The organism is Mycobacterium helveticum (assembly GCF_007714205.1).
GTDB lineage: Bacteria > Actinomycetota > Actinomycetes > Mycobacteriales > Mycobacteriaceae > Mycobacterium > Mycobacterium helveticum.
On the sequence record NZ_VMQU01000035.1, the window covers coordinates 1 to 44,866 of the forward strand.

General features: G+C 63.8%; 49 protein-coding genes and 1 pseudogene. 5 read left to right on the forward strand and 45 right to left on the reverse strand.

Annotated elements, in window-relative coordinates; genetic code table 11:
• Window positions 1–58: 58 nt before the first annotated feature.
• The 38 genes and pseudogenes from FPZ47_RS10360 to FPZ47_RS10545 all read right to left on the reverse strand — a co-directional run bounded on the left by FPZ47_RS10360 (window position 59) and on the right by FPZ47_RS10545 (window position 34,572).
• Window positions 59–289 (reverse strand): helix-turn-helix domain-containing protein, encoded by a 231-nt coding sequence (locus FPZ47_RS10360; RefSeq protein ID WP_144950910.1) that lies wholly within the window; start codon window positions 287–289, stop codon window positions 59–61.
• Between the two features lie 118 nt (window positions 290–407).
• Window positions 408–1,166, reverse strand: a complete 759-nt coding sequence (locus FPZ47_RS10365) for an SCO6745 family protein (RefSeq protein WP_144950912.1) — start codon at window positions 1,164–1,166, stop codon at window positions 408–410.
• 129 nt (window positions 1,167–1,295) lie between these two features.
• Window positions 1,296–2,870 carry a hypothetical protein gene (locus FPZ47_RS10370; RefSeq protein WP_144950914.1) on the reverse strand — a complete coding sequence of 525 codons (1,575 nt, stop codon included), beginning with the start codon at window positions 2,868–2,870 and terminating at the stop codon, window positions 1,296–1,298.
• Window positions 2,871–2,886: 16 nt separating this feature from the next.
• Entirely contained in the window at window positions 2,887–3,456 is a 570-nt protein-coding gene (locus FPZ47_RS10375; RefSeq protein WP_144950916.1) for a mammalian cell entry protein, read from the reverse strand.
• Window positions 3,423–3,887 carry a mammalian cell entry protein gene (locus tag FPZ47_RS10380; protein ID WP_246133367.1) on the reverse strand — a complete coding sequence of 155 codons (465 nt, stop codon included), beginning with the start codon at window positions 3,885–3,887 and terminating at the stop codon, window positions 3,423–3,425. The genes FPZ47_RS10375 and FPZ47_RS10380 overlap by 34 nt, the downstream gene beginning before the upstream one ends.
• 80 nt (window positions 3,888–3,967) lie before the next feature.
• The gene (locus tag FPZ47_RS10385) at window positions 3,968–4,819 is read right to left on the reverse strand and encodes an RDD family protein (protein ID WP_144950920.1); all 852 of its coding nucleotides are present in this window, start codon (window positions 4,817–4,819) and stop codon (window positions 3,968–3,970) included.
• Window positions 4,816–5,355 (reverse strand): Mce protein, encoded by a 540-nt coding sequence (locus FPZ47_RS10390; RefSeq protein ID WP_246133368.1) that lies wholly within the window; start codon window positions 5,353–5,355, stop codon window positions 4,816–4,818. Before FPZ47_RS10390 ends, FPZ47_RS10385 begins: the two co-directional genes overlap by 4 nt.
• Complete coding sequence (locus FPZ47_RS10395; protein ID WP_144950922.1) at window positions 5,355–6,896, reverse strand: MCE family protein; 1,542 nt, start codon at window positions 6,894–6,896, stop codon at window positions 5,355–5,357. The genes FPZ47_RS10390 and FPZ47_RS10395 overlap by 1 nt, the downstream gene beginning before the upstream one ends.
• 3 nt (window positions 6,897–6,899) lie before the next feature.
• Complete coding sequence (locus tag FPZ47_RS10400; RefSeq protein ID WP_144950924.1) at window positions 6,900–8,087, reverse strand: MCE family protein; 1,188 nt, start codon at window positions 8,085–8,087, stop codon at window positions 6,900–6,902.
• Window positions 8,084–9,676, reverse strand: a complete 1,593-nt coding sequence (locus tag FPZ47_RS10405; protein ID WP_144950926.1) for an MCE family protein — start codon at window positions 9,674–9,676, stop codon at window positions 8,084–8,086. The genes FPZ47_RS10400 and FPZ47_RS10405 overlap by 4 nt, the downstream gene beginning before the upstream one ends.
• Window positions 9,673–11,259, reverse strand: coding sequence for an MCE family protein (locus FPZ47_RS10410; protein WP_144950928.1), 1,587 nt, complete (start codon window positions 11,257–11,259; stop codon window positions 9,673–9,675). The genes FPZ47_RS10405 and FPZ47_RS10410 overlap by 4 nt, the downstream gene beginning before the upstream one ends.
• The gene (locus FPZ47_RS10415) at window positions 11,256–12,296 is read right to left on the reverse strand and encodes an MCE family protein (protein WP_144950930.1); all 1,041 of its coding nucleotides are present in this window, start codon (window positions 12,294–12,296) and stop codon (window positions 11,256–11,258) included. Before FPZ47_RS10415 ends, FPZ47_RS10410 begins: the two co-directional genes overlap by 4 nt.
• The gene (locus FPZ47_RS10420) at window positions 12,293–13,510 is read right to left on the reverse strand and encodes an MCE family protein (protein ID WP_144950932.1); all 1,218 of its coding nucleotides are present in this window, start codon (window positions 13,508–13,510) and stop codon (window positions 12,293–12,295) included. Before FPZ47_RS10420 ends, FPZ47_RS10415 begins: the two co-directional genes overlap by 4 nt.
• 4 nt (window positions 13,511–13,514) lie before the next feature.
• On the reverse strand, window positions 13,515–14,282 hold the full coding sequence (locus FPZ47_RS10425; RefSeq protein ID WP_425461770.1) for an ABC transporter permease: 768 nt from the start codon (window positions 14,280–14,282) through the stop codon (window positions 13,515–13,517).
• Between the two features lie 103 nt (window positions 14,283–14,385).
• Complete coding sequence (locus FPZ47_RS10430; RefSeq protein ID WP_144950992.1) at window positions 14,386–15,102, reverse strand: MlaE family ABC transporter permease; 717 nt, start codon at window positions 15,100–15,102, stop codon at window positions 14,386–14,388.
• Window positions 15,103–15,911: 809 nt separating this feature from the next.
• Window positions 15,912–16,054, reverse strand: a pseudogene (locus FPZ47_RS10435) (IS256 family transposase); the annotation flags it as partial.
• Between the two features lie 91 nt (window positions 16,055–16,145).
• Window positions 16,146–16,370 carry a hypothetical protein gene (locus FPZ47_RS28895; protein ID WP_210419870.1) on the reverse strand — a complete coding sequence of 75 codons (225 nt, stop codon included), beginning with the start codon at window positions 16,368–16,370 and terminating at the stop codon, window positions 16,146–16,148.
• 96 nt (window positions 16,371–16,466) lie between these two features.
• Window positions 16,467–17,291, reverse strand: a complete 825-nt coding sequence (locus FPZ47_RS10445; protein WP_210419871.1) for an alpha/beta fold hydrolase — start codon at window positions 17,289–17,291, stop codon at window positions 16,467–16,469.
• Window positions 17,292–17,593: 302 nt separating this feature from the next.
• Window positions 17,594–18,631 carry an alcohol dehydrogenase catalytic domain-containing protein gene (locus tag FPZ47_RS10450; protein ID WP_168209412.1) on the reverse strand — a complete coding sequence of 346 codons (1,038 nt, stop codon included), beginning with the start codon at window positions 18,629–18,631 and terminating at the stop codon, window positions 17,594–17,596.
• Window positions 18,632–18,719: 88 nt separating this feature from the next.
• Complete coding sequence (locus tag FPZ47_RS10455) at window positions 18,720–19,745, reverse strand: 2Fe-2S iron-sulfur cluster binding domain-containing protein (protein WP_144950940.1); 1,026 nt, start codon at window positions 19,743–19,745, stop codon at window positions 18,720–18,722.
• A complete protein-coding gene (locus FPZ47_RS10460; RefSeq protein ID WP_246133371.1) occupies window positions 19,717–20,592 on the reverse strand; it encodes a ferritin family protein in 876 nt (291 codons plus the stop codon). Before FPZ47_RS10460 ends, FPZ47_RS10455 begins: the two co-directional genes overlap by 29 nt.
• 139 nt (window positions 20,593–20,731) lie before the next feature.
• The gene (locus FPZ47_RS10465; RefSeq protein WP_425461771.1) at window positions 20,732–21,037 is read right to left on the reverse strand and encodes an MmoB/DmpM family protein; all 306 of its coding nucleotides are present in this window, start codon (window positions 21,035–21,037) and stop codon (window positions 20,732–20,734) included.
• Between the two features lie 16 nt (window positions 21,038–21,053).
• A complete protein-coding gene (locus tag FPZ47_RS10470; RefSeq protein ID WP_144950946.1) occupies window positions 21,054–21,422 on the reverse strand; it encodes a Rieske 2Fe-2S domain-containing protein in 369 nt (122 codons plus the stop codon).
• The gene (locus FPZ47_RS10475; protein WP_210419872.1) at window positions 21,422–21,667 is read right to left on the reverse strand and encodes a toluene-4-monooxygenase system B family protein; all 246 of its coding nucleotides are present in this window, start codon (window positions 21,665–21,667) and stop codon (window positions 21,422–21,424) included. The genes FPZ47_RS10470 and FPZ47_RS10475 overlap by 1 nt, the downstream gene beginning before the upstream one ends.
• Before the next feature lie 33 nt (window positions 21,668–21,700).
• A complete protein-coding gene (locus FPZ47_RS10480; protein ID WP_144950948.1) occupies window positions 21,701–23,215 on the reverse strand; it encodes an aromatic/alkene/methane monooxygenase hydroxylase/oxygenase subunit alpha in 1,515 nt (504 codons plus the stop codon).
• A 260-nt stretch (window positions 23,216–23,475) separates the two neighbouring features.
• Window positions 23,476–24,291, reverse strand: coding sequence for an IclR family transcriptional regulator (locus tag FPZ47_RS10485; RefSeq protein WP_246133372.1), 816 nt, complete (start codon window positions 24,289–24,291; stop codon window positions 23,476–23,478).
• A 160-nt stretch (window positions 24,292–24,451) separates the two neighbouring features.
• Window positions 24,452–25,507 carry an NADH:ubiquinone reductase (Na(+)-transporting) subunit F gene (locus tag FPZ47_RS10490; protein WP_144950950.1) on the reverse strand — a complete coding sequence of 352 codons (1,056 nt, stop codon included), beginning with the start codon at window positions 25,505–25,507 and terminating at the stop codon, window positions 24,452–24,454.
• A 41-nt stretch (window positions 25,508–25,548) separates the two neighbouring features.
• Window positions 25,549–25,881 carry a phenol hydroxylase subunit P4 gene (locus tag FPZ47_RS10495; protein ID WP_144950952.1) on the reverse strand — a complete coding sequence of 111 codons (333 nt, stop codon included), beginning with the start codon at window positions 25,879–25,881 and terminating at the stop codon, window positions 25,549–25,551.
• Window positions 25,882–25,886: 5 nt separating this feature from the next.
• The gene (locus FPZ47_RS10500) at window positions 25,887–27,410 is read right to left on the reverse strand and encodes a YHS domain-containing protein (protein ID WP_144950954.1); all 1,524 of its coding nucleotides are present in this window, start codon (window positions 27,408–27,410) and stop codon (window positions 25,887–25,889) included.
• Window positions 27,411–27,455: 45 nt separating this feature from the next.
• Window positions 27,456–27,746, reverse strand: a complete 291-nt coding sequence (locus FPZ47_RS10505) for an MmoB/DmpM family protein (RefSeq protein ID WP_144950956.1) — start codon at window positions 27,744–27,746, stop codon at window positions 27,456–27,458.
• Window positions 27,743–28,750: a ferritin family protein gene (locus tag FPZ47_RS10510; protein ID WP_144950958.1), complete on the reverse strand. Its 1,008-nt coding sequence runs from the start codon at window positions 28,748–28,750 to the stop codon at window positions 27,743–27,745. Before FPZ47_RS10510 ends, FPZ47_RS10505 begins: the two co-directional genes overlap by 4 nt.
• Before the next feature lies 1 nt (window position 28,751).
• The gene (locus tag FPZ47_RS10515; RefSeq protein ID WP_144950960.1) at window positions 28,752–29,195 is read right to left on the reverse strand and encodes a hypothetical protein; all 444 of its coding nucleotides are present in this window, start codon (window positions 29,193–29,195) and stop codon (window positions 28,752–28,754) included.
• A gap of 157 nt (window positions 29,196–29,352) precedes the next feature.
• Window positions 29,353–30,792, reverse strand: coding sequence for an aldehyde dehydrogenase (locus tag FPZ47_RS10520; protein WP_144950962.1), 1,440 nt, complete (start codon window positions 30,790–30,792; stop codon window positions 29,353–29,355).
• Window positions 30,789–31,010 carry a 2-hydroxymuconate tautomerase gene (locus tag FPZ47_RS10525; protein ID WP_425461772.1) on the reverse strand — a complete coding sequence of 74 codons (222 nt, stop codon included), beginning with the start codon at window positions 31,008–31,010 and terminating at the stop codon, window positions 30,789–30,791. Before FPZ47_RS10525 ends, FPZ47_RS10520 begins: the two co-directional genes overlap by 4 nt.
• Window positions 31,003–31,785, reverse strand: a complete 783-nt coding sequence (locus FPZ47_RS10530; RefSeq protein WP_144950964.1) for a 2-keto-4-pentenoate hydratase — start codon at window positions 31,783–31,785, stop codon at window positions 31,003–31,005. The genes FPZ47_RS10525 and FPZ47_RS10530 overlap by 8 nt, the downstream gene beginning before the upstream one ends.
• The gene (gene dmpG, locus FPZ47_RS10535) at window positions 31,782–32,828 is read right to left on the reverse strand and encodes a 4-hydroxy-2-oxovalerate aldolase (RefSeq protein ID WP_144950966.1); all 1,047 of its coding nucleotides are present in this window, start codon (window positions 32,826–32,828) and stop codon (window positions 31,782–31,784) included. Before dmpG ends, FPZ47_RS10530 begins: the two co-directional genes overlap by 4 nt.
• Window positions 32,828–33,736, reverse strand: a complete 909-nt coding sequence (locus FPZ47_RS10540; RefSeq protein ID WP_144950968.1) for an acetaldehyde dehydrogenase (acetylating) — start codon at window positions 33,734–33,736, stop codon at window positions 32,828–32,830. Before FPZ47_RS10540 ends, dmpG begins: the two co-directional genes overlap by 1 nt.
• Window positions 33,733–34,572, reverse strand: a complete 840-nt coding sequence (locus tag FPZ47_RS10545) for a 2-keto-4-pentenoate hydratase (protein WP_144950970.1) — start codon at window positions 34,570–34,572, stop codon at window positions 33,733–33,735. The genes FPZ47_RS10540 and FPZ47_RS10545 overlap by 4 nt, the downstream gene beginning before the upstream one ends.
• Window positions 34,573–34,744: 172 nt before the next feature.
• Here FPZ47_RS10545 and FPZ47_RS10550 point away from each other — a divergent pair, with 172 nt between their 5' ends.
• Window positions 34,745–35,458: an IclR family transcriptional regulator gene (locus FPZ47_RS10550; protein WP_246133373.1), complete on the forward strand. Its 714-nt coding sequence runs from the start codon at window positions 34,745–34,747 to the stop codon at window positions 35,456–35,458.
• 26 nt (window positions 35,459–35,484) lie between these two features.
• On the opposite strand, the gene FPZ47_RS10555 is transcribed toward FPZ47_RS10550, so the two are convergent.
• A complete protein-coding gene (locus FPZ47_RS10555) occupies window positions 35,485–35,922 on the reverse strand; it encodes a nitroreductase family deazaflavin-dependent oxidoreductase (protein ID WP_144950972.1) in 438 nt (145 codons plus the stop codon).
• A gap of 215 nt (window positions 35,923–36,137) precedes the next feature.
• On the opposite strand from FPZ47_RS10555, the gene FPZ47_RS10560 reads away from it, so the two are divergent.
• Window positions 36,138–36,857, forward strand: coding sequence for a type 1 glutamine amidotransferase domain-containing protein (locus FPZ47_RS10560; protein WP_144951003.1), 720 nt, complete (start codon window positions 36,138–36,140; stop codon window positions 36,855–36,857).
• Window positions 36,858–36,884: 27 nt separating this feature from the next.
• Here the strand turns inward: FPZ47_RS10560 and FPZ47_RS10565 are convergent, their stop codons facing one another.
• From FPZ47_RS10565 to FPZ47_RS10585, 5 genes are all read right to left on the reverse strand, one after another.
• Entirely contained in the window at window positions 36,885–37,310 is a 426-nt protein-coding gene (locus tag FPZ47_RS10565; protein ID WP_144950974.1) for a GlcG/HbpS family heme-binding protein, read from the reverse strand.
• A gap of 76 nt (window positions 37,311–37,386) precedes the next feature.
• A complete protein-coding gene (locus FPZ47_RS10570) occupies window positions 37,387–38,301 on the reverse strand; it encodes a catechol 2,3-dioxygenase (protein ID WP_144950976.1) in 915 nt (304 codons plus the stop codon).
• Window positions 38,301–38,672: a 2Fe-2S iron-sulfur cluster-binding protein gene (locus FPZ47_RS10575; protein WP_144950978.1), complete on the reverse strand. Its 372-nt coding sequence runs from the start codon at window positions 38,670–38,672 to the stop codon at window positions 38,301–38,303. Before FPZ47_RS10575 ends, FPZ47_RS10570 begins: the two co-directional genes overlap by 1 nt.
• A gap of 108 nt (window positions 38,673–38,780) precedes the next feature.
• Complete coding sequence (locus FPZ47_RS10580) at window positions 38,781–40,508, reverse strand: PEP-utilizing enzyme (protein ID WP_144950980.1); 1,728 nt, start codon at window positions 40,506–40,508, stop codon at window positions 38,781–38,783.
• A 303-nt stretch (window positions 40,509–40,811) separates the two neighbouring features.
• Window positions 40,812–41,201, reverse strand: coding sequence for a heavy metal-responsive transcriptional regulator (locus FPZ47_RS10585; RefSeq protein WP_144950982.1), 390 nt, complete (start codon window positions 41,199–41,201; stop codon window positions 40,812–40,814).
• A 123-nt stretch (window positions 41,202–41,324) separates the two neighbouring features.
• On the opposite strand from FPZ47_RS10585, the gene merC reads away from it, so the two are divergent.
• From merC to merB, 3 genes are read left to right on the forward strand one after another with little or no spacing between them, the layout of a single operon-like run.
• The gene (gene merC / locus FPZ47_RS10590) at window positions 41,325–41,738 is read left to right on the forward strand and encodes an organomercurial transporter MerC (RefSeq protein WP_144950984.1); all 414 of its coding nucleotides are present in this window, start codon (window positions 41,325–41,327) and stop codon (window positions 41,736–41,738) included.
• Window positions 41,739–41,743: 5 nt separating this feature from the next.
• Window positions 41,744–43,195 carry a mercury(II) reductase gene (merA, locus tag FPZ47_RS10595; RefSeq protein ID WP_246859841.1) on the forward strand — a complete coding sequence of 484 codons (1,452 nt, stop codon included), beginning with the start codon at window positions 41,744–41,746 and terminating at the stop codon, window positions 43,193–43,195.
• A 51-nt stretch (window positions 43,196–43,246) separates the two neighbouring features.
• Window positions 43,247–43,900: an organomercurial lyase MerB gene (gene merB / locus FPZ47_RS10600; protein ID WP_144950986.1), complete on the forward strand. Its 654-nt coding sequence runs from the start codon at window positions 43,247–43,249 to the stop codon at window positions 43,898–43,900.
• A 227-nt stretch (window positions 43,901–44,127) separates the two neighbouring features.
• Here merB and FPZ47_RS10605 read toward each other — a convergent pair.
• Window positions 44,128–44,866: transposase (locus tag FPZ47_RS10605; RefSeq protein WP_210419873.1), on the reverse strand; the 739-nt coding region annotated here is incomplete at its 5' end.

Here is a 44,866-nt window from a genome sequence, read left to right on the forward strand (position 1 = left end):
GTCCAGGGATTTTTCCGTGACCCGAATTTGGCCTACATCGCGGCGTGACTCGACTTACTTACGATCGCCTTAGTAAGGTGGCGGGCCGGCCAGGCACCGGCTTGGCCGTCAAGGCCTCCTTGCCGCCCTGCCTGTGTTTGGCCCACCATCGATACACCGAACCACGGTGCAAACCAAGCGTTTGCGCGACCTCGGCCGGGGATGCACCCGCAGCGATTCGATCCACCGCCTGCATCCGCAGTACTTCCAGCGTGGCATGATCGATTTTCCGGCCGTCGTTGTCCCGCACGGGAATAAGTCAACCTGACACATCGCCGCCATGCCAGCATGACCATCAGCGTGTCACCCTATTTATGCACGTCTTAATAATGGCGCTCCCGGTGATGTTTTCGTTGCTGCCAGTGGGTTCAGCCTGGAACGTTCGCCTTGAGTGACGCCAGCGCGGCGGAGCTCAAGCGAGCCAGTTCCGCCGCCTCACCGTGATCGAGCGCAGCCGCCAAAATCTCGGCCATCCGCCGATCGGTGGCTTGGCAGGCCTCGGCGTAGCGGTCCTTTTTGTCCGCACCGTCAGCGAAAGGTTCCGGCCAGCCGAACATCTTGGTATATTCGGGTCCTTTGTTGAGCATGTGCGCCTCAACAGGGCTGACGCCGGAGACGGTGAGAGCACTCACGTGCATACCGCCCCACAGCTCCCGCAAGATGAACATCACCTGCATCGTCCTCGCGGCGGCATCATCGGCCAGCGGCATAGTGCGCCAGGCCGCGTACAGTGGCAGGCCCGCAAACGGCGTTGTTGCGATGACCTTCTCTCCCAACGCAGCGATGCGGTCCAATCCTTCGGCACTAGTCAAGTACTTGCGGGCGAAATCTGCAGCTTGGTCCCAATACACCTTGGCTGCGCCGGCTGCGCCGCGTACCGTAACGCCTTTGTCCCACAAGCCGGCAAGGAAGCCGGGTTCGAATACGGCAAACACCGCACCGACTGTCGCGCCGGTGGCCTCACCGAGCACACCGCCGCGGCCGGCCACGTAACCCGCGAACGGGTCCTCGTAGCCGGCGGCGATGCTTTTCTCGAAAGTTTCCGGATGCAGCATGAACACTGCGACCACTTGCTCGATGGCCGGACCCGCGCCACGGGCGGCGTCGAGCATGTCGTTGTCACTCATAGTGAATCCCCTTCGTTGGGTTGTGGTTAGAGCGGTTGTCGATCGTGTGCACGAATCTTGACCACTGCTTACGCTAACTAACACGACCTATGTTTTTACAGTCACGGTGCGGCAACGGATTTAGCGCGTTCAGCTGACATCCACCGGGACCGGTACTTCGGGTGCCGATTCGGGCGGGCTCGGCGATTCGCTTTGTCGTCGAAGTTGTTTCATGGTCAAGCTGCGCAGCAGAAAGCCGTAGCCGACCACTGCTACCCCGAGGGCCGTGAGCAACGGCGCGAATACCGGAAGCGGCGGCCAGTTGGTGTCGACGATCACGAAGTCTCTCTGCTGCCGTTCCAGTGCGGGGATGACATCACCGAGGAAGTAATCCCTGATCAATGGGACAGAACGAGCGGGTGTACCGTCGAAGCGGGTCAGCCCTTCGGTTCCTGGCGCCTCCTTCCAGCCGTTGGTGACAGTGCGCAGACTGGTAAGTACTTGGTAGATCTTCGGGAATTTTGCCCGCACGGTGTTCCACATCTGGGTGGAGGTCAAGTGTGCCTCGGAAGCCAGGTGATCGACCAATTTTGTAGCGTCGGCAGTCGAGGCCGAGAACGGCACCCCGTCCAGCAGTGCGGCCGCGTGGGGGAAGTCCAGATGGACCAGGTCGCTGACGACGTGTACGGGAACACCCACGTCTTTCGCGACGCGCTCATACAGTTTGGGGTACTCCTCGGCCACGCCGCCGTCCGGCAGAACGGCCCCTCCCAGAGCGTTGACGTAGACCGAGACGAATTCGACCCCGGCGCGATCACCTTGGATGCGATCCAACGCGAACACCGAGCGGGTGTCGTTGAGCAATGTCTGTCCGCCGCTGAACCGCGGAAACGCATTTATCCCGAGGACCAGCAAGACCACCACGACACCGATCACCGGGACCACCACCCAGGCGGACTTGAGCTTATTTTCGGGCACTCCCCGCCATGTCACCACCACCATCATGGTGCCGAACAAGAACACCACGATGCCCAGCGCCAGTAGCAGGGGAGCTATGTAGGCAACGCCAAAGCGAGTGCCCAATGGCCGAAAGTTCGCCTGCTGACGCTCGACCGGGGCCACCACCTCTTTGCTGAGGTAGTCCCTCAACTCTGGCATCGTGCGCACGGGCGTGCCGTTGAAGGTGGTCAGCTTCTCGGTGCCCGGGATGTCATCCCAGCCGGCTACCAGTTTCGGCAGATTGACGGTTACCTGGTAGATCGCCGGGTAATCGGTCTGCAGCATGTGGTTCACCTGGTCTGGGGTCATGAACAAGACAGTTCCCAGGTAGTGGACGATCTTGGTGAGCTCGGCACTGACTTCGCTGAGCGGCATCGAGGACAGGAATCCGTAGATATACGGGTAGTCCTTGTGCAGCATCACCTTTGTGTCGGTCGTGGAACGTCCGGTCTGCTGGGCGATGAAGTCGATGAGCTTGGGCCACTCGACTTCCGCACGGCCCGGATACATCGCGGCGTCGCCGAGGTCGACGGCGGCAGAGACCATCTCGATTCCACCGCGGTCACCTTTGACCCGGTCGGGGGGGAACGCCGGGTTTAGGTCGTCGACCATCGCTTGCGCGGCGAACAGCCTGGGAAACAACTGCCAGGACACCACCAAGATGACCACAATAACCCCGAGCAGGGCTACCCCCGCCCAGGCGAGTGGCAGTTTTTTCTGTCTCATATCAGCCTCCGCGGTCCTACGTCTTGGGTGTCAAATCCAAAAAACTGATGGTCGTGATCGCCGTCACCAACCAGTGCGAACGTTGTTGCTTCATTGCTAGTCGGTATCCCACATGTCTCAGCGAAGGAATGTTGTTCATGAGCGGGCTCGTCGCCGTTGTGTTGATCAACACCAGTGCAACGGCATCAGGGCCTTTTAAAGATTCGACGGCCACTCCGACGACGTCTGCTTTGTTAGTCAACTGCGCCTGCTTGGTGGGCATGATCGCCGCTTGAAGGAATTTTCGGTATTGCGCGCGGAAGTCACCACCGAGATACTGACCCGCACGGTCGGGCAGCGAATCGATCGTCTCGGGCGTATAAGTCCACAACATGGTGACCGCCGCCGCTGCGGTACGCGCTACTTTCCTTGCGTTAGCCGCTGTCGCGCGATCGGCCAGATAAGGCTGGCAAACAGCACCGGCGAACGCCGCCAGGCCCACAAACAGCGCTATCGCTGCGACTGCCACCACCGCCAGCCAGTTGTCGAGCCGCCGAGGCGCGTGGGCATCCATCAGATCATCGGATTTATATTGCTGATCTTCCACCGCGCCCCTTCCTGTTTAACCGTTACCACCCAGCAGCTAGTTCGCTCAGCCTGCAGTCGGCCATCTGGGGATTTCGACGTGAGTTTGGTGGTCACCAGCACCTCGATGCCGCCATTATCGTTGTGTCTTGCGACCCCGGCATCGAGAATGGTGCCCGTGGTCGGTTCGATTTCGGCCAATTGACGCAATATCGTGTTTTGGTTAAGGCGGTACTGTTCGGCGAAATCACCGGTCGCTTGGGCCAGAATGCGAGCCGTGTAAACCTGGGTATGATCCGGATCCGGTGAGGTGAATTCCGTCATGAAAGACCGAACGTAACTGAGCGCGGCAGCGTTTTTGATCATCGTCTGGCGCAGTGCTTCGTGTGATTTCAGGTCAAGCCCGCACAGGGCAATCGAGGCTGCGGCAACGGCCGCCGACACTATGATCACGAACAACAATCCCCGGCGTCGCGCGGGAACCGCGGGTCCAGATGCCGGCCGCGCACCCCGAACGAGTTGGCGCCGCGGGCTCATGGTGTCGCTCCGACCGGGCGCGGTTCGGCCACGACAGTAAGGTGGTCGACGCGCCATTGCGCACCGCCCGACCTGACGAAGTTCACCCGGACCGCAGTCGCAATATAGCGCTGGTCGGGCGGGGTACCGCGCACAGCGCGCAAGAAGAGCAGCATGACGGCGCGACCGGACTCCGCGCTGAGCACCGAACTGTTGGTCACCCGGTATTCGTTGCGCACCGGGCCCGCTTTCAATGCCGCCAGCTGCTGGGCGGCCAATTCGCTGCGGTAGTCGTCGCTGGCCAGAGTCCGGGCCCGGGTGAAGTCGTTTTCCACGGTCTCCGGGCAGTAGCTGAGCATCTGCTCCACCATCCGTGGGCCGATCGCGGCGATCTGTGCGCTGGCGCCGGTGAGCTGTTGATCATGATGGCGCACAGCGGTATCGGTGATCGTCGCATCGGTCGCGCACAGAGCGGCAGCGCTCAGTGTTACCGCCCCGGTGATGCGGCGCAGGTTGTGATCCGAGCGGTGCCGAAGAGCCAGATCCCGCAGCAAAAGCCGCCACGGCCCGACCGGGCAGGTCCCGCGGTGCATGATCGTGATCCCGAAAATAGCCCGTCCGAGGCTTTGCCCACCGAAAGCAAGCCAGTTGACGGCCGATAGGAGGATCGCGACCGCGCCGAGTAGGACGCATACCCACCACCATCGGCCGTGCAGCGGCAACGCCAACGCCGCCAGCTTCGTCGTCGTCAAAACCGCCGCACCGGCTACGATGTCGACGGCTAGCGCGCCGGCCCGCGAACGCCATGGCGCCAACACCGCTTCACCCAATGCCGCGCAGATCTGCGGGTCGGTGCAGCTCCTCGTCACTTGGCCACCTGGTCGAGCTGGGCGATTTTGAATTGTCCGTCCTGGCGGACCATCTTCACCCTGATCCGGTAGTTGCTGTCACGATCGGGCAGGCCGCCTTGAGATATCGTGGCGCGGAACACCACCAATGCGACGATGGAGCCATCGGCATTGGTGTGCTCGACCCCGGCGTCCATCTCCGGTAGTCGGACATGGATGTTCTGCGCCTGGTAGGCCTCGGACACAATGGCGCTGTACCACGCAGCTTGGGTCTTGAAGTCCCCGGTAGCGCATTCGTCCAGTTTGCGTTGGATAGCAGGCAGCGCGCCGACATCCGCGGGCTGAGTAGCTGCCACACAATCCTTGGCGGCCGCCACCGCCGCAGCGTCGGCATCGGCAACGGCCTGATTGCTCCGGTGGGCCCGCAACATCAGGTAGTCGCCCACCCCGATGCCACCGGCCGACAACATCAGCACCGTCACGACGACGACCAGCCATCGTCGTCGCCACTGCGCTGATTCGGCACGCGCGGTCACCGCAGGAGCCGCGGCGGCCATCAGCCCGCCGGTGCCAGCATCGTCTTCCATCCGTCGTCTCCTGAGATTGAGTTCTGGACGGAGTACCGCACGCCGTCGGGTCCGCTGACTTCACCGGATTGGGGAGTGAACGCCAGCGGTGATGGGCTCGGTGTGTAGACGCACGGGTTGGGCTGTTGTCCGTTGCATTCCGCGGTGCCCGTTCCGGGCCGTGACAGCGGATCGCTGATGGGCGGTGGGGTCCCGGCGATCCGATCGGCGGGTGCCGGGTTCAACCCGTTGTCGACGGTTGGCGCCTGAATCACCTGGCCCGGTTTCACCGGTTGATCGCAGCGCGCTCCCGGTGCCGGACAGTTGCGGATCTGATTGGGATCGCCGTACCAGGGGTTGGTGCCCAGCGGGACGTAGGGTTTGGTGCTGCGGCATTCTTGCGGTGCAGCGCCCCGCTTGCCCGGAACGTCGACGCAGGGTAGGTTGCGGGCGCCGCGCACTGCGTTGCCTTGGAACTCCTGCGGAATCTTGCAGTAAAAGCCCGACGGCAGCGGCTCGATGCTGGTGTCGGCCGGAGACCGCCACTGGGAAGCGGGCAGAAAACCGGTCAGGCAGGGAGGTGCCTGGTTGATGGCCAAGGCGAGGTCGAGGCTGACTTCGCCGGGAAAATTCAGTGTCGTCGCTTGGCCGATCGCGGCGTTTTGGGGCAGCAGCACCAGCACTTGCTCGACGCCTTTGTGGTAGCGCAGCAACAGCCCGGAGATGACGTCGAGATTAGCCAGGGTCTGTGGCAGCGATTCGCGGACGCCGCTGACCACGGTGGTGGCGGCGTCCAGGGTCGGGGGCGCATTGGTCAATATGCTCTTCAGCTGCGGATCAACCCGGGCAGTCTGAATGGCCACGGTGTTGAGGTTGTGCACCCAGCGCCTGATGTCTGGCCCGGATGCGGCTGTGCTCTCCAGCAGCGTCGAATTGGCGATGATGGCGTTGATGTCGGACTTGTTGGCCGCCAGGTCGCCGGCGAGGGCCTGCGTCGAGTCGACAAATCGGTGCAAAGCCGGTCCGAGGCCGCCGAAGGCCCGTGACGTCTCGTCGAGCAGCTGGGCGATCTTTTTTTTCGGCAGTGCCGCCAGGCCGCGCTGCACCGCGTCCAGCGCTGTCCCGATCTCGGCGGGCACCGTGCCCACGGTGATGATCTGGCCCGGGGAGAAGAACTTGCCCGGGTTGCCGGTCGATACCAGATCCAGATATTGTTCGCCGATCGCTGACACCGAGTGCACGTTGGCGGTCGCGTCGACCGGAACCTTGTAGCGGTCGGCGATACTCATCGTCGCTTCGACACCGGTTCTCGTCGGCACCACCTCGGTCACTTTCCCGATTGTGGCGCCCCGGTAGGTCACGTTGGCCGTGCGGTATAGGCCTCCAGAGGACGGTAGGTCCGCCTTCAAGGTGTAATGGCCGAGACCCAAGGTAGCCGGCAGATGCAGGTAATACCCGCCTAAGACCACGGTCGCAACCGCCGTCAGAATCGCAAACACCAGGAGCTGTTTTTTGACGAAGGAGGTGATCACGGCTCACTGCCCCCTTTCCACCAGGGGCCCGTCCGGGGCGTCGTTCGGATTCGACGTATAGCGGACATCGGGAATCATGGTGTTGGGATTGCGGCCCCAGGATTGCTCGAGGGCCCGTAACAGCCCCGAGAAGCCGGTTCCGGTGAGCAAACCGTTGTCGAGGGAACTGAGTGTCAGGTCGAGATTCAGTGAGAGGTTCCAGTAGTCGCCCCGGAAAGACTTCGGGATGGCGTTTATGTCAAACGGTGCGGTAAAGAGCAGCGGCAGTGCCGGCACCACATACGGCGCCGCCCGGACGAGCTGGGTAAGCGGCCGTTGCAGGGAGATCAGGTCGCGGTGCAGGCTGGTTCGCGCCGGCTGCACCGTTTTCCGCGTGACGTCGCTGAACCGACCCAGCGCCTCGACGGCGTCGGTGACCCGTGTGCGGGAATTCGCCAGGTAGATGACCAGCGGCGGCAGGTCCGTCAGCGCCCGGTTCAAGGTGTCGTTGTGCTCGGCGGCCATCGCCAAGATCCGGTCCGCCGAATCGATCGCATGGGTGATATCACCGACTTGCTGCTCCAGCTTGGCCGTGAAGGTGTCCAGCTTGCCCAGCAGAGCACGGATCTGGTCGGCGCGGCCATTCAAGATGTTGTAGGCCTCGTTTTGGATGACTTCCAGATTCGCCACGGCTCCACCTCTGAGCACCATCGCGATGCTGGCCAGAGTCTGTTCGGTGGTAGGAAATGCCGAGGAGTTCTTCACATCGATGGTGTCGCCATTTTTCAACGGTTGCGGCGACGGATTGTCCGCTGGCGGAGCCAGCTCGATATGTTGGGTGCCCAATAAGCTGGTTTGGCCGATCTTGGCCGTGGCGTTTCGCGGCAGGCGCACACCCTTCTGCAACTCGAGCGTCACGACGGCCACCCAATTCTTCATCGTGATCGCTCGGACCCGGCCCACGTAGACGTCGGCGACCAGCACCTTGCTGTTGGTGGTGAGAGCCAGCGTGTCGGGCATTTGTACATAGACGGTGTAGGAGCCCGGGCCAGAGCCCGGTCCCCCCGGGATCGGCAGGTTGGAGATGCCCTGCCACTGCGCGCACGAACTCACGGAAAGCGCGAAGACCAGCGCAACCAACCCACGCCCGGCGCGTTGCCGGATTCGGCCAACCACGCCCGCGTCGCGCCCTGGCTCGATGTCTATGCTCATTGACCGCCTCCAGGGGGTGCCTCAGCGGGAAGCAGCGCCGCGACCGGCGCCGGCGTGGGCGCCACCGGCCCTGGTACCACGTCCGGCGCGGGCGGCGGTGGGGCTATCGGCACTTGCGCGGCCGGCATACCGATCGGCGGCACCACGGGGTACTCGTTGTAGGCGTTCGGCGGCCCTGGTGGGGTTTGCAAAGTGGATTGCACCGGCGGGCCGTCCGGACCGCCCATCAGTTCGCCTAGCGATTCAGCGGTCAGCAAATTGCGGGTGGCGGGGCTGGGTTGCACGCCTTGCATCCCGGGTGCCGCGATCCAGCCGGCCTCGAAGTTGCCGTGGGACAGCGGGGTGTCCGGTGAAAATATCCCGGGCACGGTGGTGTCTTTATAGCCGGGCGGCGGCTGCAGCCGCGGTTCGGAATAGGCAACCTCTTTGGGCAGTGTCTCACCGGTGCTGAACGGCATGAGGCCGAACGGCAGGTAGTTGAATTTGATCGCGTCCAGGATCGGCGTCAGATACTGCGCGCACAGCTCGGCTGAATCCTGATACCCGAGTCGGCTGCTAGCCTGAATCGAGCTGCAGATGAACTCCAGCGGGTTGGCGAAGTTGACGATAGCGGGGATGGCAGCAAAGGCTGCGTGGCTGGGGTGGTAGTCATTGTTGACGTTGGACAGCAGCGTCGGATACACGTGCAGGATCGTCTCCAAATCGTTCGTGGTATCGGGCTGTGTCAGCGGGGTCGTTGCCGCGGACAGGTTGTTGACGTCGCGGACCGCCACCGGGCCGTTGTCGGCGAGGAATTTGCGCAGTACCGGCAGCAAAGTGTTGAGCTGGGTCACCGCGTCCGCGACTTCGTGGTCGGTCGGGGTTAAAGCAGCGGTGAGCTGAGCCAGGTTGGTGTTCAGCGAGACCAGCTGCTGCTCGTTGATGCGCAGCGCGCTGAGGAAGGTGGCCAGGCCGCGCAGCACCGCGAACGTTTCACCGCGGCTCTCGTTGAGCGCTGAAAATGCCACCGACAGGCTATTCAGCGATTTGTTGATTTCGTCGCCCTTGCCGGCCAGGCCGTCGGCGAAAGCTTCGATGGTGTCGCCGAACGGCCCCTTGGGATTTTTCGGTGTGGGTCCCAGCGCGGTGACCGTCTTGGCGATGTTGTCGCGCAGCTCGTCCCACTCCACCGGAACTTGCGTACGTGCCAGCGGGATCACCGTGTTGTTCGTGAGCACCGGGCCGCCCTCGTATGGAGGTTCTAATTGGATGTTGCGTGACGCCACCAGCGTGGGGTTGACAATCACCGCGTTGACGTCGGCGGGCACCTTGTACTTGTTCTGGTAGTGAAAGACCACTTTCATCTTGTCGCCGGCCGGCTCGACCTGGTCGACCGACCCGGCCGGCACGCCCATGATCGTCACCTGGTCGCCGGGATAGAGGGCGGTGGTCTGCGCGAAGTAGGCGACGACCGTGTTGGTGGTCAAATTGCGGTAGAGCTGCCGCACCACGACGGCGGCGACCAGGGCTAATGCCACGGCCAGCGCCGCGACGACGACTGGTTTCGGGTGCAAGTTCCTCACCCGGCGGACATCGAAGAAGCTGGTCATCGGCCATTACCTTCCAAGCTTCCGCCTCCGCCGCCGGGCTGGCTGCCGAATACGCCCGGCGGAATCAATGGGACCGGCAGCTGGGGACCGGGCCCGGGTGGGGCCGGGGGCCCGGGCGGCAGGGCCGGCGCGAACGTCGACGGCGGCGGTGTCGGACCAGCCGGCGCCAGGTTTTCGGTGCGCGCTCCCGGCGGTGCGTTCCGCGGCAGCGGCACCGGGGTGCCCGGCAAGTCCGGCGGCGGGTCACCCGGCCGCCCGGCGATGTTGATCCCGGGTGTGGGCGGTAAACCGTTGGGGTTCGGTGCCGATGACTGCACGTCGGTCAGCGCCGGGTAGGGCCCACTGAGCCCGAACGGGCCCAGGTTTTGGTCGACACCTGCGCACGGCATCGGGTTGCCCGGTCGTGGCAGTAACTCCGGGGTCGGTGTGTAGGAACACGGCGAGCCCGGTGCCACCGCGGGACCGGGATGGTCCGGGGTGCCCTCCAACACCGGCGGCGCCGGCGGTGGCGCGCCGTTGGGGAACCGGGTGCCGTTGGGGTCGGGGAACCGGAATGCGGGCAGGCCCGCGCTGCGCCAGAAGTCCTCGGGGTCGATGCCACGCTTCTTAAACGCTGCGTCCACCCATGGCTGAATGATCTGGTAGGGGAAGAGATTGAAGAGGGCCACCTTGAAGTAGGGCCCCGACGAGACGAGTTCGGACAGTCCTGCGACGAATCCGCCCAGTTCGCGCACGGTGGCGGTCAGGTCGTCCTTGCGCTTCACCAGCACATCGCTGACCACGTTGACCTGCTTCAACACGGCGTTGAGGTTGGGATTGTCGTTGATCAGGCCCTGGACCTGCGCCGAGACCGTTTCGATGTTGCCCAGCAGCGCAGCCACCGCCTGTTGTCGCTGGTTGATGGCGGCCAGCAGGGTCTGCGCGTTGACCAGCAGCCGGTTGATCTGCTCTCCGTGGACGCCGAGCACGCCGGCCACCTTGCTAGTCTCGCCGAGAAGATGCTGAACCCGCTCGTCGCGCTTGCCGATGGTGTCGGCGAATCGTTGCACCCCGTTGAGCGCGGCGCTCAAGTGCGGGTAGGTCTGATCAACCGTCTGGATCAGCACCTTCAGCGACTGCTTCACGGTCTCGACATCCCAGCCGGACGCCGCCTTGGTAGCGTCGCGGAACGCGTCGTAGATCTGGTAGGGGCTGCTGGTTTGACTCAGGCCCAGCCTACCCCCGGGGCGTAACCGTGGGCCGCCGCCCGGCTCGATTTCCAGCACCTTCCTGCCCAGGATGGTGTCGGTGCGGATCGACAGGCGGCTTTTGGTGCCGATGGCGTGGGCGCCCGTCGTGAACGCGATCACCACATGGCCGGTGGCGATTTTCAATTCCTGTACCTTACCGACCTCGACGCCGGTGAGATGCACCTTGTCGCCGACATGCAACCCGCCCGAATCCTTGAAATCGCCGTAATAACGAGGCTGGGCGGCAAGCATCGGCACACTGGTGAAGCTTTGGCCCACCGCGGTGGCGAGCACCACCACGATGACGGCCATGATCCCGGTGCGGACCCGGTTCGCCGGTTCGAGCGCCCTCATTGCGGTGTGCACCTTCCCGTCGGCTGTTGGAAGAGCCGCACCGTGCGGACCGGACCGTTGGGCTGCAGGCCGTTCAAGGTCAGCGTGATGTCGCACAGGTAGAAGTTGACGAAGTCGCCGTAGGTCCCCAGGCTGCGCCCCAACAGGTTGATCGCGGTCGGCAATCGATGGGCGAAGTCGTCCAATTGGTCGGCTTTGTCAACGAGCGGTTGCAGGATGCCCTGCGCCGACGCGACCGTCTTCTGCAGCAGGGGCCGGTTGTCTGCCAGCAGTCCATTGAGCTGACCGGTGGCGTCGCTCAAGTTCGCGACGCTGGCGGCCAGCGGATCGGCCCGATTCGACAGGCCGGTGATCAGCGTCTCCAGTTTGACCACGGTCGCGTCGGCCTCTCCCGCGTGTTTGATGATGGAATCCAGCACGGTGTTCAGATTTTTCACCACGGAACCGATCGCCTCGTCGCGGTCGGCCAAAGCCGACGTCAGCCGCCCGGTTTGATCGAGGATGTCGTTGATCGTGCCGCCCTGGTCCTGGAACACCGTGATGATCGCCGCGGCGATGGTGTTGACCTTCTGCGGGTCCAACGCACGCAACACCGGCCGAAAACCCCCGATCAGCGCGTCCAGATCCAACGCGGGCTCGGTACGTGACGGTGGGATGAACCCCCTCGGCGGCAAAACCTGGTCGGCGTCCGCGCCGGTGCCGCGCTTGAGCTCAAGGTAGCGCTCACCGATCAGGTTGGCGTAGCGGATATGCGCGGTGGTCGACTGATACAGCGGAAGAGCCCGGTCCACGTCGAAGTCCACCCGCACGCGTCTGTCGCCGTCGATCAGGCGCACGTTTTTGACTTTGCCCACCTCGACACCGGAGGCTCGAACGAACTGGCCGGGACGTAATCCGCTGCCTGACGTGAATTCCGCGGAATAGCCGACGGTGTGGTCGAATCGCAGCTGGCCGAATATCACGATGGTGATGGCGGTAAAAGCCACTAACACCAGCGAAACGGCGGTGAGTTTGATGGCGCTTGCAGTGATATTCATGGGTTGATCGTGTACTCCCCCATTTGCCGGCCCCACACGTATTCGGTCGCCCACGGTGTGCCGATCTCGAAATGGTTGTAGGGAACCATGCTGGCGCCGGTATCGCCCACCAAGGCCGGCGCCGGCCACAAATCCCGGCTGATCTTCTGCCAGCAGCCGGGGGCGCCGCCCGGGCCGCCGCGAGCGTTGACCCTGGGCAGGTTGTCCGGATAGACATAGGGATTGATGCCGCCCAGCAACAGGCTGTGCCCCTTCAACGAGTAGCCGTTGGCGTTGCCCTCCGCGGCTGCGACCTTCGGTTCCAACTCTGCGAAATTGCGGATGGTGCAAAACAGTTCGGGACTGTAGGTGTCCAACAGATCGGTGGTGGGAACCAGCTCGGCCAGTGTCTGCACTAGGTGCGCGCGACTTTGCTCCAGCACATCGGCACTGGTGTTGCCGAATCCGATGGCGGCCAGCAACGTCGCGTCCAGTTCTTTTTGTTGTCCGTTGAGTGTGCGTGCGGTAGTGGTGATGTTGGCCAGAAAGCTCCACAGGTCCGGAGACGCGTCGGCGAGGACGTCGGCCACCTGTGCGAGCTTTCGGATGTCGTGGTGCAGTTGACCCATCTGCGGGTTGAGGTTGTCGAGGATCTTGTTCCCGTCGGTCAGCGAGGTGCCGAACTTGTCCCCTTGCCCGGCCAGCGCGTCGGCGATGCCACTCAGTGTCAGATTGAGTTTCACCGGGTCCACCGACTGGGCGATTGAGGTGAGGGTCTCAAACACGGTGTTGATCTCGGTGGTGACTGACCGCACGTCGATGATGTCTGCGCTGGTGATGGGCGCGCCGGGATTCGTCGGTGAAGCCAGCGCCACGGATTTGCCGCCGAACAGCGTGGTCGCCTTGATCGTGGCGACCACGTTGGCGGGAATCAGCGGAAAGTATTTCGGTGAGACATTCAAGGTGAATTTCGCGGCCGGCTTGCCGTCGAATTCGGTCTCGCCGATGCTTGCTACCTGGCCGATCTCGACCCCGTTGTAGGTCACCTTCGAGCCCGAACCCACCAGCAGTCCGGCGCGGTCGGCGACCAGCGTCAACGACTTTTTCGGCGTGAAGCCACCGGTGAACTGCACGAAGACCACAGCCGCGATGAGAATGAGGACCGCCACGCCCACGGCGCCGGCCGCCTGATAGATGCGCTTGCGCGACGTGGTGTCACCGATCAGTGTCGTCATGGCACTACACCGTGAGGTTGAAGTTGGGGTCGACGCCGTAGAGCGCCAACGAGGCGAACATAGCGACCACCACGACGCCGACCAGCGAGAACCGCATGGAGCGACCGACACTTTCACCGACACCCGCCGGCCCCCCGGATGCGGTGAACCCGTAGTAGCAGTGCGTGATCATCACGATCACCGCGATGATGACGGCTTCGACGAAGGACCAGAACACGTCATCGGGTCGCAAGAACGTCTGGAAGTAGTGGTTGTACGTGCCGCTGGATTGCCCATAGATGACCGTGGTGACGAGCTGCGGCGACAGAAACGCCATGACCATCGCCAGTGCGTAGAGCGGCAGGATCACCACGATCGCGGCGATGAGCCGCGTCGATGCCAGGAACGCGACCGAATCGATCCCCATCACCTCCAGGGCGTCGATCTCCTCGCTGATGCGCATCGCGCCCAGCTCGGCGGTGGCCCCGGCGCCGACCGTGGCGGCCAGGGCGATCCCCGTCACCACCGGGCCGGCAATGCGCACGTTGACCAGCGCGGAGAAAAACCCGGTGAAGACCTCGACACCGATGTTGCCCAGCGACGCGAAACCCTGGATAGCCACCAGCGACGCCCCCGACAGTGTCACGAAACCGACGATCACCACAGTCCCGCCGACGACGGCCAACGCCCCGGTGCCCATGCCGATCTGGGCGATGAGCCGGACGGTCTCGGCCCGGTAACGGCTCAACGTAAACGGGATGCGGCCCACGCTCGACACCGCGAACGTCACCATCTCTCCGAAGGCTTCCAGAACCCGACCCGGACCTCCGATGACTCGGTCAAGTCCAGACACGGTGCGCGGGAAACGCGTTCGTATTACTGCAGCGTTGGCCATGTCAGTGCCCCGTCCCGAATCGCACACCTATAGCGGTCAAAACAACGTTGACCGCGAAAAGGGCTATCACGCACAAGACCACAGTTTCGTTGACGGCCGTACCCACGCCCTTTGGGCCGCCGGACACGGTCAGACCCCGGTAGCAGCCGACCAGCCCGGCGATCAGTCCGAATGACACGGCCTTAACCGTCGCGATGACCACCTCGGGAAGTCCGGTGATCAGGGTCAATGTGGATAGATACGCACCGGCCGACACATGCTGGAGATACACACCGAAGATGAAGCCACCGGCCAGGCCCACGATGGTCACCAAGCCGCTGAGCAGGCCGGCCACCAGGGTCGCTGCCAGAACTCGGGGCACGACCAGGCGGCGGATGGGGTCGATGCCCATCACCTCCAGGGCGTCGATCTCCTCCCGGATGGTCCGCGCACCCAGATCTGCGCAAATGGCGGTGGAACCAATCCCTGCGATCACCAGCACCGTAGTCAGCGGGCCCAATTGCGTCACGGCGCCGATTGCCGCGCCGGCTCCGGAAACGTCTGCCGCACCGAACTCAGCCAGCAAAAGGTTCAACGTAAACGTCAACAATACGGTCAGTGGTATCGCGGCCAAAATGGTCGGCAAGAGCGTCACGCTCAGCAGAAACCAGCTCTGCAGGATCAGCTCACGCCACTCTAGGGGCCAGCGAAACAAGGCTTTACCGGTAAGCGCGTACATTCGCGCGAACCCGCCGGCATGTGCGAGCGGGCCGCTAAGCCGGTTACCGACGTAACCGACGAAACCCACCGTACCCGTCACCGCTGCTCCCTCACGATATTTATATTTATGTAGCCGGCTATGGCGCGTTGGCGCTCAACTAACGCCAACATCAAACTCCAACGGCGCCATCTCCGACGGCGAAGTCACTGTAGCGACTTCGGCATGGTTTGGGGCGAGATATCGTACGCATACCCCGTTCCTTCGGCCATCGAAGCCCAGTTCGGCGAAACACCGCGATCTAAGGGTCATCGCAGTCAGAGCCATAGCGAGTTGTTTTCCTGTGAATGAACGGTATTCGTGACGCACGCGAGCGGAATAACGCTAAGCGATGACCTGACGGCGCGTGTGCCGCGTTCCGCGTTGCGGAACGCCGATGAGTGGATCGGCCAATGAGGTGTCTCGGCCGGAGGCTTGAGGTTGGCCGGGCCCAGTCCTCGACGTGCAACACCCGAAGCGCGGCCACCGAGTCTCGGTCGCCGGGTCCCCCCTTTTTTTGCCCGTGGCTGTTCTGATCAGATCAGATAGATCCGATCAAGGCATTCCACATCGAGCAGCAGATGCCCGTCCAGCAGATCGTTTACCGTCACCACCGCAGCCATGGCTACAAGCCTGCTCTGCCCAACCAGCCTTGACCAGCACCGGCGCCAAGGCGAGGCCGCGAACACCGAAGGGCGGGCTCGGACCGCCTCTCAACCAGCGACCAGCCGCAACGACCACACCCCCACCCGGCCACCCACCTCGGCGGTCCGAGGCCCCTGGACGCAACTCGCACCGATCACCGCGCTCAATTCCGCATCGATCAGTGCCTGATAGAGCGTTTCAGCGGCTCGCTTTCAGTAACACGGTCAACGGCATCGGCATTGCGCAGTGCATCGAGCACCTCCAACAAGGCAGACTGATCCAGGGCCATCGCGATGTTCCTCTCGGTAGTGATACTTGGCGTTTTCACCACAGAGACCCACGCGATGGCCCCTCTACCATCAGGACCGACACGCCGCCATCTACACCACGCCCGGGGACGTCAATCGAGTCGCGTGCCAATGTCCCGTGTAGCGGGAGCCGAGCAGCTCACCGTGGCGGTACATGCTGACCATCCGGTCCTCGACGGCGCTATGCAGCGCCATCGTGCGAAACATCCGCAAGTACAGGTCGCGGTCGGGTGCGTCGGTGGCTCCCGGGCGCCGGGCGTCCGCGGTCGGCTCGGTTGTCTTGCCGGTGAACGTCATCGTCCTTTCGCCCTCTCACAACTCCGTGTCGCCGAACCGGCCGGCCCAAACCGACCGTCCTGTACTCTTCTGACCGCCCTCGCGCAGGCCGTTGTCTCAGTCCGCCAGGAACTCATCGACCAACCGGTTGAATTCAGCGCCGTGCTCGATCTGCGTCCAATGCCCGCAAAGGCCGAAGACGTGCAGTTGAGAGTCGTCGATAAGTTCGAGCAGCCGCAGCGACGTGGCCAACGGGATTACCCGGTCGTCACGGCCGTGGATGATGAGCGTCTGGTGCGGCAGTTTGGCTATGTCTTCATCGGGAGTCACCATCGCGTCGACGTGTCGCTGCCGGGGCGCCGGAAACATTGCGGCGAAAGATTCCTGCAAACCGGGTTGGATACTCGCTCGGTAGCGCACTTCCGCCAACTCGTCGGTCACCAGCTCCCGGGAATAGGCGAACAAGTCGAGCAGGCGCCGCATGTTCTCCACCGAGGGGGTATAGCCCCAGGTCGCGTCCAGACCCTCGGTGAGCGAGAACGGCACACCGACGCTACCCATCAGCACCAGCCGGTCCACTCGGTCGGGATGTCCGGTGGCAAGCCGCAGCGCAATTGCGCCACCGAAGCTGTTCCCCACTACCGACGCCCGCTCGATGGACAGGGCATCGAGGAACCCGACGAGCTGGTCGACCCAGGTCTGGATACCGTAGCTGATGTGGGCGGGCCGCTCGGTGAAGCCGAAGCCGACCATGTCCGGGGCGAGCACGCGGTAGCGCTTGCCGAGGTCGGGCATGGTCAGCCGCCAATTCGCGTAGGCCGTGACCCCCGGCCCCGAACCGTGGACGAGAATCACCGGTTTCCCGGTACCGGCCTGGAGGTAATTCGTCCGGATGCCGTTGGCGACCACGCTCTCGCCGATCTCCGGCCGTTCGCCAACCATCTGTCATCGCCCTTCTCCCGTGGCCCAAATCAGGCCTGAACCAGCCCCGTGCGCCGATCGCTTGTGGTGGCGCACCGGGATCCGACGGTCGGTGGCCAACTGTTCCGTGTCAGGGAACATGAGCGCCGCCGCCACCGGTGACGTCCCTCGTCCCAGCGCGACCCCACTATGGCGACCATCCCGGAGGTGTCATCAACGTTCTAACACTTCCCATTTTCGATTGTCCTCCGCTCGTCCGGTGCTGAATCCACACTTCCGAAGTTGCGCGCTACGGGTCGATCGCCTGTTCCACTGTTCCACCATCAAGGCGTGATCAGCATTTTCAAGAATCCGGGCGCACGGTCGGCGAATTGCGTGGCCGCGGACGGGAATTCGTCGAGCTTGACGCGATGGGTGACGACTGCGGTCGGGTCGATCACCTTCGACTCGATGAGCCGCTTCGCCTGCCACTGGGCGGTTTTGACGTTGGCGAACCCGTTGAGGCGCAGCTGGAGGTTCTTGAAGAACATGTCGAACAGCGACGCGGGGTGCTCACGCTCGAGGTAGACACCGCCACCGCTGATCGTCGCGCCTGGGCGGGCAATCCGTACGGCCAGGTCGAATCCGGCGCCACGCCCAGCGAACTCGACCACCTTGTGTACGCCGAGCCCGTTGGTGGCGTCCAGAATGGTCTGCACGGAAGCGTCGGCGGTGTCGGGGCTGGCGTCGAGGGCGTTCGCGCCGAGCTTTTCGGCACGTTCCCGGCGGAACGACACTGGGTCTAATGCGAACACGGTCGCGCCGGTACGCCGGCGAACCAGCTCTAATGCCAGTTGCCCGGTGGGGCCGCAGCCGACGACGGCCACGGTGTCGGTCGGTTCGATGGCGGCGGTGTGCACGGCGATAGCGGCGGAGGGCAGGTTGCACGACAGAAATGGCGCTGCCTCGTCGGCGATGGTGTCGGGTACGTGCTCGAGATGGCCATCAGCCAGCGGCACCCGGACGTATTCGGCTTGGCTGCCACCGAGATCGCCGAAGGCGGTGCCGAAGCCGTAGACAGCGGCGCCGCTGACAAGACAGTGCGCGGTTTGGCCGGCGATACAATTCTCGCAGCGCCCGCAACTGACCGAGTACGGGAAGCTGACCCGGTCACCGACCTTGAAGTGTGTCACCGCGGAACCCGTCTCAATTACCTCGCCGCAGATCTCGTGGCCGAGCGTGGTGTGGCCGGGGGCAACGAGGTCGGCGACTTCGCCGTTGAACAGGTAGAGATCCGATCCGCACATCGAGGCGACTTTGGTTTTGACGATCAGATCGGCGGGCTCCTTGATGGTCGGATCCGGAACGTTTTCGATGGTCACCGTGCGCGGTCCTTGATAGACAGCTGCTCGCATGTAAATCTCCTCGGTCGGTGTTGTTTGATTGACAGTTCGTTGTGATGCCGGCGGCTTATCCGAAGCGGTCAAAGTGGATTCGATCGAGCGGCGTGCCGCGTTCGCGCAGCAGCGCCAGCACGGCGTCGACCATGACCGGAGGTCCCGCCAGGTAGTGGTCGACATCGGTCAGTGTTGCAAGTTGCGGGCCGAGCGCATCGGTGACAAACCCGGTGATGCCTGACCATCCGCTGGCGGGGCGGGCGACGGCACCGTACAGCCGCGCCGACGGCAGTTGGGCGACCAGTGTTTGCAGTTCGTCCCAGCACACCAGCTCGGCTTCGGTGTTGGCACCGTAGAACACATGCACCCGTCGGGTGGTGTTGGTGTCGGCGAGTTGACGCAGTAGGGCGATGATCGCCGAAATTCCGGTACCGCCGGCAGTGAGCACCGCGTCGCGGTGGTTTGCCCGCAGCCACATGTCGCCATAAGGAAGTTCAATCGGAACCCGATCACCGGCAGACAGGCCGAACAGGGCCGTGCTGCCCGGACGGCCCGGGTAGCACTTGGCGATGAACTCTACGCAGTCAGTGCCCGGCAAGCCGGCCATCGAGTAGCAGCGCCGCAGTCCGGGCCCGAGTCCGAAGATGCCGTGTTGGCCGGGCCGATACTGGCTGGCGGCGTCAAGACGAAACCGGAACCGGCGGATATCCGGCCCGAGATCTTCGGCGTTCAGCAACTCAGCGCGGTAGTCGCGGGTGGGCCGCTCCTCGGTCGGCCCGGTCCGCGGCACCTTGATGGTCAGATCCGAACAGGCCGTGGACTGGCAGGCCAAAAACCGCCGCCGCCGCTCATCACGCGGGTCGAGCGCCGGAGCGTCCGGGTAAAGCAGTTCGACCTGACCTTCGACCAGCGTCGCCTTGCAGGTGCTGCAACTACCCCAACCGCATTCGAACGGAAGCCACACCCCCGCCCGCCGGGCAGCAGCGAGTATCCGTTCGCCGGAACTGACCCGGAAAGACAGGTCAGTTCCGGCCACCCGAACCTCATAGGAGGCGATATCGCCGCAATCGTCAGTGGAAAGTTCCGGCAAGGAACTCACCGTGCGCCTCTTTCACCCGCGTAACGACACCGGCGGGATCCAGCGGCTGCGGCGCCCGAGCGAACAGGCCCGCCAAACCCTCAACCGCTTTGTCGGCGCGCGGCTGCCACTGACGCACCCAGCCGTCCAACACACCCGCCAATGCAGCGTCGCGCTCAACGGCGTAATGAGCCAGGGCCTGGGTCCACTGCTGGCTGCGGTGAGCATCGTGGCCGAACTCCGTGCACAGCGCGGCCAGGAAGCGATCGCCGTTGGCCTCGGCCAACGTGCCGAACGATTGGTTGAGCAACGCATCGACCATGGGTTTGATCACAATGTTCAGCGCGGTGAAGGCCTCCCCCCAGTCGTAGGCGATCAGCAAGTTTTCCAGGGTTTTCCGCAGCGGCTGCCAAGCCGGGTCCTGCTCCCAGGCGTGCCGCGCCGTGGCCGTCTCGGCGATATCGTCACCGTGAGCGTTGGCCAGGACCTTGGTCCAGTAGGCGATCCGCTGGATGCGGCGAAGTTCGTCACCCGCCTGAAAGTGCGCACAGTTGGTGATGTAGGACGACGGCGCCATCTGGCCGACATAAAGGCTGACCATTTGCAGCACGTGCAGCGGAAACCGCAACGGCACGAACAGCGTCCGCAAGGTGTCGACCCACGCCGGGTCCAGAGCGTTGATAGTGCCCGCAGCCTCGTGCTCGTCGATCAGGGCATCCACATACACCTCGCGCTCATGCTGGCGAGAGACGTAGTCCTTGTAGGTCAGCTTGTCGGGATCGCGGAAGTCCTCCCAGTTGTCGACCTGCAGCGCAGAACCCTCGCGGTGCTTGAGGTACCACTGATTGATCGACCACTGCGGGTCCATCTCGAACGGCGCCGGCTGCTTCCGGAAGTGGTGGTGGAAACTGCCGGTGACCGCTTCGTACGGGGTGGGTTTACGTCGAACGTCGCCGAAGACGCTCCACGTTTTGCGTTGCCGATGGCCTCGGGTAGTTGTCATCGCTTCAGTCCTGCCTTTCCAGGTACCAGACGAATTGGTCGTCGGATTGTTTGATCCGCCCGGCGAACCCGGATAGCGCGGGCTCAAGATCGCCCAGCGGGAATTCGCGGTCCAGTTCGTCTTCGAGGCTGCGCCGGGTCAGTACACAGCGGTGCGGCACACTGATCCGGACATAGCCGCCCTGGTCTTCGACCGTCACATCGGCATCCGGGTTGTCGGTCTCGATCGCCGCGATCACCGCCTCGACGATTTCGGGATCCCATCCGCGGATCACCGGGCCGACCAGTTTTTCGCTCACGTTCTCACTCACGGTCATAGCCTCGCCCTTACGCTTCCTGGTAGCGGTTGTAGTGAACTAGTTCGTCCTGTGGTATCCCGATTCGAACGATTCCGTCGGTGACTTCCACCGGGAATTGATAGAGGCGACACCCGGCAGGATTGATGCCCTCTCCCGATCTCATGTCGAACTGCCAGGCGTGGCCTGAACACTCCAGGGTCGCCGACTCCTCATCCCACTTCCCGTCGGCTAGCAACACCTCCTGGTGCGGGCACAGCCCCTGATAGGCGGCGAATGACCCGTCCAAATGGTGCACGATCAGCACCTGCTCGCCGTCGACCTCGGCGTCGACGAGGTCGCCCTCCCACAGATCCTGCGCTTCGGGGACCTCGACCCACTTCAACGGTGCGTCGGCCATCACACGTATCCGACCTGGATCACGTCCATCGGGGTGATCTGGGTGCTACTCAGGATCATGTCGTCGGGCAGCGTGGCACCGTTGTGCCGAACCGTCAGCGGCCGGTCCTGCGCCAGAACCCGATGACCCACCGCATGGTGAGCCACCTTGTCGGCGACCACGCTCATCGGATCGGTATCATCAACAGGGACAACCAATGCCACGAAATCCCCGTCGAACATCGCTTGCAGCGGGAACAGCGCCATCGCGGTTCCTCCTTTCGTCTCGTCGATCCGGCCCTACACGGCGGCCACGGCCAATGGCCGCTGCGCGTATGCCCAGGCGTAGTTCGTGGCGTCTTGGCCCTGCTCCTCCAGAGACAGACCCATGTAGGCGACCGCGCCTTCCACGGTGGGGGGCTGGATGTGGCCGGCGAGGAACCGGTCGACGATGTTGAGATGACCCTGGAACCGTGCCGGTGATTGCTCGAAGACCCACTGGCAAGGCTCGGAGCAGAAGGTGTAGCGGCGCCCGTCACGGTCAAGGATCTTCGGTAATGGGCTGGTCAGCACACCGGCGTTGTAGCCGGCGGGGCTGACCACCGGGATGTGGCACATATTGCAGACCATCGGCAAAGTCTCGGGCAGGGTGGCTTCCGGTTTGCCGGCCCGGATATTGGCGGTGATCACGTCCCAGTGCCGGCCGTAGTTGGCGTTCCAGCCGGGATATTTCTCTTCGAGCCAGTCGCGCTCTTCCGGGCTGACACCGCCGTCGGGATTCCACCACACGGTGGGGCGCCAATACCAGACGCCTAGGTGCAACGCGTGGTGGTACCAGTCCAACTCCGGGATGAAAATGCTGTCCCAATACCACGGCTTTTCTAGTCCGAAGTCACGGAACTGGTCGAGGAACTGCTTGCAGATCCACTCCTGCATGAACTCCTTAAACGAATGGCTGCGCTGCTCCAACGGGGTGTAGTAGTCCATCGCCAACCCGGTCAACAGCGCAAAAATGCGCCACGACCGCCAAAACATGTGATCCACCAGTTTTTGTGCGACGTCTTTGCGTCCATTGGCGACGAGCACCTTGATGGTCGGCTCACCCTGCTGGGCATGGCGGGCCTCATCAGTCTGGATCGAGGAGATCAACGACCCGAAATTCACGTCACCGACCTTCATCGCGTCGGCGGCCATGCCCAAAAACTGCAAGTTGGTGAACCCGGTTTCGAAGGTGAACGTCAACTGGATCGCGGTCGACACCGCGTCGTTGGCGGTGAACATGTCATCGAACAAGCTACGCGCCGCGATCGCGCCCCACTCGTTGGTGTGCACCGTCTTCAGCGCCCAGTCGAACCGGGGCTCTTTGCCCAGCAAACCGTAAGGGATGTAGGTCTGGATCTGGCCGTGGCGCATCTCATCCAAGGTGCCAAACGTGGCCATGTTGCGCCACGCCGCCGCCCGGCCGAAGCGGCCCATCCGCGACTCGCCGATGCTGGCCAAATACTCGGGCACGGCGATCGCCCCGTAGTGCTCGACGATGGCCGATTTCCAACCGGGGTCGAGGTCGTCGAACATCTTCGAGCGGGCCACTGCGGCGTTGACCGCATAGACCTCGGTGTCCTTACCGTGCTGGATGTTCATGTACTCGGGGTAGGTGATCTTGTAGGGCTCGTCCCAGGTCCACCACGCCTCGGTCGGCAGCCCGAAGCCGTTGGACAGTTCCACCGGCCACGCCTCTTCTTCTTTGACGTAGGACAACGTCCAGTTCATGTCCCTGGTGAGGTCATACCATGCGGAACGGGGAAGGTTAGGCACAGCTTGCTCCTGTCCTCAGACCGGTCATTTTGGTCCGGTTCGACTCGTGTCCGTTTGCAGCGGATCTACGGTGAAGTCTCAGCCAGCCGGATGCGGGAGTCGACGTTCGTTCCACGGTGAGGAACATCACGCCTGGTCAACCTGGCAGGCGCGTTCATCCGATGGCTCGGAGCGGCAGCTGGCGAACTACACCGAATAACCGGTGTACTGAATAGTGCAGCGCGACTAAGCTTTTGGGCTTTCAGCGAACTCTCTCGGCGTTAAACGCCGACAGCCTTTGTCAGCTTCCCGGCAACGAGGATCGCGAGCCGTGCGTGTCGTTCGATGTGACGTTCAGCGTACGCAGTCGGCGCGACAATCGACAACGCGGCGATCGCCCGACCGGAGTGGTCACGTACCGCCACCCCAACCGAAGTCAGCCCCGGTCGGGTTTCGTCGTGGTTGAGCGCAAAACCTCGTCGCCGAGTGCTCGCTAGCTCGCGCTCGAATTCACCGGCCGTGCGGACCGTAGACGGTGTGCATTCCGGAAAACCCGCGCGTATTCGCGCCGTAGCGCAGGCCGGGTCCAACGCGGCGATTGCTTTGCCGCAGGCGGTGCTGTGTACCGGTTGCCGGCGCGCTATCCCGGAGAACAGCGGCGTGCACCGCGAACTTTCCAACCGTTCCAGCTGGATCACCTCGGCGCCGTCTGCGACCGCAAGATGGATGGTGCAGCCGCTAAGCTCCTGCAACTCATGCAGTAACGGCATCGCGGTACGACGCAGGCTGTAGCGGCTGATCGCCAGCGTTCCCAGTTCGTAGAGGTGCAGCCCCAAGCGGTACCGCCCAGTCTCAGGATTGCGCTCGGCGAATCCGCGGGAGCACAGCGTTGTCAGCAACCGGTGCGCGGTGCTCTTGGCGACGCCCAACTGGCGGGCGACGTCGGATACACCCAACTCCTCCTGCGACACGAAGCAGTCCAGCAAGTCCAGCGCCGTCGACACCGACTGCAAACCGCTCACCTGCGTCGCCATGCTTTCGATCAACGGACCTCCCGCCGCCCACAGAATATGGTGATCGCTGTCACGGTCCTCCACTAGCTATGACTTTAGCAACAAATGCGTTCCGCTGGGTGGCACGGCAACCCAATGAGTGCCCCGCAAGTGGCCGACGGCCCGACGACGCGGCGCAATATTCGATGGCGTCCGACCAGTCGCGATATCGATATCGGTCGCGCGAATCAGCCCAAGCTCGCAGTCATCGCTTGAGCAGCGGGCTGCGCACGCCTCCGGCGGCCTTGTCGCGGGCATCGAAGAAGTCCTCGCGGAAAATATCGCGCGGAAAAAGCCGCTTGCGCATGAGCGTCTTCAGGGTGGCGTCGACCATCGGCGGTGGGCCACATACATAGGCCACACACCCGGCGGCTGTGGCCAGCCCGGCCTCGAGCACGTCGGTCACCATCCCCGACGCGTAGCCGTCGGCCTCCTGTTCGGAAAGGCACGGCCGGTACACGAACCGGTCCGGGTGACGACCCTGCAGCTCGCGAAAGAATTCCTCGTCGTAGAGGTGCCGAACGGTGCGCGCCCCCACGTAGAGGGTGACGTGCTGGCCGGATTCCGCTAACACGTGCCGCACGATCGACTTGATCGGCGCCAGCCCGGTGCCGCCGGCGACCATGATCATGGGTTCGGGGCGCGATGCATGGAAAAAGAATCGGCCGTAGGGCCCCGACAGCGCGACTTGGTCCCCGGCGGCGAGGTTTTTGAAAATCCACCCATCGCTGGCGAGGCCGCCGGGCGTCCGGCGGATGTGCAACTCGAGCCGGCCTGGTTCGGCGGGCGTGTTGGCCATCGAATAGGTGCGGGTCTGCCCGCTGCCGGGTACCTGGATCGAGACGTACTGCCCGGGGTTGAAGGCGATGTCATGGTCGAGATCCAGGATCAGGCGGCGCGTCTCCTCGGCGATGTCGGACAGCTCGACCACGGTGCCGGTGAAATCGCTCACCGGATGCATGGTGATGCCCTCCTCCACCTCGACGTCGCCGTCGATGGTGACATCGGAGCGGGGCGTTGCCACACAGAGCAGCGCCTTGCCTTCGTCGCGCTCGAAATCCATCAACGCAAACGACGACGCCGCGCCGAAGTCCACCTCGCCGTCGAGCACTTCCGCCTTGCAGGTGCCGCAAGTGCCGTGAGTGCAGGCATGCGGCAACCAAATGCCCGCACGCAAGCAGGCGTCCAGAATCGGCTGGTCGGCCCGGCACTCGATCTCGGTGCCCAGCGGTTCGACGGTGATCCGGTATGCCTCAGTCAACGAGTGTCACCCCTTCTGCGAACCTTGTGCCACCAGCACCGTCACAAGCGCGTTGGCGCACGGAACGACAGCACGCTTTTGTGGCCCACGCCGAGCTCGGCGAGCGAGCTGGCGTCGTGGGGGTCCAACGGCTTACCATCGACGGCCCAGTCGGCGTAGCTTCCGGGCCGAAAGTCCGGATCGGATGCCGCCCAGGGTTCGACAAACTGCTCGATGAAGTCCTTCCACGGCAGGGCCTTGGGTGCACGGAAGCACGCGGCGGCGCAAAACGTGGGGTTGTTCTGCCACCAGACGTTCACCAGCTGGTCGTCGCCGTAGAGCTCTTGCCGGGAGCGTGACGGGTAGGAGTAATCGTAGAGGGCCTTGACCGCCATGGCACTCAGCCTCCCACCGATGCGGTCTGCTGACTGAGCTGCGCATGCCAGCGCTGCCAGTTGCGGTGCTCCACCGAGCCGACATATTCGCCGTTATCGCCCTCTTCCATGCCGTACCAGGTCAAGACTTCGGGCACTGTCGGGCCGCCGCAGTTGCCCTGGTAGATCTGGTGCACCGGCAGCCAGGCCTGGCGGTATTTCTCCGGCTCCCGGTCGAAGATCCACTTGCAGCCGTCGGAGCAGAAGTTGTAGCGCTCACCGTCGAACACGCTGGACCGCTGGGCGATGGTGGTCGGGTCGCCGGGTTCGGTCAAGGTCATGGGAATCTGGCAGGTCTGGCACAGTTGCGGCAGTCCTTGGAAGAAGAACCTGCCTCCGGACTCCTGGATTCGCCGCGCCTTGTTCCACAGTGGCCGGTAGTACTTGTCGAACGTTTCGGGGTACTGCTGCGAATGCCAGTCCATCTCCGCGGGCTCGGGCACGGTGGTGGTGAAGCCGGCCGCGAAGCCGAATTGGTAGAGCGTCCAGTACAGCTGATGCGACAGCAGATCCTTTTCGGCGATGGCCTGCTCGACGTGCCGGGGCGGATTGATGCCGTAGAAGGCCAGGTCGGGGAACAACCCGCCCATCATCTGCTCTTCGAAGTAGAGCTCGAACGCTTCTTTCCAGCTCATCACCTTGCGCGGCAGCATGTAGTCCATCATCGCCGCGACCAGCCCGGTCACTCGATAGGCCCGCCAGAACCATTTGTCGATCCAGCCCTGGACGATCGGCACATTGGCTTCGTCCTGCTCGAGCAGGAACTTGATGGACTCCAGCCCGAAGGTCATGTGCCGACTCTCGTCGCTCTGTGCGGAGAACCCGAAGGTCATCGTCGGCAGATCCCCGTTGAAGCTGGCCGCCGACATGAACGGCACGAACAGCAGGTTGGTCAGCAGGTACTCGAAGGAGAACCCGATCGCGATGAGGAACTCGAACGGGCCGGCAGCCAGCGCATCGTCGAAGAACGACTTGGGGACCGACAGATACCACACCCGGTCGTGCATCTGGCTCCAGTTGTGAAAGCCGGGGTAGTACTTGTTGTAGTTCGACAGCGCGTGGATCTCGGTTTGGGTGTGCCGCAGCTCGTCGATCGACTCACATAGTGCGGCGAATCGCGGTCCGGCGCCGTTGAGGTGCCGGGACAGGTAGGCAAAATGCCGGTGGGCTTGATATTCCAGCGGCGTTACGCCCTGCAGGAACAACTTCATCGCGTTGAAGTAGCGCGCATCTGCCACCGTCAGGTGGCCCTGGGACTGGGCGAACCCGTCCAGCACCGCGTAAAGCCGCTTGTCCTTTTCCGCTTGGTACTTGTGATAGGCGTCGACGGTCAGCCGGAATGGGTCCTCCCACTTAGACCAGTCGTGGATCTTGATGCCCTCGAACGAGGTATGCGGAAAGACCGCGGCGGCGTCGACATAGGTTGGGTCCCAGTGCACGTCGCGGGTCAGCGCCGCGTAGCGCTGCTTCATGGGGAGCTTCTTGGCCATTTTGCGTTGTTTCCTTTTCCCGATGGTTCTTTTTCGACGGTCTGCTCAGTGGTCCCAGGCGATGACGATCTCGTCGTCGTCCCATTCCTGGATGTTGCCGTAATAGGTGACGATCGACATCTGAAATTCGTGGGTCTCCCAAGGACGGCTCAACAGCTTTTCGATGGTCTCCCGACGTACGACCAGTTGGCCCGGAGCCTGGATCTTGATCAGGCCGGGAAAGTGCGTGACGGTGCAGTCGGGGTTGTCCGCTTCGATCGCTTCGATGATGCGGCGGCTGTCTTCGCTGTTCTCCTGCAGGTCGACGCCGACCTTGCGGACACCGGCGGCGGTCATGCGATCTTCTCCTCGATCGTCGTGGCGCGAAGCTGTTCAACGAAGCGCTCTACCGCGGCGACCGCACCGACGTCGGCGGCCTCGTCTGCGGCCCGGGCGAGTCCACTGACCGCCTCGGTCGCCTTCGGCAACCAGATATCGATGGTTGTCCGCAGGACATGCGCGTTGCCGGGGCCGTGCTCGGCATCGGCCAGCCACGCCGCGATCAGCGCGTTCAGCCACTTGCGGTGGTCCACGAACCAATCGCCGAGGTGTTGACCGAGCAGGCTGAGCGCGCTCGCTCCGGACACCAACGCCTGCTTGTCCAGGTGCTGATACACCAGCTGGTAGATGAGCTGATCCGCAACGTCCCACGCAACGGTGGCCACCGCCCAGTCCGGCTCGACCAGCAGCTCCTCGGCAAAGCGCCGCAAGGGCTGCAGATGCTCGTCGCCCAGCCAGCGCCCGCGCGCCTGGTCAAGCAGTTCGGCGCTGCCGTCAGCGAGGGCGAGACCGATCCGCGACAACAGCTGCGCGTTGCCGATCCTGTCGAACGCGGCGAACGACAGGCATTGCTCGATGCTGGTGCCGTAGGCGAATCGGGCACCGTTCGAACTGATCAATTGCGCACCGCCCTCGTAGTGGCGCAACGGCAGCAACGTGCTCACCGCAAGCGCTCGCCATGCATCCGGCAAGTTCGCCAGCAAACTGCGGCTCTCGACGTAGTCGAGCGTCTTGGCGAACGCGTCGAACAGTTGGCTCCGCGCGGTGACGTAGGGCGCGTAGTAGTACTGCCGGGGATCGGTAAACGAGTACGGATCAGTCAGCCGCAACGCCGAGTACCGCTCGTCGTAAATCTCACGCTCCGAGTCCCACAGTGGCCGGTAGTGGAAGTTCTCCACGGGCTGCACGTCGATCGTGCCCTCCTGGTAGCGGGTGGCCGGCTTGTCGCCGTATCGCCGCACCAATGGCGTGAAGGTCGCGCGCAGCGGGTCAATCGCTTGAGTTCGCAGTTCGTATTGCATCTCACGCCTCCACCGGAATCTGTTGGGAAAAGCTCGGTTGCCCGGACAGCAACGCCAGGATGAGATCGGCGACCGCCTTCGGGTCGGCGAGCTCATGACGGGTGTCGGTGAACTCGCCCGGCAGCGGCACGCCACCGTCGCAGAGAAGCCGACCCTGGGCATGCCGGCCGTCGAAGGCCATCGACATCTCGGCGCGGCGGTCACGGTAGCTCAACGTGAAGCACAACCGGCGGTCGACAGCCTCGTCCACCAGGTCGATCCGCTCGCCGCGCGCGGCAAGCACGGCGTTGGCCTCGCTGACCAACTGTTCGGCCAGCGAACGGACTGCGACCTGATAATCGGCACCCTCACCCACGGGCTTGGGTAACGCCTCAGCCGTGGCGGGCGCGACCGCCTCGGCTTGTGCATCCACCACCGCCGCTACGGCAGACATGAACGGGGTCATGTAAGTCACTGTGCTCGCCCCGGCGACCGTGATCCAGCAGTGTTCCCAATGACGGAACGACACCCGGCACAGGTGCAGGCGCAGAAGGGTAGCGACATGGCAATCCGCCCGCGAACCGGAAGGTCGTCGGCTCGCGGGCGCAATAGTCGGTTCGGGCTCAGCCCGCCTGAATCTGCATCACCACAGCCTTGGGTTCGGTGAAGAACTCGCGGCTGAAGTTGCCGCCCTCCCGCCCGATGCCGGAGTCGCCGACCCCGCCGAACGGAGCGCGCAGATCGCGGATGAAAAAACAGTTCACCCACACCGTGCCGGCTCGCAGCTTCGCAGACACCCGGTGGGCGCGGTGCACGTTCTCGGTGAACAGCATCGCGTTCAAGCCGTACCGGGTGTCGTTGGCCAACCGGATCGCGTCGGCCTCGGTGTCGAACGGCATCACCACTGCCACCGGGCCGAAAATCTCCTCGCGGCTGCAGCGCGCCTGCTGTCCCAGCCCGGTCACGATGGTGGGCAGCACACCCCAGCCTTCACCGAGGCCACCCGTGACGATTGTGCCGCCTTCGGTCTCAATCGATTCAATATAGCCGCGCACCTTGCGATAGTGCTCCTCAGAAGCCAGCGGCCCGATCTGAGTGGCCTCTTGCTTCGGATCGCCCACTACCATCGCCTGCGCCGCCGTGGTGAACCGACCGACGAATTCGTCGTAGATGTCGCGCTGCACATACAGCCGCGACCCGGCCAGACATACCTGGCCGGTGTTGGTGAAAATCGCCTTGATGGACCATTCCACGGCGGTGTCTAAGTCTGCGTCGGCGAACACCACGTTGGCGCCTTTACCGCCGAGCTCTAAGCTCACCGGGGTCAGGTTGCCCGCCGCCGCCCGCGCGATCGCCCGGCCGGTGCCCGATTCGCCGGTGAAGGTGATTCGGTCGACATCGGGGTCCTCGGTGAGCGCCTGCCCCACCGAGTCGGGCCCGTAGCCGTGCACCACATTGAGCACCCCGGGTGGCATACCGGCTTCGATCGCAAGCCGCCCCAGAATGGTGGCCGAGACGGGGGTGTCTTCAGCGGGTTTGAGCACCACGGTGTTGCCCCACGCCAGCGCCGGTGCGACTTTCCAGGTCTCCAGCATGAGCGGGAAATTCCACGGCGCAATGGCCGCTACCACCCCGGCCGGCTCGAAGCGCGTGTAGGCGTGATGCCCCGTGTCCATGGGCAGCGCGTCCGCCGTAGCCAGCCGCGCATGGTCGGCGAAGAACCGGAAGTTGGCCGCAGCGCGGGGTACGTCATTGCCGCGCGATTGGCTGATCGGCTTGCCCATGTCGCGGGTGTCGGCCATACCGAGCTCATCGGCATGCGCCTCGATCAGGTCGGCCAACCGATTCAGGATCCGGCCTCGCGCGCCATACCCCATCCGCGGCCACGGTCCTTCGTCAAAGGCGCGCCGCGCCGCGGCCACCGCGCGGGCAGCATCCGCGGCGTCACCCAAAGCGATCTCGGCCCACTGCTGGCCGGTGTAGGGGTCGATGGACGTAAACGTCGCACCGGACGCCGATTTGACCTCCGCGCCGTCGATGATATGCCCGAAAAACTCCGTCACGGTTTTGTCTCCTTTGCTGTGGCTGCGCGCTCCGCCAGGGTCACCCCACCGGCCGACCAGTGCGTGGCTGGGACTTCGCGCACCACCACGCGGATGCTCGCCTCCGGCGCCCCGATCGCCCGGTGCACCGCGGCGTGCACCTCGGCAAGCAGCGCCCGGATCTGCTCGGGACGGCGTCCCTCGACGAGGGTGATTTCCACCAGCGGCACGTCACTCACACCTCAAGGTGACCGAGCCCAGGGTGGAAAAGTCGGCGCTGACCCGGCTGCCCGGTTCGACGAATACGGCGTCGGTCAAGCCACCGGTCAGCACCACCCATCCCGGCTCCAACGCCTGACGGCGCTTGGCCAGGGCGTTGGCCGCCAACGCCAGCGCCTCCCCCGGATGACCCTGCACCGCGGCGCCGGTGGCGGAGTCGACCACTTCACCATCAACTGCGAGCAGGCACGCTTCCAACGCGAGGTCCAAGTCCTCGGGCTTGCGGGCCACTCCCCCGACGACGAACAACGCCGAGGACGCGTTGTCGGCCACCACATCGGGCAGTGTGAACTTGAAATCGGTGAAGCGGCTGTCGATGATCTCCAAGCCGCCGTACACGTGCGATACCGCCTCCATCGCCCGCGCCGCGGTGACGCCGGGCCCGGCGAGCCGCTCGCCGAGCACGAACACGATCTCGGGTTCGACCCGCGGATGGATCAGCTGCCCGACGACCAGTGGCGCGCCCGCGGGCAACACCATTCGGTCGGTCAGCCACGCCGTCAGCGGCGAATCGATTCCCATGCGCTGCTGCTTGGCCCGTGAGGTCAGCCCGAGCTTAACCCCGACGATGTGCTCCCCGGATTCCACCTTGCGGCACAAAATCTCGTCTTGCACCTGGTAGGCAGTCTCGAGGTCCAATTCGGGCCACTCGGCGGTGATCGGGCCGCGGTCGATACGCTGAGCCTCGGCAGCTGCCAGCACCGACGCCGCCCGGGCCACACCCCATTCGGTCACGCGACCGCTCCTGCCCGGTCGGCTGCCAACTGGATCGCGATGTCGATGATCATGTCCTCCTGGCCTCCGACGTAGCCGGCTTCGCCCACCCGCTGCAGGATCTCGTGCGCGGGCACCCCGTAGCGTTCCGCAGCGCGTTCGGCGTGCAGCAGAAACGACGAGTAAACACCCGCGTAGCCCTGCACGATCGCGTTGCGCTCAGCCCATGGCAGCCGCGGAATGAACGGCAGCGCCACGTCCGCGGCGGCAGCCAGCAGCCCGGACATGTCCAACCCGGTGCGCACACCCATCTTGGCGAACGCCGCCGCCAGCACCTCGGTGGGCGAGTTGCCCGCGCCGGCGCCCAGCGCACAGAGCGTGCCGTCGATCTGCTTGGCCCCGGCCTGCACGGCGGCCAACGAGTTGGCCACACCCAGGCACAGGTTCTGATGGCCGTGCAGGCCGACCTGCGCCTGGCCACCGATCTCGGCGACCAAAGCTTCGACCCGCGCCCGCGCGCCGTCGGGTAACAACGCGCCAGCCGAATCCACCACGTAGACGCACTGACAGCCGGCATCGACCATGATCCGAGCCTGCTTGGCCAGCGCCTCAGGTGCGATCATGTGCGACAGCATCAAGAACCCGACAGTCTCCATCCCGAGGTCACGGGCGGCACCGAAGTGCTGGAGCGATACGTCGGCTTCGGTGCAGTGCGTCGCAATACGCGCCACCGCGGCGCCGGCGTCGCAGGCCTGACGCAGATTGGCCACCGTACCCAGACCGGGCAACAACAACACCGCGATCCGCGCGTTCTCCGCCTCGTCGACGGCCGCGGCCACCAACTTGATCTCATCCTCACCGGAGAAGCCGTAGTTGAAGCTGGATCCGCCCAGCCCGTCGCCATGGCTGACTTCGATCACCCGCACGCCCGCACTGTCGAGCGCCCGCACCACATCACGGACCTGCTGTTCGGTAAACCGGTGTGCCATCGCGTGGCTGCCGTCGCGCAGCGTGGTGTCGGTGATCCGGACGTCGATGTCTTTGCTGCTGTCCCGCTCGCTCATCAGACCCCTACTTTCGCCTTGGCTAGCAGTTCGCCCACTCGCGCGGCGGCGGCCGTCATGATGTCCAAGTTGCCCGCCCACGGCGGCAAGTAGTCGCCGTTGCCGCGTACCTCGAGAAATACGCCCACCCGGGCCCGGCCGTTCCAGCCTTCCCGAGGTTCATCGAACTGCGGGTCGGCGCGCAACGTGTAGCCGGGAACGTAGTGGCGCACCTCGGCGACCATCTGCTCGATCGACGCCGTGATCTTGTCGCGATCGGCACCGGGATCGATCGCACAAAACACCGTGTCGCGCATGAGCATCGGCGGCTCGGCCGGGTTGAGGATGATGATCGCCTTGCCGCGAGCCGCGCCGCCGACGTCCTCGATCGCCTTGGCGGTGGTCTCGGTGAACTCGTCGATGTTGGCCCGCGTGCCGGGCCCGGCCGACCGTGAGGCAATCGAGGCCACGATCTCCGCGTACGCCACCGGTGTCACCCGCGACACCGCCGCCACGATCGGGATGGTGGCCTGCCCACCACAGGTGATCATGTTGATGTTTGGTGCGTCGATGTGGGTAGGCAGGTTCACCGGCGGGCACACGAACGGGCCCACCGCGGCCGGGGTGAGGTCGATCGCCGTGATACCGGCCTCGGCGTACCGGACGGCGTTCGCCGCGTGCGCCCTGGCGCTGGTCGCCTCGAACACCAGGTCCGGCGGATCCTGGGCGAGCAGCCAGTCCACGCCGCCCGCGGAGGCCTCCACCCCCAACGCGGCCGCTCGGGCCAGCCCGTCCGACGCCGGGTCGACGCCCACCATGTAGCGCACGTCAATGTAGTCGCTGCGACGCAGCTTCGCCAGCAGGTCGGTTCCGATGTTGCCGGGCCCGACGATCGCCGCCGTCGCTTTGTGAGACACCTCGCCAGTCATCGGATACCAACTTCCTTGGAGAACTTGGCGGTCACCGAGCCCAGCCCGGCGAACGCCGCCGTCACGACATCTCCTGCGGCCACCGGAATCGCCGCCATGATCGAGCCGGGCAGCACCACATGACCGGCCTCCAGCATGACCCCGCGCGGCCCGAGGATGTTGGCCAACCACACCAGCGCGTTCAGCGGCGACCCCAGCACCGCGCCGCCGGCACCAGTGCCCGCCAGCTCCCCGTTGCGGTGTAACACACCACCGATCAACCGGACATCTACCTCCGAGAGCGCGGTGGCGGTGCTGCCCAACACAACTCCACCCGAGGAGGCGTTGTCGGCGATCGTGTCGACCAGCTTGATCTTCCAGTCCCGGATCCGCGAATCGATGATCTCCAGCGCCGGAGTCACGAAAGCCACCGCGGCCATCGCCTCGGCAACCGTGACTCCCGGCCCCGCCAGCGACTTGCCGAGCACGAACGCGATTTCCGGCTCGACCTTCGGCGCCAGGAACCTCGACGAATCGATCGGCTGCGACTCCAGGAAAAACATCTTGTCGGTGAGGTGGCCGAAGTCGGGCTGATCGACCCCCAATTGGCGCTGCATCGCCGCCGAACTCAAGCCGACCTTATGTCCTTTGATCAGCGCACCGTCGGCTTGCCATTGCTGAACCTGACCCACCTGAATCGCATACGCATCGTCTACGGTCAGTGTCGGAAAGCGCTCGCTCAACGGGTCGATCGGTTCGCCGCTGCGATATGCGGTCAGCAATAATTCGACCGCCTCCGCCCGCTCCCGGCTGGTGGTGTCACCACGGTGGTTCACGTAATCGCCGCCTGCCTTCATACCGCCGAACACTACGACGCCCAACCTGTACGCACCGGAAATGTTCGCGAACGCGGAACACGATTGTTGCCGCACTTGAACCGTGCCGTGCCCGCGGGTGACAATGCAAGCCATGCGTTCCACTAGCCGGCACGGCGATGACGAATCCGCGCCGTCGGTCCTATCCCGCGCGATGGCAATCCTGGCCGCCTTCGACGGCGAGCGTCGATCGCTGGGAACTTCCGAGCTCGCTCGCCGAACTGGGCTGGCCAAGTCAACCGTGCATCGTTTGGCCGGCGAATTGATCCAGCATGGTCTGCTAGAACGCCGCAGCGACGGATTCATGCTGGGATTGCGGCTATTCGAGCTTGGTCAACGCGTTCCCCGGCAGCTCGACCTGCGCACCGCTGCGCTGCCCTACATGGCCGACTTGCGCGCAGCGACCCGCCAGACCGTGCACTTGGCCGTTCTCGACGGCACCGACGTGGTCTATGTCGAAATTCTCCGCAGCCACGATGCCCCACCGCTGCCTTCACGCATAGGCGGACGGCTACCCGCGCACGCGACCGCAGTCGGCAAGGCCATCTTGGCGTTCTCCGGATCCGATGTTATCGACAGGGTGCTGCACGCAGAGCTTTTACGCTTGGCCGAGCGCACGGTCACCGCGGCGAATCTCCTGCAACGCAACCTCAAACTGGTGCGGGCCAACGGGATCGCCTACGACTACGAGGAATCCCAAGCCGGATTGGTGTGCGCCGCAAGCCCAATCACCGGCGCCGACCGCGCTATCGTCGGCGCACTATCGGTGTCGGGATGGGCCGGGCTGCTCAACGTACGCCGAATCGGACCGGCCATTCGAACCGCTGCGCTCGCTCTCTCCCGCGACCTCTCGCCAACTTCCCGGTAACGCGGGCAGCGAACCCAGTCGGGCGCTCAGCGCATCGGGGTGAGCACGAACACCGGAATCTGCCGGTTGGTTTTGGTCTGGTACTCAGCGTAGTCCGGCCAAACCTCGACAGCGCGACGCCACCAGGTCGCCTTCTCCTCGCCGAACACTTCGCGCGCCTCGTAGTCGCCGATGATCGGACCGTCCTGCAACTCGACTCGCGGGTACTTCTTGAGGTTGTAGTACCAGACCGGATGTTTGGGCGCTCCACCCATCGACGCCACAATCGCGTACTGGCCGTCACGCTCGACCCGCATCAGCGGGGTTTTACGCAGTTTGCCGGTCTTGGCGCCGACCGTGGTCAGCAAAACGACCGGCTTGCCCTGCATTTCGGTTCCCTCGGTTCCGCCGGAGGCCATATACTTCTCGGCCTGCTCGCGAGACCAGTCCAACGGGCTAGGGGCGTACTCACCTGAAAGAGGCATGCCGTAAATCTTAACGGCACACGGCGAGTTGAAGATCCACCGACCACAACGATGCCGGGACGAAGATGGGCCTGCGCCTTCACCGTTCGGCTTGCGAGACGCGGGATTACGTTTCCTAAGCCGGTCTCGGGTATGCGCGGACTTGCTCCTTGTGCATAAGCCTGGATGGGTTTAGCTTGGCGGTATTCGGTGTGAGCAGGAAACGGAGTAATCGGATGACACGCGTACTTTTCGCGGTTACAGGATCGGATCATTGGACCTTCGCCGACGGCACCAAGCATCCCTGCGGTTTTTGGCCCGAAGAGCTGGTGGTCGCCCACCAGGTGTTCACCGAGGCCGGGTTCGACATCACCCTCGCTACACCCGGGGGCGTGCGTCCGGTTGCCGACGAGGCTGGATTCACTCCGGAGATGAATGGCGGTTCAAGCGAGCCGGGTGAGCGGTTCCGCGCCTACCTGGCAGATATCGCCGATCAGCTCGCCGCGCCGGCCGACCTCAACAAGGTGAAGGCCGATGATTATGATTTTGTTTTCGTGCCCGGTGGACATGGGCCGATGGAGGATCTCGCAGTTTCCGAGCAGTTCGGCGCCCTACTCGCCGAGTTCACCGCGCAGGACAAGCCGGTTGCGGCCGTGTGTCACGGTCCGGCAGCGTTGCTGCCCGCGCGTAACCCCGACGGGTCGTGGCTGTTCAAGGGACGTAAGGTGACCGGCTTCAGCGACACCGAGGAGGCGCAGGTCGGATACGCTGACAAGGCACCTTGGCTACTCCAAGACCGCCTCACCGCCGACGGCGGAGCATACGAGGAAAGCGACGCACCCTGGTCTCCGCGCGTCACCGTGGACGGCAACCTCTACACCGGCCAGAACCCGGCGTCCTCCTTGCCCTTGGCGAAAGCGCTGGTCGCCAAGTTCGCGACCTCCGCTCAGGCCTGAGCACACCGCCTCAGCACCGCCCCGTCCTCAGGCGAGTGCGGCGATGCCGGCTTCGGCAATTTCACGGTCCTGCTCAGCGGAACCGCCGGATATGCCGATAGCACCGACGACTTCACCCGACACCCGGATCGGTACACCTCCGCCGAAGATCACCAAATGGTCGGTGTGCACGATTCCGTTGCGCAAAGGTGCATCGTCGGCGATCGCCTCCCACCACTCGTGCGTCGGCCGCCCGTTGAAACCCACCACGGTGTAGGCCTTGTCCCGCGCCAGCTGCTCCGACAGCAGCGGCGCACCGTCCATCCGCAAGTAGGCCAACAAGCATCCCGCCCGGTCGACCACGGCCATACACACCGGCACACCGATCCGATCGGCGTGCCCGACCGCAGCATCGATTACTCGGCGTGCACCCGCCATGGTCAATGACAGACACGCCCGGACATCGTCGGTCATCGCGCAAGTTTCTCTCTCGTCATAGCCTCGGCTGGCGCATCACTATCTGCCCATGACGACGACATTTCCGCATCGGCTAAGTCAACACCGTCGTGAAACGTTCGTTGAGCTCACGATCGACATAGAAGATGGCCTTACCCAGCTGGTCGGCCGTCCAGGTGATGGTCGGGAAATCGGGGTAGGTCTGATACCCGCCGGAGAATACCTCGTTGCGGTTCCCCGCCGGGTCGAAGAAGTAGATCGTCTCACCGCGCGTAATCCCGTGCTGTGTCGGCCCGATATCCACCGAAACATCGTCCATCGAGAACAATTGCGCAGCCCGCAAAATGTCCGTCCAGCCATTCAGGTAGTAGGCGAAGTGGTGCAACTTGCCGTTAGGTCCCTTGATGAACGCGATGTCGTGCGGTGTATTCGTGCAAAACATCCATGAACCAAGAAGCTCCGCGTCCTCGCCGAGGGTGGTCACCACCCGCTCTGCGGGCCGAAAGTCCAGACACTCAGCAAACAAGCGCTCCAGCGTCGCAGGATCTTCAGTCGTTATCAACGCATGATCTATCCGCGGCACTCCGACACCGACCAGGTGCCGGGGCATGACTTCCGGGTTGAGGATTCCGGTCTCAGTGCCGGTGAACTCCATCTCAGAGTACAACTCGATCACATGCTCGCTGGGCAGCACCACGCGCACACCATCACCGACCGCCAGGTTGTCCCCTTTGCTCACCCGTTCGGTGAGACATCCGAACGCCTGCACGCGCTTTTCGAAAATCTCCAGATCCGCTGAACGCTCCACCTTATAACCGAGTTTGACCAGCCCAACACCGCCAGCCTCCAGCACCACCGAGTGATGGTCGTACTCGTCCCAGGCTTTCAAATAAAGCCGGTTACCATCCTCGTGCACCGGACGCATACCCAGGGTGTCTACGTAGTGCGAACGGGCTGCTTCAAGATCGGTCACGCGGGTATGTATATAACCCAGACGCATCACGCCCATTAACGCTCTCCTTCCTTATCCTTGACTTTATCGGTGTCCTTATTGGTCTTGCACGCCAACGCTGCCAGCATCGGCGCTACGCATCTCAATCGGTCACCGGCCCGCAGCCGGATCACCACGTCGCCTTCCGGCACAGCACGGCAGGACAGACAGACACCGGCCGCCCGTTCCGCTGGACTCAGTACCTGATCAGCCACCCGCGCCTGGTAGCGGACAGCACCAGAGACGACCTCAACCTTGCAGACACCACAACCGCCACGCCGACACCCGAAGCGGTGCGTGTGACCGCTTCGCGCCAACGCTGTGAGGATCGGTTCACCGTCAAGCGAGCAGACCGCAACGCCGGCGGGCTCAATCCGCAGCAGCGCCATTGCACCATGATGATCGCGGCCCCGCCACGGTAACCGAAACGTTCCTCATCACGGAACACTCGCCGACCGATCGGCGACGTTGTTATCCGATTCGGACCGCCGCCGGTTTCAGCTGCAGCCGTACACGCGCACGACCCCAGTAGTGCCATCTACCTCGATCTCGTCGCCATCACGGACAACTACCGTCGCCACACCCGCGGCGGTCACCGTAGGAATGCGATACTCGCGACCCACGATCGCGGCATGCGAAAGCATGCCGCCGCTGTCGCAGACACATGCTGCGATCTTCCCGAAGACCGGTGTCCAGTTCGGCGAGATCGACTCACAGACCAAAACCTCTCCGGGCCGGACCCGGTCCAGCTCATCCGCGGTGAACAGAACTCGGGCAGTCCCGCGGGCCACACCCTGCGACGCCGGAATGCCCTGCATGGTCTTGGTCGCTTTAATAATGTCAGTCTGCGACGCGCACATTGCGTGCAGGAAGTCCTCGTTGATTCCGAACACTTCGAGAAGGATTGGATCAGCAATTGCCTGGGGTAATTTGCCGAGGAATTTCGGCATCTCACCCCTGCGCCCCGACCAGTACTCATAGTACTGGCGACGAAGCTGCACCAGGCCACGAAACGAATCGTACTGTTTAACTCCGTCCAGTACTGCCATGAGCTCAGGCCAAAACAGGAATAGCGTGTCGTCGAACAGGTCAGCACTCAATCGGTCGGCTATCTGCAGGCACGCCCAGCGCATCGGCAGCACCGCTCGTAGGTCGATGTAGTAATTGTGTTCGTCCTGCCACCATGGGAAATTCGCTGCCTGACAGGATGCCAGTCCGGTGTCGAACACTCTCTGTTCCTGCAGTGTCAGGGCGGAGCGGGTGGCGTCAAGGGCCGCTTCGCGTTCCGTTTCAGCTTGTCGTCGGGCGGCCACCAGATCGGGGCCAGAACCTTTCTTCAGGAAAGACTTGATCATCGCCAGGGCCGGGGTCGGATCCTCCAGCCATGACGCCAGGGCGATGTCGAATGCCCCCTCCGCGCGGTGACCGTATAACTGCATTACGTCGTCGAACTCGGTGCACCATGCGGACGCACGTCCGCCATGTTTCGACAATGCATTTCGCAGGTTATCCGCGTCGTGTGCCGCGAAGACATGCGCCAGTCCGGCCTGGCGTGCCTGTTCGGCGAGATGCCACAACGCTCGATCGGTTTCCATGATTTTTGTGTCATAACCCTGCAAGTATTTGCCGATACGGCTCGGATCGATACCCATATCGATGCACGAGTGGTAAAAATTCAGGTAATTGAGTAGTAGAGGATACATTAATTGGAAATGGATTTCCCCTGTGCGCTTGAGGAACCGTCTGGCTCGAACCAGATAGGTTCGCAATTCGGATAGCGAAAGTGCTGACAAATCGATCCGGGAAAAATACTTCCACCATCTTTCTATTTCGGAGCGCCGGGTTGTCCATATATTGTCAAAATCGTCAATAAATCTCGGCAACCTGGCTTGTACGCGGCGCGTGCGCTCCGCAATTTCCGATTCATCAGTTACTTCGATGGCTGCAGCATAGACATGGGTTCCGGCAAATCGTTGCGCAAGTCCGCGACCTTCCGGTAGAGGCAACCTCTCCGCAGCCAACTGGCTTCCCCATGCATAGCCATCCTCAATCCAAACCAGTCCCATCGGAGTCAGTCCTCGGGACCAATGGAAATCCAAAAACCAGAACCGCTGTTCGTCTCGCCGATGGAACAACCTAAACGGTTCGACGACCCAGGCCGCCTGGCCGAACTCCGCTTGGAATCCTGGGTACCAGCCATCGGTGAAGTCGTCGATGAGTACCACAACGAGCCTCCCAGGTCGCAGATCACGCTGGATCTAATGGTCGCGTCCACCGAAAGGCGGTGTAAAAGCACAGCCCGGTTCTTCGCTTCGCCGTCAGCATACGGGCGGGGGAACTCGGGCAACAGGGCCCCGTTCGCAAGTGCCCTGGGGATGATGTCACGGCGGATAGCGGGCGCTCATCGAGAATCGATTCGTACCACGGATCGGAGAAGCTGTAGGTCAGCGGTGCCTCAATTCGCGGTGCTCAAAGCACACCGCGAGGGGTCCGGGCTGAGATTCGGTGCTCGAACGCACGTAACAGGCCTACAGGTATCGGCAAACCTGCTCGTCCGTGCAGGTGGTGGGATCGGGTGTCGCTGCCTGGTTGCGTAATTGGGCAATCGTGTCGTGAAGAGCGACGAGCTTGCTGATCTGCTCATGGAGGTCGGCAAGTCGGGTGTCGAGAAGGTCGCGGACGTGCTCACAAGGAGCCTGACCGCGGTCGCGGATCAGGAGGATCTGGCGGATCTGGGCGAGCGTGAGCCCAGCGGCCTTGCCTCGGTGGATGAAGTCAATCCTCGTGACGGCTTCGGGCGAGTAGTCGCGGTAACCGGAGGGCGTGCGTTCGGCTTCGGGGAGTAGGCCATGTTCTTCGTAGAAACGCAGGGTTTTGGTGGTGGTGCCGACGGCATCGGCCAGCTCTCCGATTCGCACCGTCCGTGCCTCCCGTCTAGTTCGGGGACTTGACCTTCACCTGTACTGGAAGGTCCAGTCTGGCGCTAACGAACGGGTTATCCAAGCGATCAGGAGAGTCAAGTGCAACAGCTTGTGCGCAGTATGACCGACAAAGTTGGCGTCGCAGGCACCGTCGTGTCCACCATGGCTTGCGCAATGTGTTTCCCCGCGGTGGGCGCTATCGGGGCAGCCATCGGGCTGGGATTTCTCTCCCAGTGGGAACACTTATTCCTCAACGTTTTGCCGCTGTTTGCGGCGCTCGTACTGGTCGCCAACGGACTGGGGTGGTTCACCCATCGGCAATGGCATCGCAGCGCCCTGGGGACGATTGGTCCGATCCTCGTTCTGATCGGGTGGGCTTCGTTCATGAGCGGTGCCCTGGTCCAGGGTGCGGCGCGAGTTGTGCTCTACGCGGGACTGGTGGTCATGGTCGTCTTCGCGGTCTGGGACCTGGTCTCGCCAAGCAGCCGCCGTTGCGGGCCAGAATCCTGCGAACTGCCCGCAAAACACGGATAAAGCCAATGAAACCCACGGGCCAAATGGGACAGACGAGGGTCGATCTTGCCGTGGTCGGATCAGGTGGAGCGGCGTTCGCCGCCACGATCCGCGCCTCGACGCTGGGCAAGTCGGTGGCGATGATCGAGCGCGGCACGGTCGGTGGGACGTGCGTCAACACCGGCTGCGTGCCGTCTAAGGCACTTCTGGCCGCCGTCGAGGCCCGCCACGTGGCCCTCGACTCGGGCCGATTCCCCGGGATCGGCACGAGCGCCGACCCGGTGGATATGCCCGGCCTCGTCAAGGGAAAGCGGTCCCTCGTCGAGACGCTGCGCGCGGAGAAATACCTCGACCTCGCCGAGGACTGCGGCTGGGCACTGCTGCGCGGGCAGGCCTCGTTCGAGGGCACCCCGGACGCTCCGGTCCTGCGGGTGACGGCCGAAGACGGCAACAGCAGGCTCGTGGTGGCCGCGCACTACCTGGTCGCGACCGGCGCCCGGCCCGCCAGTCCTGCGATCGACGGCCTTGACCGGGTCGACTACCTGACCTCGACCACGGCGATGGAACTCAAGGAGATCCCCGAGACCTTGCTGGTGCTCGGCGGCGGCTATGTCGCCTTGGAGCAGGCCCAGCTGTTCGCCCGGCTGGGCGCCACGGTCACCATGCTGGTGCGCTCACGGCTGGCCTCTCGCGAGGAGCCCGAGGCGTCGCAGACCCTGCTCAACGTGTTCGCCGACGAAGGCATCCGGGTGCTCGGTCGAGCAATCATTGACTCGGTGACGACCGATCCGGCCACCGGGCGCGTGGTCGCGGCCGTGTCCGTGGCCGGCGTCCGGGAGGAGTACACCGCCGAGCGGCTGCTGGTGGCGCTGGGCCGCCCCCCGGTCACCGAGGGGCTCAACCTTGAGGCGGTGGGCGTCAAGACCGGGGACGGCGGCCAGATTGTGGTCACCGATCAGCTGGCGACGTCGAACCCGCGGATCTGGGCTGCCGGGGATGTCACCGGGCACCGCCAGTTCGTGTACGTCGCGGCCTCGCACGGCGCGATGGTTGTCGACAATGCGTTCACCGGCGCGCACCGGTCGGTCGACTACGCGCAGCTGCCCCGGGTGACGTTCACCAGCCCCGCGCTGGGCGCGGTCGGGATGACCGATGAACTGGCCGTCGCGGCCGGCATCCGTTGTGACTGCCGGGTGCTGCCCCTGCGCTACGTGCCGCGGGCGCTGGTCAACCGTGACACCCGCGGCTTCGTCAAGGTGGTCGCCGACGCCGACACCGGACGGATCCTCGGGATCACCGCGGTAGCCAAGGACGCCGGTGAGCTCGCCGCGGCCGGGGTCTATATCCTTGCCACCGGTATGACCGTGCAGCAGGTCGCCAACAGCTGGGCCCCATATCTGACCATGGCCGAAGGCATCAAGATCGCCTGCCAGTCCTTCACCACCGACGTCTCCAAGCTGTCCTGCTGCGCCTCCTAAACACCATCTACACCCACTTGATCTACACCCACTTGAGAATTGGAGGATGCGATGACGGACCACACTCCCGATCTCGTCGACCGATTGACGGTTCCCGACGGGTCCGGCCTGGACTCGGCATTGTTGGTCCCGCTGCTGCGGCTGCTCGCGTCGGGGGACCCGGTTGACGTGACCACCCTCGCCGCCGCGGCTGGCCGCACCATCGAACAGGCCCGCGCCCAGCTCGCGAAGCTCCCCGACACCGAATACGACGACGACGGCCGGATCGTCGGCCACGGGCTGACCCTGCGCCCGACCCCGCACCGGTTCACCCTCGACGGCGCGCAGCTCTACACCTGGTGCGCCCTGGACACCTTGATCTTCCCGCTCATCCTGGACCGGGAAGCTCACGTTGAGTCGGTCTCCCCGGCGAGTAGGCAGCCAATCCGGTTGACCGCGGACCCGCGCGGGGTCCGCGACGTCGAGCCGGCCGCCGCGGTGGTGTCGCTGGTCAACCCCGACGACATGACCGAGATCCGCTCCGCATTCTGCAATCAGGTGCACTTTTTCACCTCGGACGATGACGCCCAGTCCTGGCAAGAGACAAATCCGGGCGGCCAGGTCATGCCGGTCGCCGACACCTTCGACCTCGCCGCGCAGCTGACCACCGCGTTCCTTGCTACCGTGTCACCGCAAGACGCGCCGCAGGCCGCCGTCCTGCGATAGTTGCCGTCCCCAAGAGTGACCAGATCACCGAGACTCGGCGCATCCCGAAAGTCGATCTACCGCAACCTCGAACACAGCCCCCAGCCGCCGAAGCGACTGCACATTCGACGACCCGAACAGATAGGCCCCATCCGTTTGCGGCCGATGTCTCGATCCCTGGCACCACGGGTGTGACGAATATCGATCCCCGTACTGAGACGGACCGACGCCGCGACGCGCAGGTCCCACTACGCGGTGGCGGCGTCGGGATCTGTTTGGCTGGCAGATGCTCGACGTTGCGGTGGCTGCAGTCTGCGGGGTGGCTCCAGGAGTGATCGGCGTAGATCTTGCAGCAGGCGGGTGCCGGTCGGTGTCATGGTCAGACCGCGCCAACCGGCCGATGCGCGGTCGAGCACGGCCCACACCAGGCTGATGGCGCTGGTCGCGCCAGGGAATCGGCCGATGACCTTGGTCCGTCGCTTGGTCTCCCCAAAGGAGCGCTCAATAAAATTCGAATGTCGAACGCGCCCATGGTGTTCGACCGGGAACCGCAGATAGGCGGTCAACCCTGCTTTGTCGGTGAGCAGGATCCGCATCGCCGCCGGGTAGAGGTCGGCGTATTTGGCGGCGAACGCCTCGATCCGCTTGTCCACGAGCTCGACCAGCCGAGGCCCGGGTTCAACCGTCAGATCGGTGGTGTCGAAGATGGCCCAGTAGCCGTCGCGGACCTCGGCTTGCATCCCGGTGGGAATCTTGGCGAGCACGTTGCGGAGTCGATGAATAAGACATCTCTGGCGCAACGCTTTCGGATAGATCTGTTCGATGGCCGCGATCAGGCCCCTGGCGCCATCAGAGACGACCAGCAGCGGAGTGCCAAGGCCGCGCTCGCGCAGATCGGTCAAAAAGTCGATGGATATCACGCTCGGTGAGAGCCGGTGTTCCGCTGTGGGGTGAGCCACTGTTCCGTTGGCTGGTGAGCCACTGCGG

Coding starts and splice junctions, on each gene's coding strand:
- FPZ47_RS10575 (WP_144950978.1), bottom strand. CDS start 38,672: ATGGCGCTGCTGCGGATTGAGCCCGCCGGCGTTGCGGTCTGCTCGCTT.
- merC (WP_144950984.1), top strand. CDS start 41,325: ATGACCGACAAAGTTGGCGTCGCAGGCACCGTCGTGTCCACCATGGCT.
- FPZ47_RS10500 (WP_144950954.1), bottom strand. CDS start 27,410: ATGGCCAAGAAGCTCCCCATGAAGCAGCGCTACGCGGCGCTGACCCGC.
- dmpG (WP_144950966.1), bottom strand. CDS start 32,828: ATGAGCGAGCGGGACAGCAGCAAAGACATCGACGTCCGGATCACCGAC.
- FPZ47_RS10560 (WP_144951003.1), top strand. CDS start 36,138: ATGACACGCGTACTTTTCGCGGTTACAGGATCGGATCATTGGACCTTC.
- FPZ47_RS28895 (WP_210419870.1), bottom strand. CDS start 16,370: ATGACGTTCACCGGCAAGACAACCGAGCCGACCGCGGACGCCCGGCGC.
- merB (WP_144950986.1), top strand. CDS start 43,247: ATGACGGACCACACTCCCGATCTCGTCGACCGATTGACGGTTCCCGAC.
- FPZ47_RS10550 (WP_246133373.1), top strand. CDS start 34,745: ATGGCAATCCTGGCCGCCTTCGACGGCGAGCGTCGATCGCTGGGAACT.
- FPZ47_RS10555 (WP_144950972.1), bottom strand. CDS start 35,922: ATGCCTCTTTCAGGTGAGTACGCCCCTAGCCCGTTGGACTGGTCTCGC.
- FPZ47_RS10460 (WP_246133371.1), bottom strand. CDS start 20,592: ATGGACCCGCAGTGGTCGATCAATCAGTGGTACCTCAAGCACCGCGAG.
- FPZ47_RS10470 (WP_144950946.1), bottom strand. CDS start 21,422: ATGGCCGACGCACCGTTGAAGTGGGTCGAGGTCCCCGAAGCGCAGGAT.
- FPZ47_RS10505 (WP_144950956.1), bottom strand. CDS start 27,746: ATGACCGCCGCCGGTGTCCGCAAGGTCGGCGTCGACCTGCAGGAGAAC.
- FPZ47_RS10405 (WP_144950926.1), bottom strand. CDS start 9,676: ATGACCAGCTTCTTCGATGTCCGCCGGGTGAGGAACTTGCACCCGAAA.
- FPZ47_RS10415 (WP_144950930.1), bottom strand. CDS start 12,296: ATGAATATCACTGCAAGCGCCATCAAACTCACCGCCGTTTCGCTGGTG.
- merA (WP_246859841.1), top strand. CDS start 41,744: ATGAAACCCACGGGCCAAATGGGACAGACGAGGGTCGATCTTGCCGTG.
- FPZ47_RS10400 (WP_144950924.1), bottom strand. CDS start 8,087: ATGAGCATAGACATCGAGCCAGGGCGCGACGCGGGCGTGGTTGGCCGA.
- FPZ47_RS10445 (WP_210419871.1), bottom strand. CDS start 17,291: ATGGTTGGCGAACGGCCGGAGATCGGCGAGAGCGTGGTCGCCAACGGC.
- FPZ47_RS10570 (WP_144950976.1), bottom strand. CDS start 38,301: ATGGGCGTGATGCGTCTGGGTTATATACATACCCGCGTGACCGATCTT.
- FPZ47_RS10430 (WP_144950992.1), bottom strand. CDS start 15,102: ATGTACGCGCTTACCGGTAAAGCCTTGTTTCGCTGGCCCCTAGAGTGG.
- FPZ47_RS10565 (WP_144950974.1), bottom strand. CDS start 37,310: ATGACCGACGATGTCCGGGCGTGTCTGTCATTGACCATGGCGGGTGCA.
- FPZ47_RS10420 (WP_144950932.1), bottom strand. CDS start 13,510: ATGACGACACTGATCGGTGACACCACGTCGCGCAAGCGCATCTATCAG.
- FPZ47_RS10370 (WP_144950914.1), bottom strand. CDS start 2,870: ATGAGACAGAAAAAACTGCCACTCGCCTGGGCGGGGGTAGCCCTGCTC.
- FPZ47_RS10545 (WP_144950970.1), bottom strand. CDS start 34,572: ATGAAGGCAGGCGGCGATTACGTGAACCACCGTGGTGACACCACCAGC.
- FPZ47_RS10495 (WP_144950952.1), bottom strand. CDS start 25,881: ATGGCGGTCAAGGCCCTCTACGATTACTCCTACCCGTCACGCTCCCGG.
- FPZ47_RS10510 (WP_144950958.1), bottom strand. CDS start 28,750: ATGCAATACGAACTGCGAACTCAAGCGATTGACCCGCTGCGCGCGACC.
- FPZ47_RS10410 (WP_144950928.1), bottom strand. CDS start 11,259: ATGAGGGCGCTCGAACCGGCGAACCGGGTCCGCACCGGGATCATGGCC.
- FPZ47_RS10540 (WP_144950968.1), bottom strand. CDS start 33,736: ATGACTGGCGAGGTGTCTCACAAAGCGACGGCGGCGATCGTCGGGCCC.
- FPZ47_RS10365 (WP_144950912.1), bottom strand. CDS start 1,166: ATGAGTGACAACGACATGCTCGACGCCGCCCGTGGCGCGGGTCCGGCC.
- FPZ47_RS10425 (WP_425461770.1), bottom strand. CDS start 14,282: ATGGTGACGTTCGCGGTGTCGAGCGTGGGCCGCATCCCGTTTACGTTG.
- FPZ47_RS10475 (WP_210419872.1), bottom strand. CDS start 21,667: ATGGCGCTGTTCCCGCTGCAAGCGATGTTCGACGGGGATTTCGTGGCA.
- FPZ47_RS10390 (WP_246133368.1), bottom strand. CDS start 5,355: ATGGCCGCCGCGGCTCCTGCGGTGACCGCGCGTGCCGAATCAGCGCAG.
- FPZ47_RS10515 (WP_144950960.1), bottom strand. CDS start 29,195: ATGACCCCGTTCATGTCTGCCGTAGCGGCGGTGGTGGATGCACAAGCC.